The sequence below is a fragment of the Nostoc sp. genome, assembly GCF_036917535.1.
In the GTDB taxonomy this organism is placed as follows: domain Bacteria; phylum Cyanobacteriota; class Cyanobacteriia; order Cyanobacteriales; family Nostocaceae; genus Nostoc.
Genome location: NZ_JBALDA010000098.1, coordinates 1 through 57,671, shown reverse-complemented (window position 1 = coordinate 57,671; position 57,671 = coordinate 1). Strand labels below are relative to the sequence as shown.

Here is a 57,671-nt window from a genome sequence, read left to right as displayed (position 1 = left end):
TGGTTTAACTGCGAAGCCAGAAGTTGAAACACCTGTAAATGATGGTTTAAGTGATGCAGAAATTGAAAGGCGAATTCAGCAAAGGCAAGAAGCACGTAAAGCCAAAAATTTTGCCGAAAGCGATCGCATTCGTGACGAACTTCAAGCAGAAGGTATTACGCTAATTGATAGCCGTGATGGCACGCGGTGGCACCGAAATTAGAGGGGACTGGGAACTAAATTGAATTCTTCCCAATGCCCAATGCCCAATTCCCAATTCCCAATTACTTAAATTATGTGGTCTGAACTCAAAAAAGCGATCGCTAGTTTCGATATTCCCGCAGATTGGATTGGTATTAGAGCCGTAAAGGAGACTTCTACTACCCGTTTAGTCCGTGACGCCTTACCCCAACTAAACGGCAAATCCTTCACTGTTGGAGCCATGCTGGAAGTTTTAGTCAATGGCTGTCTGGGTTATGCAGCTACTAACTCTCTAGAATTGTCTTCCCTACAAGCTGCGGCTCAAACAGCCTATAAACAGGCACTAGCAGCCAGTGAATGGTGGATATATCCCTTCCGTGAAACTGAGCGTCCTAAAGTTGTGGGTGAATATAAATCTCCATTTATTGAGCCATTGGATGCTTTGAGTCCAAGGGAAATCAATGATTTACTGGTTCGTATTTGCCAAACGCTGAAAGTTGACAACAAAATTGTGCAAACCATAGCCAGTGCCAGCACCACTGAGAGAGAATCTTGGTTTGTTAGTAGCAATGGCTCAGAAGTCTATCAAAAAATACTATCTATAAGCACTAATTACAAAGCCACTGCTCAAGATGGAGCGGTTGTACAGCAGCGCAGCAGCAACGGTTTGCAAGCAAACTGTTACCAAGGCGGACTCGAACTCTTAAAACAAGAAAACTTATGGCATCGGGTGCGGCAAATAGGCGAACAAGCAATAGAACTCTTGACAGCAGAAGAATGCCCAAGCACCCGTACCAATTTAGTTTTAGCCCCAGATCAAATGATGCTGCAAATCCATGAAAGTGTCGGGCATCCCCTAGAAATTGACCGAATTTTGGGAGATGAACGTAACTATGCTGGGGGCAGCTTTGTTAATAAAAGTGATTTTGGTAATCGAGTATATGGTTCGCCGTTGATGAATATTACCTTTGATCCCACTGTACCTGGTGAATTTGCTAGTTATGGCTTTGATGATACGGGTGCTGTAGCAACAAAGGAGTATTTGGTTAAAGAAGGAGTACTGCAACGGGGTTTAGGCAGTTTAGAGAGTCAAGCCAGAGCAGGTGTACCAGGAGTTGCCTGTGCCCGTGCTTCCTCATGGAATCGACCAGCGATTGATCGCATGGGTAACTTGAATTTAGAGCCTTTAAACGGTACTTTTGAAGACATTATTGGCGAGATACAACACGGCGTTTATATGGAATCTAACCGTTCTTGGTCAATTGACGATCGCCGCTACAAATTCCAATTTGGTTGTGAGTACGCTAAATTAATTGAAAACGGTAAACTTACCAAAACCCTCCGTAATCCTAACTACCGCGCCACAACACCAGAGTTTTGGCATAGTTTAATTAAAGTCGGAGATGCCACAAACTGGCAAATGTATGGTACTCCTTATTGTGGTAAAGGAGAACCAAATCAGGCCATTTGGGTAGGACACGGTTCACCTGTCTGTGTATTTGCTAATGTCGAAGTTTTTGGTGGAGGAACTTAAAAAATATAATAGTTAGGAGTTGGTAGTGAGGAGTTTTGAATTAAGTAGGTAGGCATAATTAAACATAAAATAAAATCTTAACTTTTTTGAGCAATTTATCGCTCAAAAAAAAGATTATCAGGACTAAACTCCTTACTACAAACTTTAATTATTTACGCCAGCTACTTATTTAAAAAAATTTTTAACTTCTAACTTATAACTTTCTCCCTCTCATTATTCCCTATTAATATTTAATATCTATGAAAATTGAGAAATTATCTGCATTAGAAGTCAGCTTTAATCGACTGATTGAAACTCTGCTGATTAAAAAAGCAGAAGATGAACAATTCACTGTAAGACTTAACAGTGAAATAAGTCAATTTACTCGTTTCAATCATGCGAAAGTGCGACAAACTGGTTGTGTTGCTGATGGTTGGATAGAACTGACTTTGATGCAAGATCGGCGCAACAGTGTTCGGCAGTTTCCCTTTACTGGAAATTGGGAGTTAGACTGGCAATTAGCATATAGTGCTTTGCAAGAACTACGTGACGAACTTATTCTACTACCCATCGATCCATATCTAGTTTTACCATCAGGAAATAATACCAGTAGAGAAATACATTCTGGGAATTTGTTGGCGGCTGAGGCAGTAGTTCCAACTGTGTTAGAACAAGTTGCTGAATTGGATTTTACAGGGTTATATGCAGGAGGAGTAATCATTAAAGCTTATGGTGATTCCAGTGGTCAAAAACACTGGTTTGCTACTGATTCTTTTACCTTAGATTATTCTCTATTTTCCCCATCTGGACAAGCAGTTAAAGGCACGTTTGCTGGGAGTGATTGGAATAAATCTGCATATATAGCCAAAATTAACGAAGCCAAAAAGCAACTCGAATTGCTTTCTCGCCCCGCGAAAGAATTGCCACGGGGACAATACAAAACTTATTTTGCACCTGCTGCTGTTGCAGATTTATTAGTAATGCTTTCTTGGGGAGCGGTAAGCGAAGCTGATATCCAACAAGGAAACAGTGCTTTAGCTGTTTTATCGCGTCAAGAAAAACAACTTTCTCCAAAATTTAGTTTGAAAGAAAATTTTCAGCGGGGATTAGTGCCGCGATTTAATGAATTGGGAGAAATGGCAGCACCGGAGTTACCTGTAATAGAAAAAGGGTATTTGGTAAATACTTTGGTGAATTCTCGTACTGCTAAGGAATATCAAAAAATTGCCAACGGCGCTAATGGTTCAGAGACTTTACGAGCGCCAGAAGTGAGTCCGGGAAATTTAGGATTTGAGCAGATTCTTCCGAGTTTAGATACAGGATTATATGTATCTAATTTGCATTATTTGAATTGGAGCGATCGCCATACTGGTAGAGTCACAGGTATGACTCGTTATGCTTGTTTTTGGGTAGAAAAGGGAGAAATTATTGCCCCAATTGAAAACTTACGTTTTGATGAAAGTCTCTATCGTTTCTGGGGAGAAAATTTAATAGATTTGACTATTTTTCAAGAATTTATTCCCGAAGTAGGTACTTATGAAAGTCGTCAACTTGGAGGTAGTTTAGTTCCTGGTATGTTGGTGGAAGATTTTATTTATACTTTGTAAATACATCGTGCAAAGATGCAGATAAATTACTAGCTTATTTGCGTCTTGGCATGAGATTAACTTAATAATTTTGATTTGATGATTTTAATTTTACTATTTTTGAATATAATCCAAATGCTCGAATCATTGAATATTAATTATTATAGTTAATTATCTTCTAATTCAAAACACCAACCTTGTATTTCTATAACTTCTTTAATCTCAGTTTCCAATATTTGAAAAGCAGACAAAGCCCGTAATGCTGAAAAATCATTGATGATTTCTGCTAGTCTGTGAACACATCCATTAAGCTTATCCGACGAGAATTGCTTGAGCCGCCGACCTCTTAACCCACTAGCTTTGCATAGAAGTTCATGAAGAATATCTTTAGGATCAGGTAATTGTTCAAGTTTATAAATATTTGGCAATTCTAATGGCTCACGCCCACGAGGATTACCCGCAGCTTTCCGTAGAGCAGCTTCGTCAAATAAAAGCCACGCTTCCTGCATACGTACAGGAATAACACAAACATGAGGTGGTACTACCAGTGATTGTTTAACTTCTTCTACTGCTTGTCGAATTTCAGCTACACGATTTTCACGTGGTTCTTTTTCTGCATCTCGATGAATAAATAAAAGATCACAAGGATAGAGTTCTACGCTCTTGATGATGCGTGGCAATAACTTTTTAGGTGGTTTGGGTAAGCGTCGCAGATCAGCCCAATTAGATTGAATAGCACACTCAACCTGATTTACCCGTAATAACCAATTGAGAATAGGCATCAATGCTTTGTCTGAGCTACCGTCAGACACAAAGGTGTAGCAAAGTTCTTTCATGTCAATTGAGTAGGGAAACCAGGAATTAGTGGTTGAAGATCATTTCTATCTATAACTCGGCGTTTTGGGGTTGGTATTAGTTTTGATTTTTGGAAGCTTTTTACCTCTCCATTACTATCAGGCTCTAATTTATCAATTACTACCGGATTTAGATAAGCAAGAAGTTTACCTTTAGGGACAACATTTGTTCCTTCTGGCTCTAGCTCTCGCCAAGTATCAGGAAGACAACCAAAAGAAACACGCTTAAACCGTTTTTCTGAAAATACTGTTTCCTTTAATTCAGCAACTAATAAGCTTTCATCAGGTACTTGCATTACTACAGATGGTGAGTGAGTGTTAATAATCACTTGGCGGAGTGGGTTATCTATACCAATAGTTTCATTAACATCAGTGGCGATGTCTTGAAGCAATTTTAGTATTTTAGGAATACGCTCAGGATGAATGCCGTTTTCCGGTTCCTCTAAACACAAAAGACCTTGTGCTTGTGAGTCTAATTCTAAAACTGCCAAAGCCAAAAATCGTAGGGTTCCATCTGATAACGCCCTCGCTGGATGTGAAGTACCATCTCTACCAATCACCATTAATGTCAGGAGTTCCCTGCGTTCATCTCGATCAATTCCTACTTCACCCACATCATCAATTAGTTCTGCTAAAAGATTAGCAACTTGGCTGTAAACTTGTGCTTCGGCCTCATCCTCAGAAACTCCATCTAGAGAATAATTTTTATTTAACCTTGCTAAGTGATAGAGTGTTGCAGCCAAGTGAGAACCATCCATGTCTAATTTTGTAGGCGCTGTAAATTCGTCTGGTTGACGTAGTGCTGAAGGTTCTAATTGAAGTAATCGCCAAGATTGCATTTCTCTTCGCGCTAGTAAGGCTGTTGGACTTTCAGCAGCATTAGCAACAGAAAGTACTGTTCGAGGCAGATTTGCAGCTAGTCGAGATAGAGGTTTTCCTTTGATACCATCTTGATGTAGCTTAATGACAGTCTTATCTTTATCAGTCTCAGTTGAAATAAATGGTGAAGTTCTTCGTCCCTTAACTGCGGATTTACGCCACTCAACACTGTGAGGAAACAATAAGTTTTTTCTTGCATCACCAAGGTTGATGTGAACTAACTCTTCTTTAATAATTTCTAACGACCCTAAAGACCGTAAACTATCATCCCAACGATAAGCTAGAGTTAGAGAATAACGAAGAAAAGTAATACTAGCTTTTGCCTGTTGTCCTAAATCATCTACGCCTTCCTCTGGTACGATCATTTCTGCCTCAAAAGACATTTTATCTGTATATTCATGACCAACTCGGTGAAATAGACTACGCACATCGGCTGTTCGACCTTCTTCATCTCGCACAGACAAGGCAGCGTCAATTAGGGTTTGATCGGCGATCGCACTCAAAAACCTAATAGCATCAAATAAGTTAGATTTACCAACCCCATTAGCTCCGGCTACACAAGTAAATGGCCCGAAGCGAACATTGACATCGACGAGGTTCTTAAAACCAGAAACTTTTAACCTAGTTAGCATAATATTCCTCTGTTGGCAGAAAACATTGCAAATGTGCCAAGCAGACGTGGCTCACAAACAGAGTAGACCTTCTTGTTCTAGTTTGACTGTACAATCTGAGAAATTTTGGGTTTGGTTGGATAAAACCTGCTTATATAGTGATACCCGCAACTAGCTCAATCAGCTGTTGCACCTCTAGCAAAGCTTCTTTTCTACAAACGCGATGTGTAAATTGCCTCTCTATGAGAAAAATACATCAAACCGTCTTTCTACAATCCTGTCAGCCCAAACTGGTAAATGCTAAGACTACAATTTATCTTTTCTTGCCAGGAGGTGAATTGCGCTGAGTGAGGTTATCAATTTGCAATTGTTGCCGACCGTTGGTGATCACTTGCAACATCTGTTTGAGATCCTGCTCGATATTTCCCAAAATGCCATCGGCATAAGCATCAGCACCATCTTCAATTTCTTGAGCCTGAGCGATCGCAGTTTGTCGCATCAGCTCTAACTCTTGCTGACAAGCATACCGCTTGCGGTCAATCTCGGCGAGGGTTTCTTGCATTATTCCCTCACACTCTTGTTGTACTTGTCGCCGCAGTTGTTCAGCTTCTTGTTGTGCCTGGCGAATAATATCGCTTTCAGCTAAAATTTGCGCTCTTTTTGCTTGTGCAGCCTCAACAACCTGCTGTCCATACTCTTCCGCTTCCAGCAGAATTTCGTCCTTTTGATTGAGAACTGCTGCTGCTTCTTGAAAAAGCGATGGTAAAGCCAGCCGGATGTAATCAAGCTGATCCAGCAGCTTTTCTTCATCTATGAGTGTGCGTCCCGTCAGCGGAATCCTGAGACTAGAGAGAACCATTTCCTCTAGACGGTTGAGTTCCTGCTGAATATCTATGCTTCCCTCTCCACCGAGATATTCTTGAGAGGAGGGATTGCTTCCGTTGAGATTGGGTTCAACATTGGAGATTTCTGATTGTAGCATTGGTATATATCTAGGGCAACGTGTGGGGGAACGAGATGATCGATAGAGCCACCAAACCTTGCAATCTCTTTTACCACACTACTACTTAAAAAACTATACTCATTTGAGGTTGCGAGAAAAACTGTTTCTATTTGGGTAGAAAGAGTTTTATTGGTGTGAGCCATTTGCAGCTCCACTTCAAAATCTGACACAGCCCGTAAACCCCGGATCAAAACTTGTGCTTGTTGCATTTGAGCATAATTGACGGTAAGACCATCAAAGCTGTCTACTTTTACATTCGGTAGATGTTCTGTAGAAAGACGGATCTGATCTAGCCGTTGCTCCACACTAAAAAGTGGCATCTTGTTAGGGTTCCGTAGTACGGCGACAATCACCCGCTCAAACAGCCGACTACCGCGCCCAATGAGATCGAGGTGTCCCAAGGTAATGGGGTCGAAGCTACCAGGATAAATAGCAATCACAATTTTAAATATATCAAAGTTGTTTAGGTGATTATATTGAAGGCATTTTGTGTAACTTACTCAAATCTACCATCTTGCGCTCTCGGTAAGGATGGTAAACTCAATTGTTTTAGTGGTACAAGTTATGCTCAACTATAGCGTTAGGAACTAGACTCCTAAATTTGAATACTGGATTTTTACCTACGTCCCCACAATATTGTGGAAGATTCAAGTGTAGTTACAGTATTCAAGACACAAGAAACTCCGTACTTAGCAAAGTGCGCGGGTAGTTAACGAACTTTTCTAGGTAATTTTTCATGGCACTGGATTTTCCCACTTTGCCCTTGGCGTTTCAATTTACTTCTCCAGGACCGATTCTGGTGAAAATAGGGCCACTAAGTATTCGTTGGTACGGCTTGTTAATTGCCACAGCAGTGTTAATTGGCGTCATCCTTTCCCAGAATTTGGCAAAGCGCCGTAACGTTAATCCTGAGTTGATAGGCGATTTGTTCTTTTGGTTGTTGATTGGGGCAATTCCTGGCGCACGACTATATTACGTTTTTTTTGAATGGTCAAAATATGCCCCAACTCCAGGAAAAATTTTTGCGATCTGGGAAGGAGGTATTGCCATTCATGGAGCGATTCTTGGTGGCGTTGTGGCTGCGTTAATTTTTGCCAGAATCAAGCAGGTTTCTTTCTGGCAACTGGCAGATTTAGTAGCACCTTCGCTGATTTTAGGACAGGCCATCGGACGTTGGGGCAATTTCTTTAATTCTGAAGCTTTTGGCGCTCCTACTAATTTACCCTGGAAGCTCTATATTCCACCAGACCATCGTCCTTTAGAATATGTTAGTTTCGATTACTTTCATCCCACCTTCCTCTACGAATCTTTGTGGGATTTAATGGTGTTTGCGCTACTAATAACGTTGTTTTTCCGGTCTTTATCCGGTAAACCACGTCTGAAGGTAGGCACACTGTTTCTAATTTACTGGCCAGCATACAGCTTAGGACGCTTGTGGATTGAAGGCTTTCGCACTGATAGTTTGATGCTGGGGCCATTACGGATGGCACAAGTAGTCAGTAGTTTAGGAATTCTATTGGGATTAGTTGGATTAGCTTGGCTTTACTTACTCAAACGCCCTTTACCTGATGTAGTTCCTACTCTTAAGGGAAATGGGGAGAGGGGGGGATGAGGCAGAAATCAATTCAAAATTCAAAATGACGCTCTCTACGAGACGCTAAAAGCGAACGCGGACTCGCTAACGCTGCGCTAACAAAATTCAAAATTGAAGATTTAATCCCCATGCCCAATGCCCAAAAATAAAAAATGCCCCAGAGTTTTCTCTAGGGCTTAACCAGGGTGCATCTACCATTACTCTCTACTAGGGAAAGAGGGTGAATCCGGAAAGATACTGAAGAATTTGCCAAAAAATTTTTTGAGGGATTGCCGTGTGTTCTTTAAAAAGTGAATATACAGAAAATATAAGCTATAAAAAAACACTATATACTGTAGAACCATCTGTGTATATTGTCGGAGCAGGCCCTGGAGATCCTGACTTATTAACGGTGAAGGCGCAAAAATTACTGGCTGTTGCTGATGTAATTTTATTTGCTGATTCTTTAGTACCCGAACAAATTTTAGAACTTTGCCGAAAAGATGCCGAGATAATTAGAACTGCGAATCAGACTTTAGAAGAGATTTTAGCGATTATGATCGATAGGGTGCGATCGCAGCACAAATCTCTAGTCCGTCTCCATTCTGGCGATCCTAGTCTCTACAGCGCCATCCACGAGCAAATGCATCTCCTAAAAGAGGCAAATATTCCTTTTGAAGTCATACCTGGTATCAGCGCCTTTCAAGCTGCTGCTGCCAAACTTAAAGTAGAACTGACTGTTCCTGGTTTAGTTCAAACTATCATTTTGACACGCATTAGTGGACGTACAGAAGTCCCCCCCACTGAAGAATTAGCTACTCTTGCAGCACATCAGGCTAGCCTTTGCCTGTATTTGAGTGCGCGTCACGTCGAAAACGCCCAAGCAAAACTACTCGAACACTATCCAGCCGAAACCCTGATTGCTATTTGCTTTCGCATTGGATGGCCCGATGAAAAAATCAGGGTTGTCCCCCTGAATCAAATGGCAGACTGTACTCATCAAGAAAAACTAATTCGCACTACACTTTATATAATTAGTCCAGCACTTTCGACAACAACAGGGCGATCGCGTTTATATCATCCCGAACATAGTCATCTATTTCGCTCATCTCATAACTAAATATTGGGCATGGGGCATTGGGAAAGAGAAGGCAGGAGGCAGGAGGCAAAAGTTCTTTAATGCATGAATTTTGTTAGCGCAGCGTTAGCGAGTCCGCGTTCGCTTTTAGCGTCTCGTAGAGAGCGTCATTTTGAATTTTGAATTGATTGCTCCCTCATCTCCCCATTGCCTCACCTAACGATAAACTTAACAATGTAAATAAAAACTAAAATTCCAATCCTAAAATACTTGGGCAGCATCCACATTTGAGTTACTCATCTTCATTTCAGTAGCTCTACTTTTTTATGCAGTATTTTTTATCCGATTCATTTTTTAGCCAACTATGGTCGAATTTTTAACTTTCTATGTCTCTTGTTTTGGTCTTGAATCCAGAAACTAGCTCCAAAATTCCTTGCTATTTCTTTTGTGACAGTTCTTGGTGCGGAATGTGAGGTCGAAAGCGGCGAGGATTTTGGTAAGCAGTTGGTTCCAGTCGATGGCAGACTCTTCATCAGTCAGGATCTCAAAAATGGTTTTGGTATCTGAAGTCATAGTCGTAGGAAATAAAATTTGATCGTAAACGCGGAAAGTAATTAGAAAAATTCACTTAGCAAAACCAATCTCCCCTTTATACATCCCGTGAAAAATCAGGGGAATTCATGGGGCGATCGCAACTAAAAAGGTCTGTTGTCTCCATAATTGATATAGATACAAAGCGTGTAACTAGAGGTTTTATGTCCCTAACGCTTGAAGACTTGGAAAAAATGCAGCAACAGCATCCTGACTATCGCATGGAACTAGTTAAGGGTAATATTATTGTCATGAGTCCATCAGGATACGAATCAGATGAGGTCGCAGCCGCGATGATTGCCAAGTTACATAACTGGGTTAGACCGCGCAAACTGGGACGAACAGCAGCTTCTAGCGCTGGTTTCAGATTGCCAAATTCAGATTTACGCGCACCCGATGCCTCATTTGTTTTAGCTGAACGCTTGCGTCGCAGTCCCAAGTCTTTTGCTCAATTGGCTCCTGATTTGACTGTAGAGGTGAAGTCCCCTAGCGATAATTTAGAGGAGCTGAGAGCCAAAATTCAAGAATTTCTGAGTTTAGGAACTAAGGTAGGAATTTTGCTCAATCCAGATGAGCGGATTGTTGAAGTTTACAACTTTGGACAAGAGCCAATAATACTTCGTGATAGCGATATTTTAACAGTTCCGGAACTGCTCCCAGGATGGGAAGTACCAATTGCAGATTTGTGGCCTCTAGAGTTTGATTAGGATAGTGGTAAAAGACCCTACAAACTTAGATAGATGGAACTAGTACCGCTGCGCGGAAGTCACTCATTCAAAAGTCAAAAGTCAAAAGTTATTCCGGGCTTTCGCGTCATTTTGAATGGTATGTTTATTTACGCCTCGCAGTACTAGAAGTTTATGCGATTATGCGATCGCTTCAGTAGAGATGGCAAAACTTTGATTAGTGGCTCTAAGGATAAAACTATCAATATTTGGCAACTACCATAGTGATTTAGTATCTCATCAACTGAGTAACGGTAGAATATACCTAATTTTCGTAACTTCAAAAGCCAAACTATGACGATGCATTCCACACTTCAACGTGCATTTACTAACCGCCGCGTTCTAAAAGTGATTAGCGGTTTAAATAACTTTGACGCCACTAGCATCGCTGCTACTGTCAAAGCTGCTGAATTTGGCGGTGCTACTTTTATCGATATTGCCGCCGCTCCAGCTTTAGTCCAGCTAGCTAAAAGTTTGACAAATTTACCAATTTGTGCTTCGGCAGTAGAGCCAGATAAATTTGTGCAAGCAGTGGCAGCTGGTGCTGATTTAATTGAAATCGGGAATTTCGATTCCTTCTATGCTCAAGGACGCCGCTTTGAGGCTGTGGAAGTACTAGCGCTGACTAAGCAAACTCGCGCTCTCCTCCCAGAAATCACCCTATCTGTCACCGTTCCCCACATCCTAGAACTAGATCAACAAGTACAGCTAGCAGAAGAACTGGTGAAAGCTGGAGCAGATATTATCCAAACCGAAGGCGGTACTAGCAGTAACCCAGTTCACCCCGGAACTTTAGGATTAATTGAAAAAGCTGCCCCTACCTTGGCAGCAGCTTTTGAGATTTCGCGTATGGTATCAGTGCCAGTATTGTGTGCATCAGGCATTTCTAGCGTTACTGCACCGTTAGCGATCGCCGCTGGTGCTGCTGGTGTTGGTGTTGGTTCCGCTATCAACCAACTCAATAGCGAAGTCGCAATGATTGCTGCTGTGCGCGGCTTAGTAGAAGCCTTAGCGACTGCAAGAGTGTTGACTGAGAAGTAAGAGCTAAGGAGTGGGCATTGGGCATTGGGCATGAAGAAGAGACAAGGTAGACAAGGAAGAGGGGGGAGACTTGGGAGAGATTTGTTCAACAATTCCCCCTTGTCCTCTTGTCTCCCCTGCTCCCCAATCCCTATCCCTCCTGCCTCTGTGCCCCTCTGCTCTCCTCACCCCAAACAATCCTTCAAGGCATAAATCACCTGGTCTTGCTGCTGTTGTGTCAGTTCTGGGAACATAGGCAAGGATATAACCTCATGGCAAGCTTGCTCTGCTATTGGTAAGTCCCCAATTCTATAGCCCAGACTTTGATAAACTGGCTGCAAATGTAAAGGATGAGGGTAATAAATCATTGAACTCACGCCCTGTTCTTGCAATTGACTACGCACCCAATCTCGATATTTGGCGCTAGAACCATTGCGCCCTTCGCTAGATATGCGAATAGTGTATTGATTCCAAACTCCGATACCCCCAGGTAATTCTTGAGGCGGGACAATCCCCGGAAGTTGACTAAGAAACTGGTAGTAATAATTGGCAATATCTCGGCGGCGATCGTTCCAAATATCTAAATAACGTAGCTTAATCTGCAAAATAGCTGCTTGGAGAGCATCCAAACGGCTATTTACACCGATTTCTTCGTGTAAATATCGAATCTTACTACCATGATCTCGTAGGATTCGCAATTTAGTGGCGATCGCTGGGTCATTAGTCGTTATTGCTCCACCATCGCCGCAACCACCAAGATTTTTGGTAGGGTAGAAACTAAAGCAACCAATATGTCCAATACTTCCTACTTTTTCATCAGCCCAAATTGCCCCTGTAGACTGAGCGCAATCTTCAATTATTGACAAATTGTGAGACTGAGCGATCGCCATTAATGATGTCATATCCACAGGTTGTCCAAACAGATGAACCGGGATAATCGCTTTAGTGTTGGGTGTAATCGCCGCTGCGACTTGCTCTACATCTAAATTAAACGTAGTCGCGTCAATATCAACGAAAACAGGCTTTGCACCCACGGCGCTAATCACTTCAGATGTGGCAATAAAGGTAAAAGGCGTTGTAATCACTTCATCGCCTGCACCAACGTCCAAGACTCGTAACGCTAAGTAGAGCGCATCAGTACCAGAATTACAAGCCACACATTCAGTAACAGTATTATAAGCTGCAAACTGTTGTTCAAAGCCTTCGACTAAGGGGCCGCCGATATAGCGACCGGAAGCTAAAACCTCTAAGACGGCTGCACTTACTTCTGCTTCGATAGTGGTGTATTGCTGCTTGATATCAAAGGCAGGGATGGGATTTACACTTTGGATCATGAGTTCTCATTTTATCGGGAGATACAAAGGATGCACTTCGACAGTCAATTTTTGCTGATTGAATTGTTAATCAAAGAGGAGCTACTAAAAGACTATCGCCCAAGATACGCATCTATAGCAGTCCTAAATCATTTGTGAAATATTTTTGGAGTTGGCTGTCATTAGTCATTAGTCATTTGTCCTTTGTAATTGCAAATAACAAGGGACAAATGACGAAGGACGACCACAATAAAATTTTCACGACTCAAATAGGATTGCTATATTAGGGTTTTTACTTAAATTGTGGTGCGGTAAACCACTGCACATTTAATTTACAGATAGTAGGCATACTAGTACAGTACGGCGGAAATAAACCACCCCTTCGGGTGACGCTCGCAGGCTCGCTAACGCTGCGCTAACGGCAGTTCCTCATGGGGGAACCCCCTTTCTGCGGACTGCCTCACCATTCAAAACCAATGAAATGCTTACGCTGTATTAATTTTGAATTTTGAATTTTGAATTTTGAATTCCGCCTTGCGGTACTAGGTGTTTGCCATATTAATGTCATACCATTTGGAATTTGGAATTGATGAAAGTGATATATATCAACCAAGATCCAACACATCTGGTCAAAGTTCCAAGTGTGTGTGCTGCTTTGAGAAGAAAATACCACGAGATAGAGAACCCATGCAGAATCTGATCGAGCTGGATTTTGTGGATTTAGCTATTGCTGTGGGATTGATGGCGATCGCCATTGGTTTATCTGCCTGGGAAAAATTAGGATTAGAGTTGAACCTAGCCCTTGCTACTGGGAGAACCATCTTACAACTTCTTGTATTGGGATACATTTTAGATTTCATCTTGGCTTTAGACAATGTTTGGGCAGTTTTGGCGCTATTAGCAATAATGCTGACAATTACGGCGATTGTCGCACGAAATCGCATTACTCCAAAAATTCCTCATCTGTTGCCTTTGGTGTGGGGTGCAATTTTAATTAGTACAGCCGTCACAGTGTTTTACATTAACTTCTTGATCGTTCAACCAGAGAGATGGTACGAACCACAGTATATAATTCCCTTAGCAGGGATAGTCTTAGGTAATGCTACCAATGCAGCTGCGATCGCAGGCGATCGCCTTGTCAGCACCATTAATTCCAGCCATCTCGAAATAGAAACCCATTTAAGCTTAGGTGCAACTCCAGAGCAAGCTGTTAGCCAGTATCGCAAAGACGCCATCAAAGCCGGATTGATTCCTACTCTCAATCAAATGATACTCATAGGTATGGTCGCAATACCAGGAATTACCACTGGACAGTTATTAGCTGGTGTCAAACCTCTAGATGCTGTCTCCTACGAAGTTTTGATTATGTTTATGGTTGCTTTTGCTAACTTGTTGACAACAGTTTTAATCACCAAGGGGTTGTGTCGGCAATTTTTTAATTCTGCCGCGCAGTTGGTGAGGTGAAGAGTGCTGTTAGCTCTCTCTCTTCTCTACAAGAGGCTGCGCCAACGGGGCGTTTAACACGTGCTGAGTGCCAAGTGAAGAGTGCTGACTTGAAAAGACCGCAATAAATATTTCATCTTCTTGTAGGAGCGCATAGCTAGTTATGCGCTCCTATGAAGTATTCACACAATTGATGTATAAGTAATTATTGTAAACGCATCTATCCTATGGAGTATTTTATATAAAATACGAATAAATATTTATATAGTTATTTAAAAATAATGTAATTTCAGTATTCAAACCTGACGCTGTAAACCTGAAAACTTAACAAATTGCCGTCTATCGGAAATAACAGAACCAAAGCAGGAATGTCATGATTAAGAGATGTACCTTTAGTCAAGTAAGTCAAGTATGTGAAATATTTATTAATATTATTAATAGATAGTAAGTGTAAATTCAGCGTCAGGAATCCAAAAAAAATTCCTAATGGCAGGTATTTAGCATCAATCACCAGATTCTTCACCAAGGCAACAGAAGATTATGAAAGACCAAGAACGATCAAACTCTAAGGAATTCGTCGGAAATCTCAAAAACGGGATTTGGCTGTTTGGGCTGTCATCGTGGGTATTTGGCATTACCGATCGCAGTATTGCTTCATTTGCAGATGGCTATCTATCTGCTTTGGATTTGACGCAAATATTTACAGCGGCTACGTTCTTTGTGGCGTGGCTATTTTTGAAACCGACATCCAGAGTTTGAGTTGAGTATTCAGTCATTGTTTAGGCTAGTTCGATCGAGATTTAGAAAGTTATCTATTTGATCGCTATAAGGGGTGTGCCACAGAATGTATAGATTTTTTTGCATTGATTGCAATCAAGGTAATTCGTAAAATCTCCGAATTACCCTGATTTCTAGTTTTCACAAGAGAGAATCAGGATCTACACCAAGTTCGCGCAACCTTTGTGCCAGCATTTGGGCACGTTCTTCCGGGGTTTGTAAACGTCGTTCTTGCTCGTTATACCAATAAAGCCACTCTCGCGTGATACCGTGATATATTCTATTCCTCGTTCTATGCCAATTCCCAAACCTACCTCTGGTAGCCAAACAGGATTTCCTGAGAGCAATTGATACTCGTTATTGACTAATTTATAGACCTCTAAGTGTTGCTTGCGGCGGCGAGTAGGATTATAAACGACATAGTACAAGACTTTGAGCTTTACGTACTCGTTTTTCTTAGTAGTGTATTCTCTGCGACAAATCTGAGATACTACTTCCAGTACCAATATAGGAACTTTGGTGTATCTAAAAAAATTTTTCTAATTTTCCGGAATTGATTATGTTCAGGTGGTAGTCTCTATTAGATTAGCGATTTATACTGAAACTCTATAACGAACCTTCGGGGAATATAACCCCATTACGGATTAAAAGCCCGGTCTTCATGGCCGGGCTTTTGCCAAGAAATTAAAAAAATTGGGGTAACTCTGGAAAATCCCAGAATTACCCCAAATTTTAAAAGTTACGAGTGTTCTTAACTCCTAACTACTCATTAAATTAGGCAAAGGCAGCAGTTGTCACATCGTTGTTGGAGAGAATTTCTTGCAACTCTTCAGCGTCTACTGTTTCTTTATCAACCAGCATTTGCGCTAGCTGATCTAGAATGTGGCGGTTGCCCACTAACACTTCTTTAGCGCGTGTATAAGCTACATCTACAAGTTTGCGGACTTCTTCATCAATGGCAGCAGCGGTTTCTTCAGAAAAATCACGCTCTGACATGATATCGCGTCCGAGGAACATATTACCTTGTTGACGACCAAGGGCAACAGGGCCTAAGCGATCGCTCATCCCAAATCGGGTAATCATCTGACGGGCAACCCGGGCTACCTGTTGTAAATCATTAGAAGCACCAGTGGTAACTTCTTCTTCACCAAAGATTAATTCTTCAGCAAGCCGACCACCCAAAGCCACAGCCATCTGATTTTCCAGATAAGCGCGGCTGTATAAACCAGTGTCCATCCGGTCTTCGCTGGGGGTAAACCAAGTTAAACCACCTGCGCGACCACGAGGAATGATACTAATCTTCTGCACTGGGTCATAATCTGGCATCAAAGCACCAACTAAAGCATGACCAGCTTCGTGATATGCCACCAAGGTTTTGCGCTTTTCGCTCATTACCCGGTCTTTCTTCTCTGGTCCAGCTAATACGCGATCAATCGCGTCGTTGATTTCGTCCATCGAAATTTCAGTCAAATTCCGGCGTGCTGCCAGAATTGCGGCTTCATTCAACAGATTGGATAAATCTGCGCCAGTAAATCCAGGGGTACGACGGGCAATTTTATCCAAATCTACATCTTTCGCCAAGGTCTTGCCACGGGCGTGTACCTTGAGGATTTCGCTGCGTCCGGCATAGTCGGGACGGTCTACCACAACTTGACGGTCAAAGCGACCAGGACGCAACAGGGCTGCATCTAGAACATCAGGACGGTTGGTAGCGGCAATAATGATGATGCCAGTGTTGCCTTCAAAGCCGTCCATTTCTGTGAGCAACTGGTTGAGGGTTTGTTCCCGCTCATCGTTACCACCACCTAAACCTGCACCCCGTTGACGACCGACAGCGTCAATTTCATCGATGAAGACGATACAAGGAGCGTTGGTCTTAGCTTGCTCAAATAAATCGCGGACGCGGGATGCACCCACACCGACGAACATTTCCACAAATTCCGAACCAGAGATCGAGAAGAAGGGTACACCTGCTTCACCAGCTACCGCACGAGCTAGGAGGGTTTTACCTGTACCAGGAGGGCCAACTAACAACACACCTTTAGGAATTTTTGCACCAACAGCAGTAAAGCGATCGGCGTTTTTCAGAAAGTCTACGACTTCGTTTAATTCCAACTTGGCTTGGTCAATACCAGCGACATCGCCAAATGTCACCTGGGTTTGTGGTTCCATTTGCACTCTGGCTTTGGATTTGCCAAAGTTCATCGCTTGGCTACCTGGGCCACTTTGAGCGCGACGTAGCAAGAAGAATAAGCCAACCAAAAGCAATACAGGGAAAAATAAGCTGCTTAGTGCCTTAAACCAAAATCCTTCGTCGGTTTGGGGCAAAACAGAAATATCAACGCCTTTATTAGTCAGAGTATTAATCAGTTCTGGATCGTTGACTAAGGTAACAATCCGTTTAGCCGGGTCATATTTGGGTGTTACCAGTGCTGTAGAGCGGTCTGCACTCAAACTGACTTTTTCGACTCTGCCTTGCTGAACTTCTTGAATAAAGCGACTATATCGCCATGTCTCTCTGCTTTGGGGTTGTTTGTCAAAAAATGCTGTTCCCAGCGCAATGACGACAATAAACAGCAGCGCGTACAGCCCTGCATTTCTCCATCTTTTATTCACTAAAGTCTATCCTCCGGTATTTTTCGCACCATCGCCTAGCATCTACGATCGCAAAGGTGATTATTAAGAATTATGTTAACTTATCTTAAGATATAACAAATTTGGCGTGGATGTCATGCTAAAAAAAGCTCCCTTATTAGCTGAAAACTATCATGGTAGGGATTATATTCTAGCGACCCTGAAGGCAGATGAACGGTATGAATGGGAATAATTTCTACCACACTATTAGTGTAGGCGATCGCTTCAAATCTCTGGACTAGCTCGACGCTCCAAGTTTCTTCTCGCACTGACTGCTGGTGATTTTGCAACCAGTTTACAAGTTGCGATCGCATAATTCCCGGCAAAATGCCTGCCTTTATTGGCGGTGTCCACCAACTGCAATCGCACCATCCCCAAAGGTTGCCTGTACTGGTTTCTAGCCAATTTCCTTGAGCATCGACTAATATCGCTTCTTGAGCATCTAAGCTAGTTTTTGCCAACCAAGCACTCAAATAGTTTCCAGTTTTATGAGAGGGGAGAGAACGAGAAAATTCTGAACTAGCAACAGCACACACAACACCAGTTTTTTGTTTTTCTAGCAAATCTGGCGGTAAGAATCTACCAGTTATCCATTCCCGTCCATCAGGAAAAAGGGTAATTCTGAGAACAGGAAAATGTGCCAGAAGAGTTTGAGCGCCTTGACGCAGACGATTCCAATCGGGTTGCTGCCACCCAAAAGTTTGTAGCGAGAAAAGTAGGCGATCGCAATGTGCTTGCCAATTAGTTAAATTACTATCTAGGGAGTTCTGATAAACCCGCAATGTTGTAAAAACAGTTGCCCCATAAAGTAAACCCGGATCGTTAATGTTTAATTCTAGGGTTTGAGAGTGAATTAATTTACCGTCATACCAAAAAATATTATTTATCACAACCAAATTGCTTATTGCTACAACTCCATTGAAAAGTGATGACTTGTAATGCTCATACGCTGCATGAGATAAAACCTGTGGGCTGCAAATCGCTGAACACCAGAATCCAGACTCAGATGCTTACAGTCATGATTTCTAGCATATTTAATTAGCCACTGAAATAATTGTTGACCATAGCTATGCGATCGCTGCAACTCATCAACAACTAAATCATCAATGTATAAAAACTTTCCCGATGCTAAACAATTAGAAATGCGAAATCCAGCGATCGCTACAGCTTGCTTTTCTACTTCCAAGAATGCAAGTTGATATCCTTCTTTCATCTGATATCGAACTTGTTCTACAAACTTAGTCTGCTCAAGGTGAGGGCGCAACTGAGAGATAACAAGAAAACATCCTAATATTTGAAAGTCAGATTCCACCAATTGTATTGACATAAATATTACTTTACTCAATCATACGTGAGAAATTTGAAAAAATTAGGTGAATATAATTCTTTATTACACTTGCAACAACCCGTTATGAATAATAACTTAATCTTTAGGAGGAAATATAATTTTATAAGCCCCTTCAGGAGTTGTAACTATTTTTCCTCCCAAGGCTTCGATTTCCTTAATTGCACGTTTCTGAGTTCTTTGATCAGCATGATTATTTAAAACCATTGACCATGTATAAATTTGAGCATATTTACTGTTAGGATTTTTACTCAAAAATTCCGCAGTTTTTTGAGAAGTATTCGCTATAAACTGACTCTCTGGATCTGAAAATTTACTTGCCCAGTTTGCCGCTGTTGCAAAAGACTGTTGAGCAGCTTGAGCATTGCCTAAAAATAATAATTCATCAACTCCTTTAAAACGCCATATATAATAGGACTTTTCAGGAACTGATGGAGATATTGATTTTAAGCCTTTCTCTGACAATGCGATCGCACGTTCTGGCATACCAGCATACAATGAAGTACTAATCGAAAGACTGCGATACGCTGCTAAAAATCGCGGATCACGTTCTAGAATAACTTCAAAATATTCTGGACTTAAACTGTAACCTGTTTTATCTCGAACTTCATCATCTCCAAAATATTGGATAAAATTGAGATAAACCAAATCTGCAATGAAGTTCTCATAACCAAAACTAGGCATTTTCTGGAGAAAATTAAGGCGGATATTTTCGGATTTTATTTCTTTTTCTAAAGTTTCTAAAGAAGCTGATTGTTTTCTATTTATTAGTTTTTGCAATTGGGGAAATTGAATCAAGCCAACTCCTAAAATACACATACAAATTACAAAATTTGTAGCAAAAGCCTGACGAGATAACAACATATTTTCCTTGTCTTTATCATCATAGTCATATTATTGTATACATAGTGGTATAACAAAAGTCAGCCCCACTTGTGCGTCTAAGCTTTGCTAAGTCAGAGAAAAAAAGTTGACTCAAATAAATCAATTAATTAACTAGTGTTATTTTATACTTCAATCTTAATTTTGCTCTGAGATATACTTTAGAGCCTATTTATAAAGTAAATATGGGAAAATCCCTACCGCAGTGCTGGATTCACTACAACGCAGTTGGCTCCAAAATCTAAAATGATATTATTCTTTTTCTAAGATAAATTTGGCTTTTGGAAATCATATAGTAAAAATTTCTTAAATTATTAAGTTGTTTTGACTTTAATTACTTTTTTTTAGTAAAAGCCTGAAAATTTTTGACATAACCTAAAATTGTGTTTTGTTTATATTTCAATCTGTAACCTCTAAAACGTCATGGTGAATAACACTTTTAACGAAATCACAGAAACTAATGGTCAAGCCATCAAAAACGTGGAAAATAATAGTCATTTTAGCAAACCAAGTAGTGAATTTAAAATAAAAGTTAAGAAGCTGAATGCTAAAGGAGAAGGATTCAATATTGATGAAATTATTGATGCTATTCAAACAGCAATAGTTGAAGTTGTCGAGCTAGAAATTACTACTTGGGTTCCAGAATCATCTACTCAGTTAGAACAACTACAAGAGCAGCAAATTGCTCAACCAGGTAATCGAATGCACACTATAATTAATCTAATTGATGGTGATATAACTAACGAAGTTGGTAGTCAATTTGTTGGTAGTGGCCCATATACAGAACTTCGCGAATTTCACCTAACTCAAATCAAAGAAAGTCGGGAGATTATGCAAAAAAATATTGAAAGTTTGCAAAAGCTGTATGGATTGTTTCTAGAAATTATGAAATCTCGTAAAACTTCACAACAATTGCTATCCCGTCCCCAGTAGTTGATATTTCTTAATTGATATTAACTCAAAAATACCCACAGAATATCAGCGTATCCCTACCTGTAGGTTAATTTGCTTTAGAAAAATCAAGGAAATTATGACATGATCAAAATTCAAGAACAAGCTAAAGATTTACTAGAAAAAGTAGTCTCATCTGTATATGAATTAGTTGATGATATTACAGCTTTAGAAATAAATACGATGGTTGTGGAGCAAATTACTGGCGCAAAGTTTAATGCTTGGCAAGCGTATGAAGAAATTTATTCAATAAATGACAAAGACTACTTTGATGTCAAAGGAATTCCAAATCCAGATGATTTAATAGATCCAGAAAAAACTCAAGCTCAAGAGCTACGCAAGCGTTATACAAGTCTATTTGCACAACTTGAAAGAGAATATTTTTATATTCTCCTTGAACAAAGTACTGAGACTAGTGAGCCAGACTCCAGAATAATCCAATATCAGGAACGTCTTAAATATCAAGTAGAACATAAAGCAAATATTGTTCCAACTGATGAGGTATACATAAAGTTAGCTCGACCAATATTGCCTGCTCCAACTCCTGTTACAGATGGAGAAGAAAATAATCTAAAAAGTTTACAACACAGGTGGCAAGAGATTGAAAAACTTTTGAATAATGATAAATTTATTCGGACACTGCGGAAAATGTCTGAGCTAAAAGCTGCACTTAATAGTGATAATATTACCAGCGTAGATATTGATGTTATTTATGCTCAAACTGTTATGCAGTTAGATGGAGATATTATCAGTCGTTACAATAAAAAGCTATTTCAATTATCTGAAGATGATAGAGATTTAATCCTAAAAATACATAATGAAGGGATAGTTGCTGGAGAGAAACAGTGGCGTGGAACACTAGATTTTCTGATTGGTATTGTACAAAGTATCGCAAAGTTATCCCGACAATGAACGCTGATAAAACACACATAGATTATGAAGCTGATGTTCAACTATCTTTCTTTGTACAAATACCTCAATGTACTCCTATTGAAATTGAAATTAAGGTTGAGCCAGGACAGTATGCTTTTTATTTAAATAAGGCAGTTTTAAAAAAAATTGAGGAAGCGCGAAAAATAGGCTGCTCTCTGTATATCCCGCCAAAATTAAGAGCTTATCTTTTGTACTACAACTGCTTTAGTGATAATACTATGCAATACCAGAAATTAGCAGTTGTTAAAAAAAGCTTTAAAACTTTAAAACTTTTTGATGACACTTTTGTAGTAATTTTTATCAGATTATTTTGGAGTAAATTATTACAAAACAAATTAAATTTACAGTCTGGACTTACTTTTGATTTGTATTATAGAGAAGATACATCAGCTTTATATTTGTGGAAAGAAGAAGATATTGTTTTACAAAGTAATATTTTATTTTATGGTGACATAATTCACAAAGTCAGGAATAATTTTATCCAAAATCCTGAGTGTTTAAATATTGTTTATATACATTATTGGCTTATTGAAAAAATTCTTAGCTATCTTCAGACTAAATTAAATTTCTTAGCTTGGGAACTAGCTTCACTTTTCCCTGCTGCTTTTTTAACTTGGAAATTACATTTAGCACTTTCATTATCAATATTTGTTGGGCTAATAATATCTTTTGTATTTACTACTATTCGCCATTGGCTTGTTAATCAACTTCCAAAATGGACTTCTATTAATTATCAATATCGCAATTGGCTGGCATGGGGACTAAGTTGTGTCACTTCTAGTATTTTTATGTTTACTCCCACTGATTTTTTATTTTTGCTATTTTTGTCAATAATTGGGCCATTATTAAAATGGTTTTTTAGTTTGATAGTAGGGCAAATTGGTAAAGTCTTTATGCGTTGGTTACTAGCTTGAAAATAGAGTGTGAGATGTTGAAAAGGATATTGTTTTGTGAAAGACTTTTTTAATACAAAGATTATGTTAACTGAAATATTAAGGAATTCTCAAGAAATAAATTATCTAAATAAACCAACCACAGAGACACAGAGGACACAGAGAAATAAGGAATAGAGAAGTTTATTTCATTAGGTTGTTGATGTTTTTTTTATTTGGAAGTCCCTAAAACAATCTTACTCAAATTAAACCAGACTTTCTAATTACGTTTCAACAACTGCCAACACTGTTGAGCGATCGCCTTTTTGACATCTTCCGTAATTACCACACTATCTCGATAATCCTCTCCACCATGTACTATCCGATGCCCCACCACATCGATTTCTGACAAGCGATCAATTACCTTGGTTGCATCATGATTAAGTGTATTGAGCATATAGGTAAGGTGCTCCTGTGGGGAATCACCAGAAATTGATTTTTGCAGCGTTCCACCCGTAACAGTTTTCACCTCAATTTCTGCCACACCCTGATCGATCTTGAGTCCAGTTGATTTTCCCTTCCCAAAGGGGTTGGGGTGCTTGGATGGGCAGAGTTTCATCTGCAATTTCATACAGACAACTCTTTTGGCTGCTCGATCCAGCATTCAGTACCAATATCTTCATAGTGACAACAGAAAAAGATGATTTCTTTTGCTTGTGTCACTAATTCTAGCCTCATGCTTAATTGTTTGTTACATACTTATAAATTTTCTCCACGACTTACTTAGTGCATGAAGTCAGCTTGAGTTAGATTGTCCTAAACAGTAGGGTAAAAGTAGAATGTTAGACCCAATACAGTATAAGTTGCCAAAAGCAAAATGCCTTCTAGCCAGTTAGAGCGTCCGTCAGAACTAACAGAGTTAGTGATTAATACTGCCACAACCACTGCTACTAATTCAAAAGGATTGAAATTTAAATCCATCGGCTGACCAATTGCCAATCCGATCAGAACTAATAAGGGAGCGACAAACAAAGCAATTTGCAAGCTAGAGCCGATAGCGACTGATAGAGAAAGATTCATGTTGTTTTTCATTGCTACAGTCACCGCAGTTGCATGTTCAGCGGCATTGCCGATAACAGGCAAAAGGATGACACCTGTAAATAGCTTGGTTAGCCCCAAACGGGATATAGCTGGCTCTAATGTTGCAACTAACAGTTCTGATTCAAATGCTACTAAAATTGTCACTACTAGTAGCACACCTATCCAGAACCATAGATTTATTTGACTTTGAGCATTGCCTGTTGCTTTGACGTTTTCTGTTTGTGCTAACTCTATCTCTGCCAAACCAACTTCATAAAGATAAGTATGAGTCCGCATTGAAAACAGCAACATTAGTCCATAAACTAAGATTAAGATTAAGGCAACCGCGCTAGAAAGACTCTGAAGTTTGTCCTCTTTCATTGCACCCGCTGTGATAAAATTGACAGCAGTAGGTAGCAAAATAGCGCTGAGTGCTAAATTCATAGCTGAAGCATTTACCCGTGCAACAATGGGTTGAAACTCCTGTTCGCGATAACGGAGTCCGCCAAGTAACATTGCAAAACCCACAACTAAAAGCAAGTTGCTGATAATTGAGCCTGTAATAGTAGCTTTGACGACATCTACTAGTCCAGCCTTGAGAGCGATGATGGCAATAATTAATTCAGTTGCATTACCAAAAGTAGCGTTTAAGAATCCTCCAATAGAAGGACCTACAACTACAGTAATTTCTTCAGTTGCAGTACCTATCCAAGCTGCCAAAGGGATGATCGCCAACCCAGAAGTTATGAAAACAGCGAGTGAATCCCAATGGAGAAAATGAGCAGCAATAGAAATCGGAATAAATATTAACAAAGTTGAAAAAACAAGTTTTTTAACCGACATACTAAGTCCTACGATTGAGTAGAGGCTGGCTACTAGTTGAGCATCTAACAAGAAGTAGAACTTACTGATACAAAGTTCCGCATCGCCTATTACCAGAATCAAAGCGGCGCTCCGAAAAATGCTCAATGCAATATCAGCCAACAGCCTTGCCAAAAATTATCTCCTGGTCGAGTCGCTAATATCATGTTTGGTTAATTAGTTATAATTCCCGTAATCTATGCAGAAACTGGAAAACCCTTTTCCCCCTGCGGTCTTAATGATAAGTCTTTCACCGGACACGATATAACTCCTTTGCAGCCGTTTTGGCTCGGATTGGAACACCTGCACCTGGCCCTAAACAAGCGAGGAAAGTCCCCTGGTCGGACTTGCGGTAGACCCCGCCAGCCACAGACTCGTTATTCGATTGTGAAAAAAGCCTTTACCAAGCCTAAGAAAGTATCTAAAAATACTGCTTAACGGCTTTTAATTACTTTGATTGCTCTGGTTTCATTTTATTGTTCAATGGTCGAGGAGAACCAGGTTGTAATCGCCAGGAACAGTGAAATAATGCTCCAGCCCGATCGTTTGCAGAAGCTCCGCTAGGTATGTGCCGATATTGAGATAGGGGTCAAACTGTTTTAACTCGCTCATGTCAAGAACCTCAACGAATTTTAAATACTAATGCTATCTGGCTTAGTTGACCTCGTAGCATAAGTAAAGCTAATAAATCAGCTAAGTGTAAGAGCAAATCTCGTACCAGAATATAATTATGTGGTTATTGTAGAGAATTTTGTCAAAGAGTTGAGTGAGAATCAAGCTAGAGAAATATCTGGTTTGGTTATTTTCTCATCTATTCACTCTCAAACAGATACTTGAATTTTTACGCCAAGCAGTAGACCGCAACTATGGGGTAGCCTGCAAAGTTTATTTACCATCCGGCTGATTTTGGTTGATCTTTGGGGTTTGTAAATAAGCTAAACTTATATTTGATTCAAGGCATTTAGCTTTTACACATTTTTTCAAAAACGGTATCACACACTACTATTTTTTAGTGATGGCTACGTCCGCCCAGGCATTGCAAAAGTTTTCGGTCTACTAACATTAACAAGACGGCCAAAGTGGCTGATCAAGTCAAAGCGCATTCAATTCTCCGAGTGTGAATTAGTGTGTCCAATCAAGCTAACTGCAACGCGCGGTAGACGTATGCAGCAAAGGGGTGAAATGAGCAGTGATACTGAAATCGTTATACTAACTGTGGGAGGCTGTTTATCTATCCAGCCAGATTCCATAATTGTGTTTTTTTATAGCTTGTTGCACTATGTCCTTCTTCAAAACCCCGCTGATTGGTTTAAAAGCTGACTCATTTCGTCATCCATTAGACCTGGAAGCTACCAGAGCGCTCAAGCAGATACCAGGCATAGATATGTTGGTGCGAAATTGGCTTGGACCAATGGCAGAGCAGGTTTTCTATGTGGAAAATATTGCCTCCAGCATTTTGGTAGGTGAAAAGCAACTGCCTGATTTATACAAACTGTTGTTAGACGCCTGTAAAACCCTGGATATAGATCCCCCTCAGTTGTATGTCCGGCAACATCCGGCTCCCAACGCATATACTTTTGCTGTGCGGGGTAAGCAACCTTTTGTGGTGCTACACACTTCCCTAATTGATATCCTCACACCAGAAGAAATACAAGCAGTAATCGCCCACGAGTTGGGGCATCTTAAGTGTGACCATAGCGTTTACTTGACACCTGTAAATTTATTAATATTAGCTGCGGCGATTGTGCCCAATGTTGGAACCTTCGTTGCTCAAGCCATACAGGCGCAACTTTTGGAATGGGTACGTTGTGCTGAGTTTACCTGCGATCGCGCCGCATTACTAGCAACCCAAGACCCGAAAGTTGTTATGTCCGTGTTGATGAAGTTGGCTGGTGGTTCTCCCACCTTAGCCCCCCAACTAAATCTTGATGCTTTTGTTGCCCAAGCCCGCGCTTACGATGACATCAGCAAGACAGAACTGGGTGAAATGGTCAAAGCTGCCCGTACAGCCCAATTAACCCATCCAGTGCCAGTACTGCGGGCGCGAGAAATTGACCGCTGGGCAAGCAGTACAGAATATCAAACTCTGTTGCAAAGTCACGGACCGAAGTCTACTAATAATGAAGTTGCGCCCAAAGGTGGATGGCGCAATTGGTAGAGGTACTATTCACAACTGCTTTTTCGCTACATACAGCGTATTTCAGGTAAATGAAGTACATGAGTAGGGGCACAACATGTTCCCTATGATTATCTGTACCTCACGCCTGTTGCAATCTGCTGTAAGTACAAAAGTATTAATAAAAGGGGAAGCGATCACTTCCCCTGCTTATCAAAAAATGCAAACCCTCATCATACTACATATCCCTTTTGTCAACTAGAAACTTTTAAAGCTGCTTCTGCTTGGGAATGTAACAATAAACCGTATTCTAAACCCTCTACCACCGCTTGATAGGAAGCTGCCAAAATATTGGTAGAAACTCCTACCGTTGTCCAGCGTTGACGACCATTGCCTGATTCTACCAACACACGGGTTTTCGCCGCAGTGCCCGTATGTCCGTTGAGAATCCGTACTTTGTAATCTGTCAAATCAAAGGTTGCAATTTGGGGATAAAAGTTCACCAAAGCTTTGCGTAAAGCTGCATCCAAAGCGGCAACGGGTCCGTTACCTTCCGCCGCTTCCAAAATATTTTTGCCGTCAACAGCGACTTTAACTGTAGCTAAGGCATTGCTAGTTTCTTTCCCCTCAATCAAGTCACAGTGGACTTGAAAACCTTTGACTTCAAAAAACTTTCGGCGACCTCCCAAAGCTTCGTGCATCAACAGTACAAAACTGGCCTCTGCGGCTTCAAATTGAAATCCTTCGCTCTCCAAATCTTTGAGGCGCTGGAGAATTTCCCTAGCCTCTGCCTTTTGTTGATCCAATTCAATGCCAAAACTGCGGGCTTTGGCTAAAACATTGCTCAGTCCAGACTGTTCCGAAATCACGATCCGGCGACGATTCCCGACTTGTTCCGGCTGAATGTGTTCGTATGTCAGGGGATTACGTTCCACTGCTGATACATGAATACCGCCCTTGTGGGCAAAAGCCGAACGTCCCACAAAGGGAGCGTGTTCATCTGGCGCGAGGTTGACCACCTCACTCACAAAACGACTAGCTTCTGTAAGTTGTGTAAGCTGGTCTTCTGTGATACAACTGTAACCCGCCTTCAGTTGTAAATTGGGAATTAACGAACAGAGGTTAGCATTACCACAACGTTCACCGTAACCATTAATTGTGCCCTGTACCATCTTTGCCCCTGCCATCACGGCGGCTATGGCGTTAGCAACCGCCATTTCTGAATCGTTATGAGTATGAATTCCAATTTGGGGCATTGCCCTTTGTCCTACCCTGCGGGAAGCTGCTGGTGCATCTATGTCCTCAGTCATTGGTTCTTGACAAATGACGCCAGTTGCTTCAACGGAGGGAACCTCCGCAACGCACTGGCTCACTAATGACAAATGACGAATGACATCTTGAACAATTTCGCTAATTTCGTGGGGTAAAGTGCCACCATTGGTATCACAGAGGACTAGCCATTCCGCACCAGATGCGATCGCAGTCTCTAATGTCTGTAAAGCATAATCTCGATTGTGCTTATAGCCATCAAACCAATGTTCGGCATCATAGATAATCCGGCGACTTTGAGAACGGAGGTACTCAATTGTGTCGCGAATCATCGCCAAATTTTCTTCTAATGTCGTCTTGAGTCCTGTTGTCACGTGTAAATCCCAAGACTTGCCAAAAATGGTTACCCAGCGAGTTCCCGCAGCCAAAATATCCTGTAGCATCGGTTCGGTGGCGGCAGTGGAGTTGGGACGGCGAGTTGAACAAAAAGCAACAATTTCAGCTTGTTTAAGCGGATCTTCTTGAAGTTGCCAGAAAAATTGTACATCCTTGGGATTGGCACCAGGCCAACCACCTTCAATGAAGGGAATTCCCAGATGATCGAGTCTACGGGCAATGCGTAACTTATCTTCTATCGATACAGATAGACCCTCGCGCTGAGTGCCATCCCGCAATGTAGTGTCGTAAAGCCAAAGTTGAGGTGAAGAATTTGTGGTCATAAAACTGGGACCGACGAGACAACTTTCGAGGCAATGTGTCAATATACAACAAAAAGCCAGTTTGGCAATTTAAAAATGCCTAAGGTACTAGCTGAAGGGAAAACAATTGATTGCGAACATGGAAGCAATCTCCGAACAATTTTGCTGCAAAATAGTATTCACCTCTACAATGACGGTGCTAAGGTGATAAACTGTCGGGGCATTGGCAGTTGTGGAACCTGCGCGGTTAAGGTAGAGGGCGAAGTATCAGCAGCGAATTGGCGTGATCGAGCACGGCGTTCGCTTCCTCCCCATTCTCCTACAACAGACTTACGTTTAGCTTGTCAAACTCAAGTTTTAGGCGATGTGAAAGTGACAAAGTTTGATGGATTTTGGGGACAAGGTTCTCGAATAGTGTGGACACCAAAAGGTTAAAAAGGAGTTAAGACAAGATGGGTAGATGGACACCCTTAATTTTAATGGCTGGAGGTTTAGCCATTCTGCTTGGTACATTACTAGGCATCAACTTTCCAATGGGCGTACAAACTGCTAACGCTCCCAGTGACAAGAAATCAGAAGTCTTGCCAGCTAATATCAATGTTAATGGCAGTGGTGGCAGTAAGAATGATGAAACTACGACTGAAGGAAACGAAACAACTCAAACAAACGAAAATAGGCGCGGTATTGTAGCCCCAAGACCTGACAACAGGAGTAACGTTGCCCAGAATTCTGGCGATGACTCAACTGACAGTACAACAGACAGCAGCAATACAGATTCTTCAGACACAAGCACACCATCCAGCGATACAAATCAAAGCAACGAACCAATTCGCGCCTTGTGGTAACGATTAGATCCGTCTTCAGACCCGTCTTTAGTTACAAGTTATAAGTTATAAGTTATGAGTTATTAGTTATGAGTTATTAGTTATGTACTAATGATAAATGGCTAATGATAGATGACTAATGACTAATGACTAATGATTAGTGAGACTGTAATTATTGGTGGCGGCATTATTGGTTTAGCGATCGCCATTGAACTAAAATTGCGCGGGACAAATGTCACCGTGTTTTGTCGTAACTTTCAGGCTGCTGCTACCCACGCTGCCGCCGGGATGTTGGCACCAGATGCGGAAAACATCCCGAATGAGGCAATGTATTCATTGTGTTGGCGATCGCGTGCCTTATATCCCGACTGGACGCGCAAATTAGAAGACCTGACAGGCTTAAATACTGGCTACCGTGCCTGTGGTATCCTTGCACCCCTTTTTGAAGAGGCAGGGGGGCAGGGGGGCAGAGGAGCAGGGGAAACACAGGAGCAGAGGAGCAGAGGGGAAAGTCTTTCCTCCTCATCTCCGGCTTACTGGTTAAACAAAGAGGCAATTCATCAATATCAGCCAGGATTGGGAGCAGAGGTAGTTGGTGGCTGGTGGTATCCTGAAGATGCACAAGTTGATAATAAGGCTCTTGTTCACGTATTGCGGACGGCTGCTGAGTCTATTGGTGTTGAACTAAAAGACGGCATTACAGTAGAAGCTTTTTTACAGCAACAAGGACAAGTAGTTGGCGTGCAAACCAATGCTGGCATAATTCGCGCTGCTCACTATGTTTTAGCTTCAGGTGCTTGGTCAAATGAATTGTTACCGCTACCTGTGCTACCCAGAAAAGGACAAATGCTGAGTGTGCGGATACCAGAAGTTTCGCCGGAATTGCCCTTGAAGCGGGTTTTATTTGGGCAGAATATTTACATCGTACCAAGACGCGATCGCCTGGTTATTGGCGCAACAAGTGAAGACGTTGGCTTTATCCCCAACAACACCCCAGAAGGTATTCAAAAATTACTACAAGCAGCTATCCGGCTGTATCCCCAATTAAAGCATTATCCCATCCAGGAATTTTGGTGGGGATTTCGCCCAACTACCCCTGATGAATTGCCCATCCTGGGCACTAGCCACTGTCAAAATTTAACTTTTGCTACGGGTCATTACCGCAACGGAATTCTACTTGCGCCCGTAACAGCCGCTTTGATTGCCGATTTAATTTTAGAACAAAAGTCTGACCCCCTACTTGCTAATTTTCACTATTCGCGCTTCCAGTCCAAGTCATCTACCTCCACACCCATGCTGACTCACTCTGCCAATTTCTCCAACGGGCATAATATCACCCTACTTCCTACAGACGCGATTAATCGCGTCTCTACCGATTCACCATTGATTATCGCTGGCAAAACCTTCCAATCCCGCTTGATGACGGGAACTGGTAAGTATCGCAGCATTGAGGAAATGCAGCAAAGCGTCACCGCCAGCGAATGCCAGATTGTCACCGTAGCAGTACGACGGGTACAAACCAAGGCTCCTGGACATGAAGGTTTAGCTGAAGCCTTGGATTGGACGAAAATCTGGATGTTACCCAATACCGCAGGTTGTCAAACTGCTGAAGAGGCAATTCGGGTAGCACGTTTAGGGCGAGAAATGGCGAAATTATTGGGGCAGGAAGATAATAATTTTGTAAAGTTAGAAGTAATACCTGACCTTAAGTATTTACTCCCAGACCCGATTGGAACACTGCAAGCAGCAGAACAACTAGTTAAAGAAGGTTTTGCAGTATTACCCTACATCAACGCTGACCCTATGTTAGCCAAGCGCTTAGAAGAGGTAGGTTGTGCTACAGTAATGCCTTTGGCATCGCCAATTGGTTCTGGACAAGGGCTGAAAACAACTGCCAATATCCAAATTATCATCGAAAATGCAGGTGTGCCAGTGGTGGTAGATGCTGGTATTGGTTCACCTTCAGAAGCCGCCCAGGCAATGGAATTGGGAGCAGATGCCTTGTTGATTAATAGTGCGATCGCTCTTTCTCCAAAACCAGCAGCAATGGCTCGTGCCATGAATTTGGCAGCAGTTGCCGGTCGTCTAGCATACCTTGCTGGCAGAATGCCTATTAAAGATTACGCTAGTCCCAGTTCACCTTTAACTGGGACGATTACTAGTTAGGAATAGGGCATGGGGCATGGGGCATTGGGCATAAACAGACAAGACAGACAAAGGGACAAGGTGACAAGGTGACTTGAGTGAGAACTTGCAACAAGTCTTTCCCTTGTTCCCAATGCCCAATGCCTAATGCCCAATGTAACGATTTATCTAGCAGTTTAAGACCAGATTTAGCATTTATGTAACATTAAATTAACGATAAAGATAAAGGAATTCATTCATGCCCTATACCAATGAAGAAGGCGGTCTTCTGAATAATTTTGCCCGGGAACCAAAGGTTTATCAAGCAGAACCTCTCACGGAAGGGCAAAAGCGAACTTATATCCTACTAGTAATTGCCGCTACAGCTTTGGTTGCCGGCTTGATTCTAGTCGCCTTCTTTGTTTCTAAGAGCAGTTGATCGTAAAACATTTTAAGAAAACTTCATCTTATTTATAGTTTTTCAGGTTCCAATTTTAAGAGGGGCCTGCTTTTTTATTTTTTGTTAAAATTGAACTAGGAATTAAAGTATATAATTATACTTTATTTTTTCTACTATAATTGAAGGCTCAATATATCCTCAGCCGCACAACATCTACTTATTAAAATTCATTTTTGTTATAAGTTTGGCCCACTTGAATGCACCCAGAAAGGTGATATCTACTATGTTTTGGCTCTTTAGCCGCTATGAGCGTGAATGATACTGCACACAACAATAATTCTATTTGGAATCGGCAAGTATACCACCGCCTAAAACTTGTCTTAAGTCTTGACTTACGACGACAAATTCTTTTAGCAATATGTGATGATTTATACTTGAGAAATCAGATAGCAGCCCGTTTACATTCTACATTGGCTTATCCTGTTGGACAGGTGTTATATCAATCATCAAATGCTCAAGAAAATAGCACTCCAGCTTATCCGCGATTAGTCACGTTACGTTTGAATTTAAACGATCCTAATCCCCTAATCCAGATTAATCAATGGCTGACTAATTATCCACCCCCAATTGTTGGGGCATCAAAAGATACTCCTGGAAAACCTTTTCCAGTACCAGCGTTTCAGATTGTTGGCGTGGAGCATCTTACGAAGCAACCAGTTGCAACACAGCGTTTATTTTTGCATTATCTCCGCTTAAGCGAACAATATTTCTCTACACAAGAATCCAGCCGATTTTTAGAATCTAACTTGCTGTTGTGGATACCACGTCCTTGGTTATCGGCTATCAAGCAATCAGCACCACAGTTTTGGCGTTGTCGTACTGGCGTATTTGTGTTTGCTGGAGAACCCACACCAGCAACTCAGAATTTGGGCTATCCAGAACGTTTTTCTAGTTCTAGAAGCTTAGATTTGGGGAATATTGAGCAGTCAATTCTAGATGAATCAGCTAACCAAGCAGAACTCAGAACCGCAGCCACTGAGTTTAAGTTTGAGAAGAATTCTGATTTCCAAGTAGAAATAGAAGGGAATCGCGTACACAAAGCTGAGAATGTTTTACCATCCACAGGGGATTTATTAAAGGCTACGCCGCAACAGCAGGAATCTACAAATCGCTCTGGTAGTGGGAGTAATAATCAATCGCTGTCGTTTTTATCTCATATTAGCAGTGAGTTAACGGAACTAGTAATAGCAACAATAAATACAAGTATTGCTCAAAATACAGAGGATTCCTTACAACCACAGCAGATTTTATTAGAGATTGAAGAATTACACGAAAAGCAAGTTTCAGAGGAGATACTGGCAGAAGCTTATCATCGCTTGGGTACTTTATACCGTCTTCGCATTGAGCAAGGAGAGTCAACTCTAGAAAACCTGATGGTGGCAATTATTGCTTATCAGGAGGCAATTAGCTATGACGAAAGCTCACCGCAACTCCCAGATATCTTGAATGATTTGGGTACACTTTACTGGATGCTATACCGCACACCACCCAATTCTGAAGAGGGACAAACTTATATAGAGCAGGCAATAGAATTTTATCAGTTGGCGTTAAAGATGATTTCGCCCCAGACACATTCGGAAACTTACGCTCGTGTACAAAATAATTTGGGGACAGCTTATGGTGATTTAGCTCGTTTCTCTCACCCATCTGAAAATTGGCAGCAAGCAATTTTCGCTTACAGTGAAGCACTCAGCCACCGTACAGCTGATATGGACTCATTAAAGTATGCGGCTTGCCAGAATAATTTGGGTACTGCCTACTGGCACTTAGGGCAATACAATCAACCGATTGTGCATTTAAAGAAAGCGATCGCAGCTTACAATGAAGCACTTGCACACTACAACCCTGAAGAGGAACCGCTGAAGTATGGCATGATTCAAAACAATATCGGTACTGCGTGTTGGAATCTGGCACAATACGAACAACCTGCCCAAAATCTCCAGCTAGCCATAAATGTTTATAGCAAAGCTCTCAAGTATCGCACTCCAGCTAATGTTCCTGGTGCCTGCGCTGCTACACAAAATAATCTGGGTACTGCCTACTGGCATTTAGCAAACCTATCTGAGACTACTAAAGAGGCACGGCAAAAGTATCTGCAACTATGTATCAGCGCTTACGAAGAAGCTATAGCTTTGGCTCACTCACTTAGCGGTACTTCTTTAAGTTTTGATTTGCTTGCCTCTCACAATAACCTGGGACTAGCACATTATCAGCTAGTAATAGATAAGTCTTTTAATGGCGACAAAGCGACACGCTCTCAATACTTAGAAAGAGCATTAGATAACCATTTGCAAGCCTTAAACGGATTAATTAAACAACCAGAGGCTTATCAAACAACCTTCGCTTATGTGGTGAAAACTATTCGTGCTTTTCATAATGAATTAGGGATACAGGGACAAAATCTGGCTTTATCTAAAGTTCCTAGCCAGTTGTTACCAGAGATTTTGTCAAAATTATGAATCCTATTCCTCTCCATAGTGTGGGGAATGTCAAAAAACTGTAGCTTGATATAATACCAAGTTGCAAAATTTAGTATTGTTTGGAATCTAAGCTCTGCTGAACTAGCTTTCAAGCAAATGATACTATATATCACAACTTGGTATAACTTGATATCAGCTTGACAATTTTTGATAAGTTAAGTAAGGTAGCGATGTCGTCTTGAAAAGTTCAGATCGGCGGAAGCCGCCGCTCCGACTTTTCGCTACGACGGGTTACACCTACGCAATTACTAGACTTCTTGCATAAATCAAAAAAAGAACCCCACTTTACCTTTGACTTACGTCAAAGTCTCCACTCTTGCTGAGAATGGCGTGTTAGGGAACTTTTTGCAAGAGGTTTACTGTTTTACTCATTACTTTGTAATGAAATATTTTAACAATTCATAAATTTAACTTCATAAATATAAATTATTCATTAAATTATTCTGAAATACATATAAATTTTTTATACAAAAAACATTAAGATATTGTCGTATTTTGCGTAAATTTACTAAGGTAGATTGAAGACTTACTTGAAAGAAGCTCCACAATGATAATTAAGACCTAAAATTATGAAACTAAGTTTTGTTTTGGCTACTGCTATATCTAGTTTTTTTGTTAGTTCGACCATGGGATTTGCTTTCTCTGGTCAAGCACAAGCTCTAACTTTTTCTGGCACTTCCAGTGCTACATGGGGAAATCCTACTCCAGGAATCAACGATACTAATCCCATATATACAGGTGTGGGAAGCAACACATTTACTTGGGGTAAAGCTAATTTGTCGTCAGGATTTCCAAATAAACTAACCTTTAATGGAACTTCATTTGCTGCGGACATTAACTCTGTATTCAAAATAGCTGATTTAAGTTACTTTAATGGAAAGGTACTCACTGATTCAGGCATTGAATTTGTACCTTTAAATATTAATGTATCCTTCAGTCCTCCTGTGGAAACCAGCCAGGTTTTTGACTTCAACTTGCATTTAGTAAATACACTTAACGACCCGAAAGATCCTGAAAAGAGTGCAGACTTAGTATTTTTAGACACAACTTTGAGTAATCGCAGTTTCACCTTTGGAAATAATAAATATACCCTTGAGTTAATTGGTTTTAATGCAGACAATCGCCAGATAAGTATTAAAGCTCTTGAAGAAACTACAACTACAACAGCTATTTATGCCAAAATCAAAACTATACCCGAATCTTCGCCACTGGCGGGTTTATCCTTGCTAGGGATATACCTAATATCTCGTAAAAATTCTTGGAAAAAAAATACTAAGGGCCTATAAATGTGACTTATTCAGAACCCTTGTAGAGACGAGGCATTGCTCTGCCTCTACATTATTTTTCACCAGATGTCTAATTTGTAGAAATAGGCAATGGGGAATAGGGAATAGAAAAAAACATAGGTACTAAGTATTGTTCAAAAATTAAATAGGAATCCTAATATAGTAATCCGATTTAATTTTTCAACTTCTACTAATTCAAAAAATGTTTACGACAGATAACCCTACCCGCGTTGACCTTCTTTTAATTAAACTGAAGTTCCCCTTTGACGAAAAAGTGTAGTGTATGCATAGAAGGGCTTTCGGGGATTTTGATTTCAGTTTTACTGGGTACAAATTAGGCTAATACTCAGTAAATCGATTGCCTTTTGTTGCACTCTTGTGGGTTGAGTAATCTTATTGTCACAACTTATCCTCAACCACCAATGTAGACTCAGCAGTTCGCCCAAATTCTTCTGGTGCATATTGCAAGTGAACTTGGGCACCAGGCCAAGAAAATGTACCAGGAGTAACAGAACGTACTAGATAATGGAGGCTATAAACTCCTGGTTCTAGGTGGTCGGCGTAGGCGATAATGCGATCGCCTTCTCTTCTATCAGTAGCGGTAGTGCGATCGGATCGCCCCTTTCAAATCTTTGCACTTCAATTACAATGCGATCGCCTTTACAATAAAGGCAGATATATGGTGATGCCTACCACTGTTTAGATACCTAGAGGTAATGACAACTGAATTCCAGCAGCGAGTCTTTTTTGTTTGGCTTCAGCTTTGAATCTTTTGTCTGCTTTGTAAACATTCTCTATAACTGGTATAAGTTCAGCCTTATGCTTAGGCATATATAAATCCAACGCTTTACAAATAGCTTCCACAGGATGGACATCGTGATAACGAATTTGGTTAGCTGCTAATTTACTCATAGCTGAGTAATCCATTAAAGGACGTGTATCGTAATAGTCTCTGATAGCAGCATTTTGAGAAAGATTATTCTGTTTTTTAATTTCTCTAGACTTTAGTACCACTGTAGATTCAGCAGCAGGTTTATTCCAACCAGTCTTCTGGTGAATAAAAACCCGTATTCCAAGATATTGAATTAGCCTTAAAGTCTCTTGCGCCTTAATATTGTCTCTTGGCTGTCTTGGCTTTAACCAGATGGCGTAATACTCAACTATTGCAGCACAAAATGTATCTTCTACAATAACTCGCCCCTGTGTATCTGAATACTCTGCAAAGGTCAACCTCATGCCTGCAAAAGGTTTAAGGCATGGAGGTAAGTTGTTAACTGTCAGATTGGATAGTCTGACTTTAGCAATTAATCTACTTATAGCTGCTGGAGTTGTATCCACAAATTTAACTAGTCCAGACTGAGACATTCCTGATTGTCCAGTAGTTTTGATAGTAAAGTATTCAGTACCATCTTCATCAAGACTACGTAATAATTCTTTGGCTAAGTTTGACTATTGATCTACCGTCAGATTCCTCAACTTTTCTTCATCAAAAATAAGCCCGTGACGTTCTAAATATGGGCGCAAATTTATTTTAATGAATAAATCTTTTAGTTCTTGGGCAATTTCTTGGGGTGGATTTCCTGATAATGCGATCGCAATTAAACGTTCTGCTGCTCGAAATTCACCACAGTCTATTGCAAGAGTTGCAGCACTACGATGCAATACTGAACGAGTCGGTTCGGCATCAAGTTGATTGGCAATCAGTGCAGCAGCTTGAGATTCTTTTTCAAAAGCTTGTCGAGAAACTTGACTAGCTTGCTTTAAGTCTCCTCTGAGTTTAGTAGTAAAAGCTGCTTCGGCCAAATCCATCGCCTGTTTATGCAACTCCTGAATCTGACTCATTTTTCCACAATAAAAGATAGGGGTCTGCTAAATTCAACAACAATAACGAGAAGTGCTATATAAGGTGGGTGATTTGAAGAGTAAGATTGACTGGCAATTGCCAGTCACTGGGGAAGGTAGACTGAAGTTGTGTTAAGCAATTAGGGGTTAAACTATGGTTTGGAAAATAACTCCCGAAGAATTGTTGGAGCGTTACGCTGACGGGGAACGTAACTTTGCTGGAATTGAATTGGTTTATTCTGGCTGGCCTTCCTCCAGTTCCAGATATAGTAGTCCAGCAATTGATCTTGACGGTGTGGTTTTGCGAGATATCAACTTGCGAGGAGCTTACTTCCCTTATGTCTACCTGACTGGAGTCGATCTGACTGGAGCCGATTTGGGAGGAATTTTCATGCGTGGTTGTAATTTGGTTGAAGGGATAATTCGTGATGCCAATTTGCGTGCTGCTAATTTGGAGCAAAGTGGCTTCTTCGATGCTGATTTGCGGGGAACTGACTTGGATTACATGAACGCCTGTGGTGCTGGATTTCGTGGAGTTCAAATCGGTTCTTTCGAGCGTGCTATTCTCGCTTATACTGACTTTGAAGGTGCCCATATCAGTAGCAATTTGATCTGTCGAGGTCAGAATTTGATTTGGCACACCACTATGCCCGATGGAAATGTTGTTGAAGGTCCACAGTGGGGGAATGGTCGTGATGCCAGATGAGGATAATTCTTCATCAGTTGCAGTAATTAGAGAAGCCGATAAGGTATCAAGCTGTGATACTGTTTAAGACTCAATATTTATATCTTGCAAGAATTCACAAGAAAAGAGCGATCCCCTTTTGTTATCTCAGTAGCGGTAGGCCGAATGCTTTTGTTACAAAAGCTCATATGTCAATCGTAGATATTCTCCTGACGCAAAGCCTCATCAGGCAAGCCTGGACTGTTAGCTGAATGACTTGCAGCCCACCTCCTCCACTTTGCTGCTTTCTCTTCTGGAGACAATACGCGTGAACGTTCAGGACGCAAAATCAGTACATCTCCCTGAACTTCCAAGCTGTAGAATGTCCCAGGTTGTAGTTTTCCCAACACCTCAGATGGTAAATACAAATCGCCATGTTCGTTGACTTTGAGAATATGTGTCACTGCCTCGATCTCCCATAGGCTTTGAACATTTATAGATTCCCTTTCTTACATCTTAAGTTGTCACGACTTATCCTCAACCACCAATGTAGACTCAGCAGTTCGCCCAAATTCTTCTGGTGCATATTGCAAGTGAACTTGGGCACCAGGCCAAGAAAATGTACCAGGAGTAACAGAACGTACTAGATAATGGAGGCTATAAACTCCTGGTTCTAGGTGGTCGGCGTAGGCGATAATGCGATCGCGGTACACATTCTTAAAACCAAGTTCCCAGCTATCGGCTTTTGCTTGTAATGCAGCTGTAGCAGTTTGAAAACTCGCATCCACAGCCTCAAAACCTGATGGTAACGGATCTTTTATCACCAGATGATCTACAGGATGATCGGCGATGATTTCTAAACCAATATCAAACACCTGTCCAGAGGCTAAAGTCAAGGGTTTATCAAAAGCGTAAAGACCTGTTTTTTGCAAAACTTTCTCTTTATTTACTTGACTAATTTCTCGTGTTATGCGTAGTCCGTTAAACCTACCTGCTTGATTACCTTGCAAGCGATAATTATAAGCAACTAGATAGTGTAAAGTGCCATTACCTGATTTTTGCAGCGTTAAATCATTATGACCACGAGGTAATTTATTCATCGGCACGTTTAGCTGTAAGCTAGGATTTTGGTAGCCATTAAACCGATTTTCTCCTAACTTCTTACCAGCTAATTCTACTGTGGCAACAAAATTAGGTGGTGTGGGTTGCAGTTGACTATAATCTACCAAAGCTGTTAAAGCTTGGGCATTATTATAGTTAGTTTGCCATGTCCCATCCCGCCGTAATGCCAAAAGACTTTGGAATAACTTATCTATAACTTCGGGTTTACTCTGTTTGGCAATAAATAACTGTAAAGCTTGCGCTTGTGTCGTAGTAGATGAACTCATCCATCCCCAACTAGTTGGTAAACTTACAACTGCTGTGCGACCAGTTTCATAAATATTTTGTTGCAGCTTGTTCACTAATTGTTGAGATTCATCTTGCCATTCTGGGAATTGAGATAAGTATCGCGCTAGTTTAATTTGAGTTGCTACATCAAAGTTATTGCGCTGTTCATAAATATCTGCAAGGAAAGTATTGCGTTTGTCTCCCAATTCTGCTAAAGAAATTAAAGCATTAAGTTGCAGTTGCCTTTTACAGAGTAATTGTTTGCAAAAGTCGTATTCTCCGGGGTTTGCTAGAACTTTTTGTAAATAAGTTTTGAGGCGAGATATCATTGCAGAATCGACTAAATTAGGAAATACCTGACTAGCTTTAGCCAAAGATTCTCCCGTATAGGAAGAAACCCAAGGGTCAGATTTTTCTTGTCTGGGGAAAGCAGTAAAACCGCCATCGGCTATTTGGAGTTTTTGTAATTTTTCAATTGCTTGATTAGCTTGTTGGCTAGGATTAAATTCTGCAAATGTCTGACCATATTTTTGGACTATAGTTTGCAGATTTGCCGCAATTATTAACTGACTCGCCGTCGGTTCTGTAAACGGCAAATCATTATCTTCTACAACTTGTTTTGCTGGTGCTTTGATTTCTGGTATCAAAGTACTCGCCAACTGAATATCTAAACCTCCCGCATCAGGGAAGTTATTTTTATCAACATTCAGGGGAATCTTCACCTGTTTTTCAGTAACACCAGAATCAACGACTTGTTCTGTAATTTCAATTGGCTTAATTTCCAAAGGTACTTCAAAAGCATCTGCGGCTGTACCATTTAGCTGAGTGGTAAAGCGAACTTTACCAACTCCCACCCCATCCGCCAGCATGGGAAAGCGATAAGCATGAGTTGCAGATTCAGCTTTGGTTTGCAAAGCAGTAGCTGTGGGGTTTTTGTCAGCAAACTTCACTGTACCGCTAAGTTCGCCATTAATTGAGAGATTTCCTGTATTCCCAGTGTTGTTAGTTACGGATAAACCAGCGAGGATGCGATCGCCTGGACGGGCAAACTGTGGCAAAATGGCATTAGTGAGCAGTGGTTTGGTGGTGATAAATGTTGCGTCCCCATTCCCGAAACGCAGATTTCCATCGGTAGCGACAGCCATTACCCGCCATGTAGTTAAATCATCCGGGAGTTTAAAGGTTATCTGTGCATTCCCATTTGCATCGGTAAGGACAGAACCGTTGTAGTAAGCTAAGGCTTGAAAATCGGTGCGAGTGCGAGTATTGGCAGCACCAGTTGAGAAACCACCGCCATAACCCCAACCTTTAGGTTTTGCTACATCTTGTGGTTGTAATATAACATCCGGGCGATTATCGCTAAAGCGAGTAGATATTGGCTGTTCTGCATAAACTGTATCCACCAAATCTGGCGGACGATAACCAGAAAGTTGTAACACCGCTTCATTTACCACCATGACTGTAAACTGTCCTTTGATGGGGTTTCCTTGATTGTCCTTCAGTTCTAGTTGTACTGTTTCCTCTGCACCAGGTTCTAATGATGCTTGTGCTGGTTTAACTTGCAGTTTTAAATACTTCTCCTCCAAGTTAACTTTAAAAGGTGTAAAACCAATCTTCACCAAGTTTTCTAAACTTCCCGATTCCACTTGGTTAATGGGTTTACCTTGTCTGACTAAGATAGCTTCAATGGCTGCATTTGGTAGCATTTCTGGAGTGACTTGAAACTGAATTTGTGGTGCGCCTCCCTGAACTTTAGTAATTTGCTGATAAAGGGGTTTATCTTTAATCACAGCAAAGTACAATTCTGCATCTGGATAGGGAGATTGTATTAATGCAGTAGCAGTTTCACCAGGTTTGAATTCTTTTTTATCTAATTTAACTTCTAAGACATCTTTTTCTCTAGAACCCCAAAATACTGGATTTTCTCCAGTGGCCCAAATTTGTAAATCTGTGGCACTTAATTCGCTTTTGGCATCGCTAAAATTAACTCTAATCCGATATGAGGCGGATTCTGGTGCTGTTAAATTTACCGATTGCGGATTACTCGCAGATGTAATTTCTGCTTGTCCCACTGTTTTATATTCAACTTGATTTTTTGGTGTTCGGCTACCTTCCACCAACTGCGTGACGCTGCTGTATTTAATCTGTTGTAATTCCAGACGCATCCGTTGACCTGTGATTGGTTTTCCTATAGGGTCAGTAACAATCACTTCAATGGGAAAAGGTTTACCAGCATCAGCGATGAAATTACTTTTTAACCCAATGAGACGATTACTCGGTAAGGCTGTAAATGTTTTGGAATTAGCTACAGACAGATTAGAAACATCTGCAACTTGCACATCTACTTGGTAAGTCATCGGATATGGTAAATCATTTGCAACATTCACAGTTTGACTACTTTTACCATTAGCATCTAGTTGGGCATTAGTTTGTAATACATCACTAGATATAGTAGGCGTTTCCTCTGGCCATAACCATTGCCTACCAAAAGTAAATCTCTCCCAACCTTTAGGAACAAAATCAGCCTGCTGGCGAGTGATAAAATATTTCGCTTCTCCACCTTCCACAGGCACACCAAACAAATAATTGCTTGTAGCATTAATATTAACTTTATCGTCAATGTATGCAAATTCTTTATCTAAGTTAAGTTCGACTTTAAAATTAGGTGGCTTAAACTCAGCTACTCGAAATTCTCCAGAAATTTCTTGTCCATTTTTACCTTTTGCCTGGATTGTATAGTAACCCAAGCGCTGAGTAGTTTTGATTGGTAGTTCCAAAGAAAAACTGCCAAATTCATTTGTGGTTTGCGTACCTAAGCTGGTTTTTTGCCCATCGGGATTTACCAAAGTTAATTGATAAGCAGCATTTTTATCTTGCTGAATTACACCATTTTGTAAATAGTCTGCAAAACCAGTTAACCAAGCCTTTTCGCCTGGTTGATATAACTGTCTATCCGAGAAAATTACTCCGCGTGATTCTGGCTTACTATCTTGCCAACCCGCGTCAATACCGTAGCCATAAACACCGCTATACTCTTCAGTTCTAGCGAATGCCCAATCTTGATTTTCACGGGCAATTACTAATAGTTGTGGTGATTTACTAGAGCTTTCATTCCCAGAATAACATTGCTGTAATCCTTCACGAACAATTCTAAAAATTCCATTTTCATCAGTTTTACCTGTTGCACAAGGTAAAGGTTCTGGACGAGATTTTGCTTGTAATTTTGATTGATAAATTTCGATAGCGCCATTTTTAACTGGCGAACCATCTGTAAGATGATTGATGCGAATTAACCCTGACTCAGGAAACCACTGAGTAAATACGCCCAAATTTGTCAATTCAACCATGCCATAAGTCGTAGGTTCGCGCCACAGTTCCTTACCATTCTCTTGATATTTATTAGTCCGGGCTTGGACTCCATAAGCTAACATTCCCGTAGTAGCATTGATTTTTTCCCGTAGAGGAACAGCAATATCAACTGATTGATTTTTCTTACCTGATACGTTAAAGCTTTGCCATTCAGAAGGTTGTGGTAATAAATCACTGCTATTATTAAAATAAACTAAATCTGTCGGCTTAACTACTCTATAAGCTGCTTTATATTTGGATTCTGGTAAATTTCCTGTACTAATATTTAACTGTAAATCTTTACTTGTAGGGAAAATATTCAAATCTGATGGTACCCAAATATCTCCAGCTAAATCTCCAGTATCATATTTAAGTGTGACGGGTTTACCCAAAGTTTGCCCAAACTTATCTTTGAGATTTCCGCCGATAGTAATTGTATAAGTCTTGGCGGGTTCTAGTGCGTAAGGATTGATACCGACAATTTTATCTTCATCATTTATTTGGATAATTCTCGAAATTCCTTTTGGTGCTGGATTAATGGAAATATTTTCTTTAGCTGAATCTGGCAATAAAACATTATTAAATTCTAGCTGCGGACTACCTTTAATAAATCTTCCAAAAGTTCCTCCTGCATCTGGTTGTCCGTAAAAGTTAATTTTTTGAAATGCCAAAGGCGAATAAGTTGCTAACTTAGTGGCAAATTCTTTCTCTGTAGGCAGATTGCCATAAGCAGGACGTATTCCTGGAGAAAATACCAAGCGATAGCTGGTTGCTTTTTCCAGATTTTGCTGTGGGATGAGGTTATAAATCCAATTGCGGGCTAAAGGGTCAAATTTTTCTAAAGGGTCTTCTTCATTTTTTAATGGTTTTTCTTCTTTGTTTAACTCAACTTTAAAACCTATACCTTTATTTTTACCTTCGGGAATTAATTGTAAATGTTCTTGTACAGAAGCTAAATCCAATTCGACATTAGAAGTAAACTGTAACTTTTGTTGTAAATCAATTGGTTCAATCTCAGCTTTTTCAATGGGATTAACACCGGGTAAATTAGTTAAGTTTATGGATTCGGTGTTGAAAGTCCAAGGTAAATCTTTGTCTAAGCGATGATGTTTTAAATCGGCTAAACCTGCTTTGAGAGTGACTTGAAATCTTGTCGCTATTGGCAAAGCCTTATCAGCTTGAAATCCCACCATACGCGGTGTTAAAAAGCGAAATTGACCGGATAAAGGCGGCCAAAGGGCAAATTTTTGTAATAATTTTTGCTGTTCTGGACTATCAAGACTTTCAACTGGGATTAAAGCTTCTTTAAAACGGATGCGGATTTGATTAAGAGATTTTGCATCTCCAATAGGACTTATTTGTTCAATCCAGTCTGGTAATTTTGGTGGTGTGAGTGGGGATACTGCTGGGAGTTGTTCTTTACTTGAGTTGATACCAAAAAAATTACACCCTGCCATCCCTAATATAAATGTAAATAGAAAGAGAAACTGTATTGTTCTCTTCCGGCTTGAAAAACGCCCAATTTTCTTTAACAAACTGCCAGTAACCCTAAGAACACAATAGATTATTTTATGCTGGAAACGCAGTAAAACTTTAATAATCATCTTTCTAGTAATTAAAAATAAAAAATTTACGCACTATAGCAAATAAAAACTTGCATTACCTCATGGAGTCGGAAATACCAACACTAATAAAGTACGCAAGATAACTAGTTATTTTTACACAATTTATGGATATAACGTATGTTTATTTACATAGATAACTAATCTAGTGTTATTGTTCCAAAAATGACTACAATTCTTAACTATAAAGAAGTATTTAAATTTTGCTGAGTTAGTAAAAGTTAATTATTAAGGATTTGAAATATATACTGATGTAGATGTAATCGCTGCGTCAAGATTAAGGTAGGTTTTCTTGGACAGGGGATTCCCTGATGAAACTAATTTTACGATCGCTAACTCAAGTTAAGCACACTAGTAAAGTTATTCTAGCTGTGCTGCTAATCTGTCTGGTGATACGCTTACTCCCTTATTTTGCGCCTATTCGGGCCGCAGATATTGCCCAAAATCAGTTGGCAATGCAATTTAGCGATCGCAATGGTTTACCATTAGGAACACTACTCACCCGTGACCAAGAGCATACATCAGTAGTTCCACTCAATCAGGTTTCGCCTCATTTTATCCATGCGATTTTAGCCGCCGAAGATGGCAGCTTTTACCATCATGGGGTGTTGGATATGAAAGCTGTTATCCGCGCCAGCAAAGAAGCCATCTACGCCAAAAGAATTGTTTCCGGTGCTTCCACAATTACTATGCAGTTGGCGCGGATGTTAGATCCTGTGCCTCGCAGCTTCTCTGGTAAACTGAGTGAAATTTGGCTATCTTGGCGGTTAGCAGCGGGGATGAACAAAGATGAAATTCTCTGTGCATATATCAATCGGCTACCAATGGGAGGGAATATATATGGTGTGGAAGCCGCCGCGCGGACTTATTTTTCCATCCCAGCTAGTGAATTGAATCTTGCTCAAGCTAGTTTGTTGGCTGCTATTCCCAATAATCCCACATACTTTAATCCTTACGAACATTGGGAACGGCTGAAGCAGCGACAAAAATACGTCCTTAATCGGATGGTACAGGAAAAGTATATTAGTGAGGCGATGGCTGCGCCAACGTCTGCGACGAACGCAGCCCGAACATACACTGAAAAGGTTGTGTTTCAGTCTCGCCAAGGGGGAATTATCGCTGCACCACACTTTTTATTTTGGTTAGCCAATCAGTTTGATAAGGCGCAAACAGAACAAAATTCCCCCATCCGCACGACTATAAATCGCCCTTTGCAACAGTTTGTTGAAGCACAGGTACAGCAGGTAATTTCTTCTCTAGCCGCTAACAATGTCCATGATGCAGCCGCGTTGGTGATTAATAATCACACTAGTGAAGTTTTAGCTTATGTCGGTTCACCTGATTACTTTAATCAAACCAAACTCGGACGCAATGATGGAGTGCAAGCACTACGTCAACCAGGTTCTACCCTTAAGCCTTTTGTCTATGAACTAGCTTTAGAAAAAGGTTTAATTCGTCCAAATACCATTTTGGCAGATGTACCCGCCCATTATGCAATTCCCGGCGCGAAACTTTACAGCCCTACAGATTATACCGAAAGGTTTCTTGGCCCTGTGCGGGTGCGAATCGCTTTAGCAAATTCTTTAAATGTACCCGCAGTGCGCGTGTTAGAAAAAGTAGGTGTGGAAACTTTTTTAGAACGACTGCATCAACTGGGATTTGAACACCTCAATCAAACTCCAGAATATTATGGTTTGGGTTTGACTCTAGGTAGTGGCGAAGTCAGTCTCTGGGAATTAGCCCGTGCATACTTAACCATAGCACGACAAGGAGATGCTACCCCTTTAGTAAGTACATTTTCCAATTTCCCAATCCAAAATCCCAAATCTCAAATTCAAAATCCGACAATATGGCAATTAATCACCAACATACTCAGTGATAGCTATGCTCGTGCAACAGCATTTGGTGTAGACTCGGTGTTAAATTTACCTTTTCCTGTTGCTGTTAAAACTGGCACTTCTTCCAATTTTCGAGATACTTGGACAGTTGGCTTCACTACAGATTACACCGTCGCTACTTGGGTAGGCAATTTCAACGGTGAACCGATGCGACAGGTTTCAGGTGTGACAGGCGCAGCACCCTTATGGAATCGAATTATGTTACATCTGCACGAACATCAAGAACCAGCAGGTTTTCCATCTCCAGAAGGTTTAGTGCAATTACCTGTTTGTGCAGTTTCGGGGTTACGACCAACACCAGATTGTACCTCAGTCGTGCAGGAATATTTCTATCCTGAAGATAAAAGTAATTACGAACGTGACAATCAATTCAATTTGCCACCAGAGTATGATGAATGGTTGGCAAAACAACAGCAGTCAAATTTTACTTCTACTAATTTGAGAATTTTATCTCCGCATCATGGCGATTTATTCTTACTTTATCCAGGTGAAGAAGCGAAGCAAAAACTCGAATTTAAATTAGCAGGAAATAAATCTGTACCAGTCGAGTGGTGGTTAAATGGCGAAAAGTTAGATACAAACTCAGCTAATTCTTTATTTTGGAATTTACGTCCTGGTAAGTGGACTTTGGAAGCGAGAAGTGGGGAAATGAGTGACAAAGTAAGTTTTCAGGTGGAGTTAGCTAATATTAAACCTACGCGTCGAGGATTTTCTATTAATACTACAACATCCAAGCAAAAAGTCTGAAACTTCCCCTTATGCGTAAATAAAGCAACCATTTAAAATCCCTAAAAAGCCCATTCCATAATACTTTTGACTTTTGACTTCCGCCTTGCGGTACTAGTCCAATCACAGACTCTCGTAGGTGAGTTCCGCGTTTGCCCAGTTGGTTTCTGCCAGAAATTCCCTAAATGTGGTCAGAAGTCCTGGAAATTCCTGTTCTCGTAAACACTGGACATCGGCTTGATAACCTTGTTTGCGATACCACTGAATCAAATCGAATAGTTCTTTTTGCAGCAGGAGTAAGAAAATCCAGGCGGGTGTCTCTTTATGGATAACTTTCATCCCCTGCGCTTGAGAAAATGCCTCTGCCATCTCAAGAGGAGTCAACATATCGCCAGCTAACTCAATTTCTTGACCAATATACTTGGTGGGATGTTTAATTACGTAGGCAGCAACGCGGCCCATGTCCTTAGTTGTAATTAGATGAAGGGGCTTGTCTGGCTGAATGGAAAATGGGAAACTACCTTTGAGGATGGAAGGTCGCGTGTACTTCTTCCAAAACTCCTCCATAAACAAGCAAGCTCGCAACATAGTAGTCGGTAAGCCAGCTGCTTTGAGAATTTTCTCTACTTGGTACTTTTGCTCAATGCGAGGGATTCCTGAATTCCTGTCTGCCCCACCTGCGGAATTGTAGACAAAGTGTTTGATGTCAGCAAGTTTTGCAACTTGTGCAACTCGCTTTGCCCTCTCCACCTCTAGGGGGTCAATTTTAGGAGAGTCCGCAGAAGTAGCATGGCAATAAACAGCCGAAATTCCTGCAAAGGCTTCTATGAGAGAGGCTTCATCGTCGAGGTTGGCTTTTACCAGTTCAACTTTGGCATCGTTGAGCTTTGCAAGAGTTGGACGATTAAGATCAATTTCTCTAGTAATGACTCGCAGGTTGGTAACTCCCTGTTCGAGAAATCCCTTGACGACATTTCCACCTGTGCCGCCAGTAACTCCGATGAGTAAGACTTTATCGGTGTTTGACTCTGTGCGATCGGGGAAATTTGACATTCTCTCTTCTACCTGGAGTTCTTTATTTAAATTAAGTTTATCCAAAGACAGCAGAAGCAAACAATAATTGAAAAAGAATTCAGAATTCAGCAGCAAAGCCAAAGACGCTCTGCCTCCGGTCAGAATCAATGAGTGAGGGATTCAGACCCGTTACTCAATTGAGGCTTTAGACCCAAGTTTTCGGTAGAGTTAACCTCAGAAAAACTCTGACAGAAGCTAGATGCTTGTGTTTTGTTTTGTTTTGACATTATGCTTTGTTTGTATTCGTTATCTCAAAAGGGTACATACAAACAGTGCTTGAGCAGCAACCTAATGTAGGCAGTACAACCTTATTTGAACAGTTGTGGGGTTTGACAAACGAACTTTGCCAAAAACTAGAAGCTCGTTTTCAGTTACATCCAGACCCTTCTGTAGAAAATTTACAGCAATATAGCAGTCTTGATGGCAATATGAAGGGTTCGCTCACCGCTTTTTCTGGGAAAGAAATTGATTGGCTAGTGCATTCGTGGCTAGGAAACCCTGAAAAATCAAACTTTAGCACTATGCGTCTCACCACTTGGTTGAAGTCGCATATTCAAGTTCCTCATTTGGCCTTTCAGTTTGGCACACTTGCAAATGGAAATATTTTATTTTATATAGATTACATTGCCCGAACTGAACTTTTAATCGATTTGGCATATTTTGATCGCTACTATGAACCAGTTAATCAAACATTCTTAAAGTTACAGGAAGATTCGCGGCTTAAGGTATTTACTAACAAAAGTGTGTATATTCGCCTATTTCAATCGCCCGTTAGTCTTTGCTATACAGGCGCACCTACTCTTGAAACCCTGGAACTAACTCGCACACTTGCACACGAAACACTCGATCGCTGGCTAACTTGGATAGATGCAGCTGAACCTGTAACCGAAGATGCACGCGAGGCTTTAGCTGCTCGTGATTTGGCGCTCCGTCGCATCAGTGCTGAACGCGATCCAGGTAATAAATTTGCCGCACAGATGTTTGGATCAGAATTGACAGATAGACTTGTACGATCGCTCTGGGGTGGCGATCGCATTCTCTAAATTTGTCATTTGTCATTGGTCATTTGTTATGACTCTCAATTTTCCATGTCCACTAATTTAGAATCTTACTGCGCTTTAGCATTGCAAGTTACCTGTAATGCAGTCAACCAAACAAGCGATCGCCAATCACACTTTTACCCCGCTAATACTATGCTGGAAGAGAAGTAGACCGCAAATACTTTCTGTAAACACAGCAAACCACCATTGAGCGCTTAACCAACCTGGGGATGATTTGAATTTGGGTATTGCGGATTAGGAAGTAATAACAAATGACAAATGACAAATGACAAAACCAATAGAAGTCCGCAATCCCCGAACTGGCAAATTTGACTACGTAATTATCCCGCCGCCTCCAAGGCTACTGGTACAACAATGTAAGCGCACGCGCAGGGCACAAGTTCGCTGGCAGCAGTTGGGCTTAGAGGGGAGAATTGAAGCCTTACAACAGTGGAAGAATGCGATATTATCTGGACGCGATCGCCTCACGGAAGCTTTGGTAAATGATACAGGAAGATTGTCAACCTCGATATTAGAAATAGATTCTTTCTTCTCCAGTATTGATCGCTGGTGTCGGTTAGCACCGGAAGTGCTGCAAGAATCTGCAAAAAATACAGCCATTCCCTTTATTGCCTTGCAACAAACATCCGTTCCTTATCCCCTAGTTGGGGTAATTAGCCCGTGGAATTTTCCCCTGTCACTGTCTACTATTGATACCATTCCGGCATTGTTGGCAGGTTGTGCTGTCATTGTTAAACCCAGTGAAATCACTCCCCGTTTTGTAGCACCACTGATTACAGCACTCAACACCGTTCCTAAACTGCACGAGGTATTAACTTTTGTAGAAGGAGCAGGCGCAACTGGATCTATTTTGATTGAAAATGTAGATGTGGTATGCTTTACAGGCAGTGTAGCGACGGGGAGAAAAGTTGCACAGGCGGCTGCAAAACAGTTTATTCCAGCTTTTTTGGAATTAGGAGGAAAAGATCCTGCGATCGTTTTAGAATCAGCCAACTTAGAATTAGCAACCTCAGCAATATTGTGGGCTTCCGTTGCCAACACCGGACAGTCATTCTTCTCAATTGAGCGAATTTACGTTGCAGACTCCATATTTGAAAAGTTTTACCATCAACTAGTAGCCAAAGCACATCGCCTTAAGTTAGCCTATCCCACAGTCGAAAGTGGAGAAATTGGCCCGATCATCGCCGAAAAACAAGCAGCCATTATTAGCGATCATCTCCTAGATGCAGTTGAAAAAGGAGCAGTGATTCACTGCGGCGGTGTAATAGAAGATTTTGGAGGGGGTTGGTGGTGTCGTCCGACAGTGCTTACCCAAGTTAATCATTCCATGAAAGTCATGACCGAAGCGACTTTTGGCCCGATTATGCCAGTCATGCCTTTTTCTACAGTAGGTGAAGCAATATCTTTAGCCAATGACTCAATCTATGGATTAAGTGCTGCTGTATTTGCCTCAGAAACAGAAGCCTTAGAAATTGCTTACCAGATAGATGCAGGTGCTATTAGTATCAACGATGCTGGACTCACCGCCATCATGCATGAGGGAGAGAAAAACCCCTTCAAATTCTCCGGTTTGGGAGGATCGCGCATGGGTGCAGCGGCGCTAAAACGGTTTATGCAAAAAAAAGCTATTTTGATTAAAACTAACGCTACTAATGACCCTTGGTGGTTTGAGAATGGGGAGTGACCAATGCCATCATCACTATGCAACTCATTACCGTAACCAATGGCGTAGCTTGCCGCCGTTCGCAAAGCGCTTCGTAGAGAAGGCATCGCATTCTCATTTTGTTTAAAATATCTGTTTTACCAGAGGCGATCGTCTCTGCCACAGTTTCGCCCACGATAACCAAAGCACCTGAAAGAATTTTGATGGTTTTGGTTCAGAACACAAGTCTATTTGTTCAGAACACAAGTCCATTCGTTCACAAAACAAGTCTGTTCGTTCAGAAAACAAGTCTATTCGTTCACAACACAAGTCCATTCGTTCAGAACACAAGTCTGTTCATTCACAAAACAAGTCTGTTCGTTCAGAAAACAAGTTTGTTCGTTCACAACACAAGTCCATTCGTTCACAACACAAGTCCATTCGTTCAGAACACAAGTCTTTGAGACACTCTAGAAAGATAAGTTTAGTCAAAGGTGTGCATTGATGTCACGCAAAAAAATTCAAAGTATAAAAAAATCGGCGTTGCATAGTTGCGGGATGATTTAGTAACTTCCAAAATTCTCCCCTTGCTTCCCCTGCCTCCCCTGCCTCCCCTGCTTGCCCCACCCCAATTCATCCCACTGTTCTGCAACGCCAAAAAACTTATAGGTCGGTTTTTACAATAGTGTTACACTTTATAACGGACTAAGCCTTTATATAGATCCTGTAGCGAAGAAAGATTCTAAACCTGCTAAAACACAACTAAGATGCGTAAGTAGAGCGATGTAAATAAAGCTAACTAGCAAGAATCGTCATTTTTCATTTGTCATTGGTCATTTGTAAAGGTTTCAAGTGTGTTTACGTTTCTTAATATAGTTGGGTTTATTCTCCCCGACTTACTTAGAACGTCAAGTTGATGATAGAGATACTTAACCCTTTGGGAATAACTTCGGTAAGCTGACTGTAACTTTAGTTCCTTGTCCCACTTCACTAGACAAGGTAATATCGCCACCATGTAACTCTACGCAAGCTTTAGCGATCGCTAGCCCTAAGCCTGTACCAGGAATTGTGTCAACATTACTTCCACGGCTGAAGGATTGAAACAAATTTTCTTGATCTGCCATCGGGATACCAATTCCCTGATCTTTGATATAAAAAATTGCTTCTGATTCTTTGCCGATCAGGTGGAATTCTACACTACCTCCATCTGGAGAGTACTTAATTGCATTGGACATTAAGTTAATAAAAATTTGCTGCAAAAGTCCGCGATCGCCCCAAAATCCATGATGATTACCAGTAATTTTAAAAATCAATTCGTGGCGATCGCCTACTGTTTCTCGCTCTTGTTCTAAAAGGTCAGAAAAAAATTGCAGTAAATCGACTGAGATTGGTTGAAACTTGGGTTTTTCCAGTTCAAGTTGGTTAACTAGAAGCATATTATCCACAAGTTTGGACATATATCTTGCTTTATGTTCAATGATTCCCAAGAACCTCTGTTGTTTAGACTCATCCAGCTGCTGACTATGTTTTACCAAAGTTGATGCAGCAGCCAGAATTGAAGTTAGCGGCGTTCGATACTCATGGGAAACCGTTGTAATTATTTGGGATTTAAATAGATTGAGTTGCTTTTCTTTGGCAAGAGCTGCTTGAGTTTGGGCTAATAATTCCGCCTGTTGAATAGCGATCGCTAATTGCACTGATACTTCATTGAGCATTTCTGCATCATCAGTTTGCCACTGTCGCTCCCCGGAATCATGGTGAGCAATCAATAAACCCCAAAGCTTGGGGGTTGGGTTGCCATTGTTGCTCAGATTAATCGGAACTACCAGATTTGCCTTAGTATTAAATTGCTCTTTTAGGTTGACACAATTACACAAGCCAAGCTCATAGATATGAGGGATTGAGCATTGGGGAGCCAGCGCTGTGGTGAGGCAGTCGCTCAGAGGGGGTTCCCCCCAGGAGGAACTGCCGAAAGGGTTTCCCGACTTGAGGCAACTGGCGGCATTGGGCATTGGGGAGCCAGCGCTGTGGGCGGGTTTCCCGACTTGAGGCGACTGGCAGCATTGGGCATTGGGGATTAGGGATTGGGTAAACTCTTCTTTAGTCATCAGTCCCCTGTCTGTTTGTTTCCCTTGTCTCCTCGTCCCCTTGTCCCCAGTCCCTAGTCCCCAGTCCCCAACCCCGACGCGATCGCACAAGGTCACAGTCCGGTATGACTCAATAGATGAGGCAACTATTTTACCATCTGTATCTGGGGCAAACTGATACACCATCACGCGATCGCACTTCAGAAGTTGCTGTACCTCGGCTACAGCCGTATTTAAAATTTGCTCTAGATTAAGAGACTGACGAATTCGTAAAGCAGTCGTGGCAATTAAGCGCTGTCTCTCCTGAGTTTTGATCAGTTGGGCTTGCAAGCACGACTGCTTAATGGCGTTGCGGACTGCTAGTTGCAGCACATCCTGTGTAAGATGTTGCTTTACTAAGTAATCCAAAGCACCTCGTTTCATTACCTGTACAGCGATTTCTTCATCGCCGCGCCCTGTCAACATAATCACGGGCACAGAAGTCTTAAATATTTCCTGCTGTATGCGATCAAAAAGTTCTAACCCACTCATATCGGGTAGACAAAAATCCAGCAGAATAACATCGCAGCGTACTTTTCGGCACAAAGCAAGTCCTTCTTCTGCACAGTCTGCCTCCAAAATCTGGTAGGACTGGTGCGGATCTTTCAAAAGATATCGACGATAGATTTTCCGATCCGCGGCACAATCATCAATGATAAGTAGCGTCCATGTGTCCAACATAAGGTTATGAGGATCGGGGAGCTATATAGATCCCTTTTATCCAGATTGTGTTTTTATTGCATAATTTTAAAAATAATATAAAATTAAATCTAAATAAAATCTAAATCCTTTAGTAATTCTAAAGCAATATAAAATAGTCAGAAGAAAGTGTGAAAAACAGCAAAATGGGGAAAACGCACTTAAGACAGACACAGTGATTCAAATAGAAAAATGTCGCTGTGTGCCTGAGCTGTCTTCTTCATTATCCTATTGTCCCTACTGCCACATTAACAGAAAATAAATAAATTAATCCAACACAGGTGGCGTATTGGCTTCAAGCCAGTAGTCCACGAATGCCTGAACCGTCTTTTTTAGTTCCTGAGCATCCATCGGTTTTACCAGATATCCATTTGCGCCCTTTTGGTAGCACAATTCAATATCCTTGGGGTTAGATGATGTGGTAAAAACAACGATGGGGATTCCCTTGAAACTTTTGTCTTGCTTGAGCCGATCTAAAATGTCACGGCCATCAATACCTGGCAAATTGAGATCGAGCAAGATCACAGAGGGTCGTAATGCTACTTTAGAATTGGGTCGGTCTTCGCTCTTAGCGTAGGCATTGTTCCCTTGTTGATAAAGCAACTCTAAAACCTCATCTCCATTAGTACAACGGTGTATGGGGTTCTGGACGGACATACGCTGCATCAGACGTTGTAGAATCCGAAAATCTTCATTGCTGTCCTCAACAACGAGCAGCGGTTCATGAAGTTTTTTTGTCATTTGTGGTTTTAAAAGAACTTAACAAAAATATATATTTAGTTATTATCTTAAACTATTGCAGCGTAAAATAGAATATCGAGCCAACGCCTACAGTAGATTTCACCCAAATTTTACCGTTATGAAGCTCAACAATCTTCTTAACAATAGCTAGTCCTGCACCTGCTCCTCCACCGTATTTTTGCTGGGAATGGAGTCGCTTAAATAATCTAAAGATAGTTTCTAGATGATGGTGTGGAATTCCAATACCGTTATCTCGGATATAAAAGATTGGGCATGGGGGAGCCACTGCGGTGAGGCAGCTCCCGTCTTGGCGGTTCCCGTCGATGGGGGACTGCCGAACCCGAAGGGTCTTGGGGTCTCCCCAAGTGGAGCAAGTGGCGTCATGGGGGAGCAACTGCGGTGAGGCAGCCCCCGTCTTGGCGGTTCCCGTCGATAGCGCAGCGTTAGCGAGTCTTCGAGCGTCTGGGGGACTGCCGAACCCGAAGGGTCTTGGGGTCTCCCCAAGTGGAGCAAGTGGCGTCATGGGGCATGGGGCATGGGTTATTTCCCTTGTCTCCCCCTGCCCTTTCTGCTCCTCTGCCCCTCTGCCCCCGCGGTCAGCGTTAGGGGTTCCTGCCATAGACCTCTGCCCCTCTGCCTCTTCTTGAGAAAAGTAGCCAATCTCAACCCATTGCTCTGCCTTATCGTTGTATTTGAACGCATTCCCAAGCAGATTACTGAAGACTTCATTAACCAGCACTTGATCGCACAAAACTGTTGGTAAAGGCCGAGGAATGCGAATATCCACAAACTGAGAGTCTTGACGACTAGCACGAAAAACGTCAATTACTTGGTTGAGTGATTCGTTGAGGTCAGTTGCTTGCAAGCGCAGTTGTGCTTGTCCTAACTGCGAGAGTCGCAATAGAGCATTAATCAGAGTTTCCATGCGTACAGACAAGGATACTACTGTTTGCAAACATTCAATCCCCTCATCATCTAATACTTGGGCATAGTCTTCTAGCAGCACTGTTGAGAAGTTATAAATGCCCCGCAAAGGTTCCTTGAGGTCATGGGAAGCGGCGTAGGCAAAGGATGCTAGTTCTTGGTTGCTGCGCTCTAACTCCAGATTGATTTTAGCTAATTCATCCGCTTTCGAGAGTACAATACCAACGATCGCATTTCTCAAAGCGATCGCACTGTCAAGTTCACAAGGTTTCCAAGGTAGAGAAGTTAATCTAACCGTTTCTTGCCATTGTTTAAAGGATTTTCGTACAGACAGCGTAAGGCTACCATCTGCCTGTGCTTGCATAGATTCCTGTGGATTTCCTGCCCAGTGTACCGTTTGGATAACTTCGGGGCGAAACCAAAGGATGTAATAGCGCCGGACTTTAGAAATCCGCAGTAGCAACAAGCCACTAGCAGTATCTTTAAATATCAGCGCCTCTTGGTAAAGCTTCGGCAGAGAATCAGTAGAAAATAGGTTATCACTAACTTGAGTATCCGCCCATTCAACGAGTGCTCGAACTTCATCAATATTCGGTGTTGTCCCTACAAGGGTAATTTCATTATCTAGACAAACTGCCGCTCCTGAAGCACTAACAAGATCCAACAAGCGAATTTCCGGTTTGATTAGGGCATCGATAAAATTGTCTGCTTGGGAAATAGATTCTAGAAACTCAGACTGTAGCGATTTGAGTTTTACTTTATAATCCCATTCTGAGTAACTAATTTTGTGTGCTAATTCTAAAGACGCAATCTGTCCCAAAAATTCGCACATCTTGCGGACTTCGTAAGAAATATACTTTGGTGTTTGATGGTGACACGATATTAATCCCCAAAGCTTCTGCTCTTGAATAAGTGAAATCACCAAAAGAGCTTTTACTCCCATATTTTGATGATATTCACTACAACACCAATCAAAACTCCGTAGCAGACAGTAGCTTAAGTCAAGATGCTGATGTGTTGCTGGATTTTCCGTTGGAACTAGTTTGACAGGTTCGGCAGTCAAATCGGGGAGAAATCGCAGAAAGCAGCGCGTGTATAACTCCCTAGCCTGCGCTGGAATATCTGTAGCGGGATAGTGGAGTCCTAAATAAGGTGATAAATCTTCCCGTTTAACTTCTGCAACAACAGAACCTGCTTCTGACTCGTCAAATTGATAGACCATCACCCGGTCGAAACCGATGATTTTTTGGATTTCTTGGGCGACCAGATGCAGAAATTTTCCCAGATTGGATGTACTTTGCATTTTAGCGATCGCTTCACTCGCCAAACTATGAAAGTTTAAGAAACTCACCTCAAATTCCGAGTCAGTTGATTCTAGCTCCAGAATTACAGCTTCTTCTGTACGATGAGCAATAGCATCAAAAAATCTTTCCCCATTTAAGGTATTTATTAATACTTTAAAAGCATTAGCACTGCCAATCTTTTTTACCAAGCACTGCTTGACAATTTCCACTGGCTGAGGGTCAAGTAAATAGCTCAAAGGTTTACTGAGTAAATCTTCTGGAGCTTTACCCAAATACACTTGGGTATTGTTGCTAACTTGCAGTATCTCTAGCTGAGTACTGAGTGCCAGGAGAATGCCATGAGGTTGAATAGAGCCAGGTATGTGAATAGGTATGCGATCGTGGTTAGTCAGAGCAGTAGCTTGGGTAGTAGTATTTTTAGGCTGGCTCATAAATCAACTTATGTAAAGCTGATTTTTACAATAGCGCAATTAAAAGTCATATTTCTTTAAAGTATATAGCGAGAAGTCTGAATGCGATCGCATTCAGACTTCTCGGTTAAACCTAAAAAATCACTAGACCTCTTGCAAAAGTCAGTTAGGCAAATTCAGTTTTGGGAAGACGAAGCTCATAGTTGTACAAACCAGCGATGAGATTAAATCTTAAACTAA

Annotated in this window: 45 protein-coding genes and 4 pseudogenes (1 of these 49 running past the window's edge); 26 read left to right on the top strand and 23 right to left on the bottom strand. The window is 41.2% G+C overall.

Annotation, left to right across the window (positions count from 1 at the left end; genetic code table 11):
• The 3 genes from cysS to V7K56_RS32570 form a co-directional block, all read left to right on the top strand.
• A protein-coding gene (gene cysS, locus V7K56_RS32580; RefSeq protein WP_334917572.1) for a cysteine--tRNA ligase crosses the window boundary here: on the top strand, positions 1-202 show its 3' end. The gene continues 1,334 nt to the left of window position 1, outside the view; the window shows 202 of its 1,536 coding nt (coding positions 1,335-1,536); its start codon lies off the left edge, out of view; its stop codon occupies positions 200-202.
• Between the two features lie 72 nt (positions 203-274).
• Positions 275-1,714: a TldD/PmbA family protein gene (locus V7K56_RS32575; protein ID WP_334917570.1), complete on the top strand. Its 1,440-nt coding sequence runs from the start codon at positions 275-277 to the stop codon at positions 1,712-1,714.
• 239 nt (positions 1,715-1,953) lie between these two features.
• Positions 1,954-3,300, top strand: a complete 1,347-nt coding sequence (locus V7K56_RS32570) for a TldD/PmbA family protein (RefSeq protein ID WP_334917568.1) — start codon at positions 1,954-1,956, stop codon at positions 3,298-3,300.
• Between the two features lie 146 nt (positions 3,301-3,446).
• Here V7K56_RS32570 and V7K56_RS32565 read toward each other — a convergent pair whose 3' ends face one another.
• The 4 genes from V7K56_RS32565 to coaD form a co-directional block, all read right to left on the bottom strand.
• Positions 3,447-4,115, bottom strand: a complete 669-nt coding sequence (locus V7K56_RS32565; RefSeq protein WP_334917566.1) for a hypothetical protein — start codon at positions 4,113-4,115, stop codon at positions 3,447-3,449.
• Positions 4,112-5,644, bottom strand: a complete 1,533-nt coding sequence (locus V7K56_RS32560; RefSeq protein WP_334917565.1) for an AAA family ATPase — start codon at positions 5,642-5,644, stop codon at positions 4,112-4,114. The genes V7K56_RS32565 and V7K56_RS32560 overlap by 4 nt, the downstream gene beginning before the upstream one ends.
• A gap of 292 nt (positions 5,645-5,936) precedes the next feature.
• On the bottom strand, positions 5,937-6,605 hold the full coding sequence (locus V7K56_RS32555) for a DivIVA domain-containing protein (protein ID WP_334917563.1): 669 nt from the start codon (positions 6,603-6,605) through the stop codon (positions 5,937-5,939).
• Positions 6,515-7,066: a pantetheine-phosphate adenylyltransferase gene (gene coaD / locus V7K56_RS32550; RefSeq protein WP_334917561.1), complete on the bottom strand. Its 552-nt coding sequence runs from the start codon at positions 7,064-7,066 to the stop codon at positions 6,515-6,517. Before coaD ends, V7K56_RS32555 begins: the two co-directional genes overlap by 91 nt.
• 296 nt (positions 7,067-7,362) lie before the next feature.
• Here coaD and lgt point away from each other — a divergent pair, with 296 nt between their 5' ends.
• The 5 genes from lgt (at position 7,363) to V7K56_RS32530 (ending at position 11,634) form a co-directional block, all read left to right on the top strand.
• Entirely contained in the window at positions 7,363-8,238 is an 876-nt protein-coding gene (lgt, locus tag V7K56_RS32545) for a prolipoprotein diacylglyceryl transferase (protein ID WP_334917559.1), read from the top strand.
• A 256-nt stretch (positions 8,239-8,494) separates the two neighbouring features.
• Positions 8,495-9,319, top strand: coding sequence for a precorrin-4 C(11)-methyltransferase (cobM, locus tag V7K56_RS32540; RefSeq protein ID WP_334917557.1), 825 nt, complete (start codon positions 8,495-8,497; stop codon positions 9,317-9,319).
• Between the two features lie 713 nt (positions 9,320-10,032).
• The gene (locus V7K56_RS32535; RefSeq protein WP_334917555.1) at positions 10,033-10,575 is read left to right on the top strand and encodes a Uma2 family endonuclease; all 543 of its coding nucleotides are present in this window, start codon (positions 10,033-10,035) and stop codon (positions 10,573-10,575) included.
• Positions 10,576-10,728: 153 nt separating this feature from the next.
• Positions 10,729-10,818, top strand: a complete 90-nt coding sequence (locus V7K56_RS37335) for a hypothetical protein (protein ID WP_442940355.1) — start codon at positions 10,729-10,731, stop codon at positions 10,816-10,818.
• Between the two features lie 69 nt (positions 10,819-10,887).
• On the top strand, positions 10,888-11,634 hold the full coding sequence (locus V7K56_RS32530; RefSeq protein ID WP_334917553.1) for a DUF561 domain-containing protein: 747 nt from the start codon (positions 10,888-10,890) through the stop codon (positions 11,632-11,634).
• A 164-nt stretch (positions 11,635-11,798) separates the two neighbouring features.
• Here the strand turns inward: V7K56_RS32530 and V7K56_RS32525 are convergent, their stop codons facing one another.
• Complete coding sequence (locus V7K56_RS32525; protein WP_334917551.1) at positions 11,799-12,947, bottom strand: DegT/DnrJ/EryC1/StrS family aminotransferase; 1,149 nt, start codon at positions 12,945-12,947, stop codon at positions 11,799-11,801.
• 666 nt (positions 12,948-13,613) lie between these two features.
• Here V7K56_RS32525 and V7K56_RS32520 point away from each other — a divergent pair.
• Both V7K56_RS32520 and V7K56_RS32515 read left to right on the top strand, forming a co-directional pair.
• Positions 13,614-14,390 (top strand): ABC transporter permease, encoded by a 777-nt coding sequence (locus V7K56_RS32520; RefSeq protein ID WP_334917549.1) that lies wholly within the window; start codon positions 13,614-13,616, stop codon positions 14,388-14,390.
• Positions 14,391-14,909: 519 nt separating this feature from the next.
• On the top strand, positions 14,910-15,128 hold the full coding sequence (locus V7K56_RS32515) for a hypothetical protein (protein WP_334917547.1): 219 nt from the start codon (positions 14,910-14,912) through the stop codon (positions 15,126-15,128).
• Between the two features lie 159 nt (positions 15,129-15,287).
• Here V7K56_RS32515 and V7K56_RS32510 read toward each other — a convergent pair.
• The 5 genes and pseudogenes from V7K56_RS32510 to V7K56_RS32490 all read right to left on the bottom strand — a co-directional run.
• Positions 15,288-15,664: pseudogene (locus tag V7K56_RS32510) on the bottom strand (Uma2 family endonuclease); the annotation flags it as partial.
• A 256-nt stretch (positions 15,665-15,920) separates the two neighbouring features.
• Positions 15,921-17,762: an ATP-dependent zinc metalloprotease FtsH3 gene (gene ftsH3, locus V7K56_RS32505; protein ID WP_334917545.1), complete on the bottom strand. Its 1,842-nt coding sequence runs from the start codon at positions 17,760-17,762 to the stop codon at positions 15,921-15,923.
• A 113-nt stretch (positions 17,763-17,875) separates the two neighbouring features.
• Positions 17,876-18,670 carry an aminotransferase class IV gene (locus V7K56_RS32500; protein ID WP_334917544.1) on the bottom strand — a complete coding sequence of 265 codons (795 nt, stop codon included), beginning with the start codon at positions 18,668-18,670 and terminating at the stop codon, positions 17,876-17,878.
• Between the two features lie 17 nt (positions 18,671-18,687).
• A complete protein-coding gene (locus V7K56_RS32495) occupies positions 18,688-19,107 on the bottom strand; it encodes a GNAT family N-acetyltransferase (protein WP_334917543.1) in 420 nt (139 codons plus the stop codon).
• Between the two features lie 96 nt (positions 19,108-19,203).
• A complete protein-coding gene (locus tag V7K56_RS32490; protein ID WP_334917541.1) occupies positions 19,204-19,989 on the bottom strand; it encodes a hypothetical protein in 786 nt (261 codons plus the stop codon).
• Between the two features lie 441 nt (positions 19,990-20,430).
• On the opposite strand from V7K56_RS32490, the gene V7K56_RS32485 reads away from it, so the two are divergent.
• The 3 genes from V7K56_RS32485 to V7K56_RS32475 all read left to right on the top strand — a co-directional run bounded on the left by V7K56_RS32485 (position 20,431) and on the right by V7K56_RS32475 (position 22,805).
• Entirely contained in the window at positions 20,431-20,940 is a 510-nt protein-coding gene (locus V7K56_RS32485; protein ID WP_334917539.1) for a hypothetical protein, read from the top strand.
• A gap of 102 nt (positions 20,941-21,042) precedes the next feature.
• Positions 21,043-21,870 carry a hypothetical protein gene (locus V7K56_RS32480; RefSeq protein WP_334917537.1) on the top strand — a complete coding sequence of 276 codons (828 nt, stop codon included), beginning with the start codon at positions 21,043-21,045 and terminating at the stop codon, positions 21,868-21,870.
• Positions 21,867-22,805 (top strand): hypothetical protein, encoded by a 939-nt coding sequence (locus tag V7K56_RS32475; protein ID WP_334917535.1) that lies wholly within the window; start codon positions 21,867-21,869, stop codon positions 22,803-22,805. The genes V7K56_RS32480 and V7K56_RS32475 overlap by 4 nt, the downstream gene beginning before the upstream one ends.
• Positions 22,806-23,073: 268 nt before the next feature.
• Here the strand turns inward: V7K56_RS32475 and V7K56_RS32470 are convergent.
• A pseudogene (locus V7K56_RS32470) lies at positions 23,074-23,446 on the bottom strand (acetate kinase); the annotation flags it as partial.
• 133 nt (positions 23,447-23,579) lie between these two features.
• Positions 23,580-24,686 (bottom strand): calcium/proton exchanger, encoded by a 1,107-nt coding sequence (gene cax / locus V7K56_RS32465; protein WP_334917734.1) that lies wholly within the window; start codon positions 24,684-24,686, stop codon positions 23,580-23,582.
• An 805-nt stretch (positions 24,687-25,491) separates the two neighbouring features.
• On the opposite strand from cax, the pseudogene V7K56_RS37330 reads away from it, so the two are divergent.
• Both V7K56_RS37330 and V7K56_RS32460 read left to right on the top strand, forming a co-directional pair.
• Positions 25,492-25,608 (top strand): annotated as a pseudogene (locus V7K56_RS37330) (ISH3 family transposase); the annotation flags it as partial.
• Positions 25,609-25,983: 375 nt separating this feature from the next.
• Positions 25,984-26,862 (top strand): M48 family metallopeptidase, encoded by an 879-nt coding sequence (locus tag V7K56_RS32460; RefSeq protein WP_334917533.1) that lies wholly within the window; start codon positions 25,984-25,986, stop codon positions 26,860-26,862.
• A gap of 212 nt (positions 26,863-27,074) precedes the next feature.
• On the opposite strand, the gene cimA is transcribed toward V7K56_RS32460, so the two are convergent.
• Positions 27,075-28,808, bottom strand: a complete 1,734-nt coding sequence (cimA, locus tag V7K56_RS32455; RefSeq protein WP_334917531.1) for a citramalate synthase — start codon at positions 28,806-28,808, stop codon at positions 27,075-27,077.
• Positions 28,809-28,883: 75 nt separating this feature from the next.
• Between cimA and V7K56_RS32450 the strand changes: the two genes are divergently transcribed.
• From V7K56_RS32450 to V7K56_RS32425, 6 genes are all read left to right on the top strand, one after another.
• The gene (locus tag V7K56_RS32450) at positions 28,884-29,222 is read left to right on the top strand and encodes a 2Fe-2S iron-sulfur cluster-binding protein (RefSeq protein ID WP_334917529.1); all 339 of its coding nucleotides are present in this window, start codon (positions 28,884-28,886) and stop codon (positions 29,220-29,222) included.
• A 17-nt stretch (positions 29,223-29,239) separates the two neighbouring features.
• Positions 29,240-29,632 (top strand): hypothetical protein, encoded by a 393-nt coding sequence (locus V7K56_RS32445; RefSeq protein ID WP_334917527.1) that lies wholly within the window; start codon positions 29,240-29,242, stop codon positions 29,630-29,632.
• 132 nt (positions 29,633-29,764) lie between these two features.
• Positions 29,765-31,777 (top strand): glycine oxidase ThiO, encoded by a 2,013-nt coding sequence (thiO, locus tag V7K56_RS32440; RefSeq protein ID WP_334917525.1) that lies wholly within the window; start codon positions 29,765-29,767, stop codon positions 31,775-31,777.
• A gap of 217 nt (positions 31,778-31,994) precedes the next feature.
• The gene (gene psb34, locus V7K56_RS32435) at positions 31,995-32,174 is read left to right on the top strand and encodes a photosystem II assembly protein Psb34 (protein WP_334917523.1); all 180 of its coding nucleotides are present in this window, start codon (positions 31,995-31,997) and stop codon (positions 32,172-32,174) included.
• A 266-nt stretch (positions 32,175-32,440) separates the two neighbouring features.
• Positions 32,441-34,654, top strand: coding sequence for a tetratricopeptide repeat protein (locus tag V7K56_RS32430; protein ID WP_334917521.1), 2,214 nt, complete (start codon positions 32,441-32,443; stop codon positions 34,652-34,654).
• Positions 34,655-35,244: 590 nt separating this feature from the next.
• Positions 35,245-35,961, top strand: a complete 717-nt coding sequence (locus V7K56_RS32425) for a choice-of-anchor K domain-containing protein (RefSeq protein WP_334917519.1) — start codon at positions 35,245-35,247, stop codon at positions 35,959-35,961.
• Positions 35,962-36,360: 399 nt separating this feature from the next.
• Here V7K56_RS32425 and V7K56_RS37325 read toward each other — a convergent pair.
• From V7K56_RS37325 to V7K56_RS32415, 3 genes and pseudogenes are all read right to left on the bottom strand, one after another.
• A pseudogene (locus V7K56_RS37325) lies at positions 36,361-36,540 on the bottom strand (hypothetical protein); the annotation flags it as partial.
• Between the two features lie 120 nt (positions 36,541-36,660).
• The gene (locus tag V7K56_RS32420; RefSeq protein ID WP_334917517.1) at positions 36,661-37,326 is read right to left on the bottom strand and encodes a hypothetical protein; all 666 of its coding nucleotides are present in this window, start codon (positions 37,324-37,326) and stop codon (positions 36,661-36,663) included.
• 84 nt (positions 37,327-37,410) lie between these two features.
• Complete coding sequence (locus tag V7K56_RS32415; RefSeq protein WP_334917515.1) at positions 37,411-37,803, bottom strand: hypothetical protein; 393 nt, start codon at positions 37,801-37,803, stop codon at positions 37,411-37,413.
• A gap of 154 nt (positions 37,804-37,957) precedes the next feature.
• On the opposite strand from V7K56_RS32415, the gene V7K56_RS32410 reads away from it, so the two are divergent.
• On the top strand, positions 37,958-38,509 hold the full coding sequence (locus V7K56_RS32410; protein ID WP_334917513.1) for a pentapeptide repeat-containing protein: 552 nt from the start codon (positions 37,958-37,960) through the stop codon (positions 38,507-38,509).
• A 170-nt stretch (positions 38,510-38,679) separates the two neighbouring features.
• Here the strand turns inward: V7K56_RS32410 and V7K56_RS32405 are convergent, their stop codons facing one another.
• Together V7K56_RS32405 and V7K56_RS32400 are read right to left on the bottom strand one after the other, a co-directional pair.
• Positions 38,680-38,931 carry a hypothetical protein gene (locus V7K56_RS32405; RefSeq protein ID WP_334917511.1) on the bottom strand — a complete coding sequence of 84 codons (252 nt, stop codon included), beginning with the start codon at positions 38,929-38,931 and terminating at the stop codon, positions 38,680-38,682.
• Positions 38,932-38,991: 60 nt separating this feature from the next.
• Positions 38,992-44,661: an alpha-2-macroglobulin family protein gene (locus V7K56_RS32400; RefSeq protein ID WP_334917509.1), complete on the bottom strand. Its 5,670-nt coding sequence runs from the start codon at positions 44,659-44,661 to the stop codon at positions 38,992-38,994.
• A gap of 476 nt (positions 44,662-45,137) precedes the next feature.
• Here V7K56_RS32400 and pbpC point away from each other — a divergent pair, with 476 nt between their 5' ends.
• The gene (pbpC, locus tag V7K56_RS32395) at positions 45,138-47,471 is read left to right on the top strand and encodes a penicillin-binding protein 1C (protein WP_334917507.1); all 2,334 of its coding nucleotides are present in this window, start codon (positions 45,138-45,140) and stop codon (positions 47,469-47,471) included.
• Between the two features lie 102 nt (positions 47,472-47,573).
• Here pbpC and V7K56_RS32390 read toward each other — a convergent pair whose 3' ends face one another.
• A complete protein-coding gene (locus V7K56_RS32390) occupies positions 47,574-48,503 on the bottom strand; it encodes an NmrA family NAD(P)-binding protein (protein WP_334917505.1) in 930 nt (309 codons plus the stop codon).
• Between the two features lie 293 nt (positions 48,504-48,796).
• Between V7K56_RS32390 and V7K56_RS32385 the strand changes: the two genes are divergently transcribed.
• The 3 genes from V7K56_RS32385 (at position 48,797) to V7K56_RS32375 (ending at position 51,269) form a co-directional block, all read left to right on the top strand.
• Positions 48,797-49,567 carry a red chlorophyll catabolite reductase gene (locus V7K56_RS32385; RefSeq protein ID WP_334917503.1) on the top strand — a complete coding sequence of 257 codons (771 nt, stop codon included), beginning with the start codon at positions 48,797-48,799 and terminating at the stop codon, positions 49,565-49,567.
• A gap of 45 nt (positions 49,568-49,612) precedes the next feature.
• On the top strand, positions 49,613-49,735 hold the full coding sequence (locus tag V7K56_RS32380; RefSeq protein ID WP_334917501.1) for a hypothetical protein: 123 nt from the start codon (positions 49,613-49,615) through the stop codon (positions 49,733-49,735).
• 115 nt (positions 49,736-49,850) lie between these two features.
• A complete protein-coding gene (locus V7K56_RS32375) occupies positions 49,851-51,269 on the top strand; it encodes an aldehyde dehydrogenase family protein (protein ID WP_334917499.1) in 1,419 nt (472 codons plus the stop codon).
• Here V7K56_RS32375 and V7K56_RS32370 read toward each other — a convergent pair.
• From V7K56_RS32370 to V7K56_RS32355, 4 genes are all read right to left on the bottom strand, one after another.
• On the bottom strand, positions 51,235-51,423 hold the full coding sequence (locus V7K56_RS32370) for a hypothetical protein (protein WP_334917497.1): 189 nt from the start codon (positions 51,421-51,423) through the stop codon (positions 51,235-51,237). The two genes, V7K56_RS32375 and V7K56_RS32370, sit on opposite strands and share 35 nt — an antisense overlap.
• Positions 51,424-52,156: 733 nt before the next feature.
• Positions 52,157-54,034 (bottom strand): ATP-binding protein, encoded by a 1,878-nt coding sequence (locus V7K56_RS32365; protein ID WP_334917495.1) that lies wholly within the window; start codon positions 54,032-54,034, stop codon positions 52,157-52,159.
• A gap of 285 nt (positions 54,035-54,319) precedes the next feature.
• The gene (locus tag V7K56_RS32360; protein ID WP_334917493.1) at positions 54,320-54,793 is read right to left on the bottom strand and encodes a response regulator; all 474 of its coding nucleotides are present in this window, start codon (positions 54,791-54,793) and stop codon (positions 54,320-54,322) included.
• Between the two features lie 52 nt (positions 54,794-54,845).
• Positions 54,846-57,452: an ATP-binding protein gene (locus V7K56_RS32355; RefSeq protein WP_334917491.1), complete on the bottom strand. Its 2,607-nt coding sequence runs from the start codon at positions 57,450-57,452 to the stop codon at positions 54,846-54,848.
• Between the last annotated feature and the right edge of the window lie 219 nt (positions 57,453-57,671).

Bases quoted from the DNA above. Each gene is read 5' to 3' on its own strand.
- V7K56_RS32575 (WP_334917570.1), top strand. From the start codon at position 275: ATGTGGTCTGAACTCAAAAAAGCGATCGCTAGTTTCGATATTCCCGCA.
- V7K56_RS32570 (WP_334917568.1), top strand. From the start codon at position 1,954: ATGAAAATTGAGAAATTATCTGCATTAGAAGTCAGCTTTAATCGACTG.
- V7K56_RS32565 (WP_334917566.1), bottom strand. From the start codon at position 4,115: ATGAAAGAACTTTGCTACACCTTTGTGTCTGACGGTAGCTCAGACAAA.
- V7K56_RS32560 (WP_334917565.1), bottom strand. From the start codon at position 5,644: ATGCTAACTAGGTTAAAAGTTTCTGGTTTTAAGAACCTCGTCGATGTC.
- V7K56_RS32555 (WP_334917563.1), bottom strand. From the start codon at position 6,605: ATGCTACAATCAGAAATCTCCAATGTTGAACCCAATCTCAACGGAAGC.
- lgt (WP_334917559.1), top strand. From the start codon at position 7,363: ATGGCACTGGATTTTCCCACTTTGCCCTTGGCGTTTCAATTTACTTCT.
- V7K56_RS32535 (WP_334917555.1), top strand. From the start codon at position 10,033: ATGTCCCTAACGCTTGAAGACTTGGAAAAAATGCAGCAACAGCATCCT.
- V7K56_RS37335 (WP_442940355.1), top strand. From the start codon at position 10,729: ATGCGATTATGCGATCGCTTCAGTAGAGATGGCAAAACTTTGATTAGT.
- V7K56_RS32530 (WP_334917553.1), top strand. From the start codon at position 10,888: ATGACGATGCATTCCACACTTCAACGTGCATTTACTAACCGCCGCGTT.
- V7K56_RS32525 (WP_334917551.1), bottom strand. From the start codon at position 12,947: ATGATCCAAAGTGTAAATCCCATCCCTGCCTTTGATATCAAGCAGCAA.
- V7K56_RS32520 (WP_334917549.1), top strand. From the start codon at position 13,614: ATGCAGAATCTGATCGAGCTGGATTTTGTGGATTTAGCTATTGCTGTG.
- V7K56_RS32515 (WP_334917547.1), top strand. From the start codon at position 14,910: ATGAAAGACCAAGAACGATCAAACTCTAAGGAATTCGTCGGAAATCTC.
- V7K56_RS32495 (WP_334917543.1), bottom strand. From the start codon at position 19,107: ATGTCAATACAATTGGTGGAATCTGACTTTCAAATATTAGGATGTTTT.
- V7K56_RS32490 (WP_334917541.1), bottom strand. From the start codon at position 19,989: ATGTTGTTATCTCGTCAGGCTTTTGCTACAAATTTTGTAATTTGTATG.
- V7K56_RS32485 (WP_334917539.1), top strand. From the start codon at position 20,431: ATGGTGAATAACACTTTTAACGAAATCACAGAAACTAATGGTCAAGCC.
- V7K56_RS32480 (WP_334917537.1), top strand. From the start codon at position 21,043: ATGATCAAAATTCAAGAACAAGCTAAAGATTTACTAGAAAAAGTAGTC.
- V7K56_RS32475 (WP_334917535.1), top strand. From the start codon at position 21,867: ATGAACGCTGATAAAACACACATAGATTATGAAGCTGATGTTCAACTA.
- cax (WP_334917734.1), bottom strand. From the start codon at position 24,686: ATGTCGGTTAAAAAACTTGTTTTTTCAACTTTGTTAATATTTATTCCG.
- V7K56_RS32460 (WP_334917533.1), top strand. From the start codon at position 25,984: ATGTCCTTCTTCAAAACCCCGCTGATTGGTTTAAAAGCTGACTCATTT.
- cimA (WP_334917531.1), bottom strand. From the start codon at position 28,808: ATGACCACAAATTCTTCACCTCAACTTTGGCTTTACGACACTACATTG.
- V7K56_RS32450 (WP_334917529.1), top strand. From the start codon at position 28,884: ATGCCTAAGGTACTAGCTGAAGGGAAAACAATTGATTGCGAACATGGA.
- V7K56_RS32445 (WP_334917527.1), top strand. From the start codon at position 29,240: ATGGGTAGATGGACACCCTTAATTTTAATGGCTGGAGGTTTAGCCATT.
- thiO (WP_334917525.1), top strand. From the start codon at position 29,765: ATGATTAGTGAGACTGTAATTATTGGTGGCGGCATTATTGGTTTAGCG.
- psb34 (WP_334917523.1), top strand. From the start codon at position 31,995: ATGCCCTATACCAATGAAGAAGGCGGTCTTCTGAATAATTTTGCCCGG.
- V7K56_RS32430 (WP_334917521.1), top strand. From the start codon at position 32,441: ATGAGCGTGAATGATACTGCACACAACAATAATTCTATTTGGAATCGG.
- V7K56_RS32425 (WP_334917519.1), top strand. From the start codon at position 35,245: ATGAAACTAAGTTTTGTTTTGGCTACTGCTATATCTAGTTTTTTTGTT.
- V7K56_RS32420 (WP_334917517.1), bottom strand. From the start codon at position 37,326: ATGTCTCAGTCTGGACTAGTTAAATTTGTGGATACAACTCCAGCAGCT.
- V7K56_RS32415 (WP_334917515.1), bottom strand. From the start codon at position 37,803: ATGAGTCAGATTCAGGAGTTGCATAAACAGGCGATGGATTTGGCCGAA.
- V7K56_RS32410 (WP_334917513.1), top strand. From the start codon at position 37,958: ATGGTTTGGAAAATAACTCCCGAAGAATTGTTGGAGCGTTACGCTGAC.
- V7K56_RS32400 (WP_334917509.1), bottom strand. From the start codon at position 44,661: ATGGCAGGGTGTAATTTTTTTGGTATCAACTCAAGTAAAGAACAACTC.
- pbpC (WP_334917507.1), top strand. From the start codon at position 45,138: ATGAAACTAATTTTACGATCGCTAACTCAAGTTAAGCACACTAGTAAA.
- V7K56_RS32390 (WP_334917505.1), bottom strand. From the start codon at position 48,503: ATGTCAAATTTCCCCGATCGCACAGAGTCAAACACCGATAAAGTCTTA.
- V7K56_RS32380 (WP_334917501.1), top strand. From the start codon at position 49,613: ATGTCCACTAATTTAGAATCTTACTGCGCTTTAGCATTGCAAGTTACC.
- V7K56_RS32375 (WP_334917499.1), top strand. From the start codon at position 49,851: ATGACAAAACCAATAGAAGTCCGCAATCCCCGAACTGGCAAATTTGAC.
- V7K56_RS32365 (WP_334917495.1), bottom strand. From the start codon at position 54,034: ATGTTGGACACATGGACGCTACTTATCATTGATGATTGTGCCGCGGAT.
- V7K56_RS32360 (WP_334917493.1), bottom strand. From the start codon at position 54,793: ATGACAAAAAAACTTCATGAACCGCTGCTCGTTGTTGAGGACAGCAAT.
- V7K56_RS32355 (WP_334917491.1), bottom strand. From the start codon at position 57,452: ATGAGCCAGCCTAAAAATACTACTACCCAAGCTACTGCTCTGACTAAC.